Here is a 51,832-nt window from a genome sequence, read left to right as displayed (position 1 = left end):
ATCAGGCAGGCGCTCGGGCAGCCGTTACAAGATCGCCGTGATTGCCGCGACTGTTTCGTCGGCCCAGGTGTGGTCGAGTGGACCGACGTCAAAGATCAGCCGGTACCACAGAGAGCCGTAGACGAAGTCGAGTAGCGGCGTCGTGTGCTCATCGGGGAGCTCGCCCCGGGCTACGGCCCGGTCCAGGAGAGTTCCCAGGGCGGCCCGTCTGGTGACGAGGAACCGGTCCCGGACGTCATGGGCCACGGCCTGGTCCGTGGCTGCCGCCGCCGCGACGGCACGCAGGAGACGCACGGTGGTGTGGTCGGCGGACTCGACGGTGGACCGCAGGAAGGCCCGCAAGTCGCTTGGCAGGGTGCCGTTGTCGGGGAGCGGGATGGTCTCCTGCCCGCGTTCGGCCATCGCGTCGAGGATCACCTCGGTCTTGGATCGCCACCAGCGGTACAGCGTCTCCTTGCTGACGCCGGCCCGCTTCGCGATGGCCTCCATGGAGAGCCCGGCCGGTCCCACCTCGCCCGCCAGCGCCAGGGTCGCCTCCAGGACCGCCATCCGCGCTCGCTCGCTTCGCGGCCGCCCTGGCTGGCGGACGGGTTGTTCGCTCACCTCCGCATCGTAACCGAACGGTCCGTTCGGTATCTGGTGTAGCGTTTGCGAACGGGTCGTTCGGAAACGGAGGTTCGCGATGTCCGCGAGCAGCACCATGCAAGATCGTCACGTCGCCRTCCTCGGCGGCAGCGCCGGGATCGGTTTCGCCACGGCGCGGCTGCTCGCTGGCCGGGGCGTGCAGGTCACCCTCGGCGGGCGCAACCGCGACCGACTCGAGGCCGCGGTCAAGGAACTGGGCGGTACGGMCAGGGGACTTGAGGTGGATGCCGAGGACGTCGGCGCGTTGCGGCGGTTCTTCAGCGAGGCGGGACCGATCAGCGACCTGGTCGTCACAGTCACCCGGCGTGGCGGGGCCGGTCCGGCGGCGGAGCTCGCCGACACCGACCTCGCCGGGGCGTTTCTGGGGAAGCCGGTCGCCCATCTGCGGGCCGTGGCGCTGGCGCTACCGACACTCGCCGAGGACGGCTCGATCACGTTGGTGACCGCGGGTTCGGCGCAGGCCGCGTTGCCGGGGACCGCGGGCTTGGCCGCGGTCAACGGCGCTCTGGAGGCCGCGGTGCGACCACTCGCTGTCGAGCTGGCCCCACGGCGAGTCAACGCCGTGTCCCCCGGCGTCATCGAGACCGGCTGGTGGGACGAAATGCCAGAAGACGCCCGACGGGCCGCGTTCGACCAGTTCGCACGTCGGACTCCGGTCCGGCGCAATGGCCGACCCGATGACGTCGCCGCGGCGATTGTCGCGGTCCTGGAGAACAGCTTCATCACCGGCGTGGTCCTGCCCTGCGACGGCGGGCTGCGGCTTACCTGACCGGCTCGGACGCCCGCCCGGGACGATCAGCGGGCCGACGTCTGGAGTCCCGTGCCGGATCGGCCTAGCCGATCCGGCAGGTCCGGGAGGCATAGTCCACAGGCGTACCGGCCCGCGGCCGACCTACGCGCTTTCGCCGCGGCCTGCGCCGGCTGCCCCTCGCCCTGCTCGCTCCGGCCGACGCGACGTTCCGCTACTTGCGCGCGCCGTCGCCCTCGGACCCGCCACGAACGACGTGCGCGGGCGGCGCGTCCGTGGTGCACGTCAGCGGTACTCCCGTGGGCACCAGGCGCTCGACGGATCCCGGATTCCCGTTCGTGGCGGCCAGTTGGGCCTCGTTCAGGTAGCCGATGAACAGCTGAGTCCCGGCCGGCATCGCCGAGGGGGTGAAGACGAAGGTGACCCTCCCATCGTCTCCCCGCTCGCCCTTCATGACGTCCCTGACCCCGGGCCCTGAGCCGCTCGGGTCGAGCGTTCCGTCGTCCTGCGGGCCCTTGCAGAACTCGCCCTCCTTGATGAGCACCGGGAATCCGGCCTGGCGCAGCGCGGCCTCCAGGCCCGCGTGGTCCTTGATGTACATCTCCTTGTCCCACGTCACATGAACCGTGCCGTCGCTCACGGTGTCCACGGTGTATGCCACCGTACGGATGTGCACGGCGCCCGCCCCGGTGCTGTCGCCCGCCGTCGGCGGCGCGGTCGACGGGCTGCCGTACATCGGGACGCCGAGCGCAAGCCCCGCGGCTGCCGCGACGCCCGCCGTCATGCCCACGATGCGGCGCCGGCGCCGGCGCACCCGGCCCGCGGCCTCGATCTGCTCGACCGGTGTGTCCATGGTGATGTCGTCCAGCGAATCCTTCAGCACGTCCAGTACGTCCATGTCGTGGTCGCTCATTGCCCAACCTCCGGGTTGTCTGCGGTAACGAGGTGGCCGCGCAGTGTCGCAACGGCCCGCGACAGATGGGCGGCGACGGTTCCCGGGGCGATCCCGAGCACCTTGGCCGTGGTGCCGGTGTCGAGGTCGAGGAAGACCCGGTACGCGATCACTTCCCGCTGCCGCCGCGGCAGTTGACGCAGCACGGCCAGCAGCTGGGGGTCCAGACCGGGGTCACTGACCGTGCTAGCCGCGACGTCGGGAACACCGTCCAGCGCTACTTCCCGTCGCCGCCGACGCCACCACGAGACCCGGGTGTTGAGCGCCGTACGCACGATCCATGCGCGCGGCGCCGGATGGCGGCTGACTTTCGGCCACGCCATCCAGGCCCGAGTGAACGCCTCGGCGACCAGGTCCTCGGCCAGCTGCCGATCAGCCACGCTCGCCAAGACTGCCCGCAGGCATGCGTCCTGGCTGGCTTGGTAGAACTCCCTGAACTCCAGCTGCTTCACACCCCCTATACGCCGCAGCGCCTCGATCCGCTTACCTGAGACTCGGACTGGGACTCCGTGACGCGGGCTTCCTTCGCGGGACAACGACCGCCTCGCCGCACTGCGCCAGCAGACCGATGCCTGGCACCACGGCATGCGCGGCCGACCCACCTGGTGGCGCAGCGGCGACGGACGTGGTGTACGGGATGTGATCGACCAGTGACTTGCTGGAGTGGCGGTCCGTGAACTGGGACGGCCACCGCGTGATCCTCTTCGAGAACCGACCAAAGAACTCGAAGACGGAGGAACACTGCGATGGCCGTGCGACCGACTGTGCCCGACGCGGAACTCGTCGGCAAGGAACTGATGATGGCGAGTCCGGATCTGCTGGGCGCGCTGGTGAAAAGGTTCGCGGATTCCCTGATGTCCGCGGAGGCGGACGCGCTGTGCGGAGCGGAATACGGTGAGATCTCGCCCGATCGGGTGAATCGTCGCAACGGTTACCGGAGCCGGGAGTGGGACACCCGGGCTCCCCGACCTGCGTCGGGTCGAGTTCGAGCTACCTGTGGGCCTGCCCCGTCGGCATCGACTGGTTCGTCATGCTCGCCGACACCGTTGACACCGACACCGTGGGGAAGGTCTTCCGTGCCGTCTACGCCCAGCCCCTCACCCCGCACCAGCTCACCCGGCTCTGGCCGGCTGGCCCCCGTATCGGCGGACCCGGCGCCCCCGCGACTCCTGAACGGCCGGCCATACGGATGAGGAGCTAATTCTCCACGAGGGCCTCGTTGGAGTACGTCCTGTCGAACAGGACATCGTTGGTGTGAATCGTGTCGTAGTATTCGCGCACGGACTGAATCGTGCTGCCGCGCACTTCGACGACAAAGCAGATCCGGTTGTCGTACGTCTTTCCGGCCGGCGACACCCCGCGCACCTCGGCTTCGACGACGACCCGATCTCCTTCCGCTGTTCCACTGGTGATGGTCATTTCTATCCCAGCCGGCATGACCGTTCCTACCAAGCCGAGCAGATCGACGAGCTTCTGCTTGGTGTATGTGCCCGCCAGCGGGATGTGCTCCGGCTTTCCGGACACCAACCACGTAGCCTTCTCGTCCATCAGGTCCATGGCGGCTTTGATGCGCCCCACCGACAGGTTCTCGAAGAAACTGAACACCATGTTCTTGTTTGCCGTCGTACTCAACCGCACTCCTTGTTGATCTTCGGCACGATTTGCCGCTAGCTCGATGACAAGCGGCCATGCTAACCCGCGGTCGGCGACGGCCCAGAGCTTCGCCGACCGGCAGCCGAGCTGACAGGCCCCGCCCGGAGTTCCGTGGCAGCCAGCGTGGCAGCCAAGCCGGTGGACGACGGCGGACGATCGGGGGACGCCGGCCAAACCGGGATCATCGGGCTCTGGTGTGGGCCTCGTCCAGACCGGCCAACGAGCCCGGCGGCGGGCACCAGGCCCTGATAGCGTGCACGGCGGCATCGTTTGCGGGGTGCCCCGGGTGACCGGGGAGAATCGGGAAGCCGGTGGAAGTCCGGCACGGGCCCGCCGCGGTAACCGGGGAGTCCCCGTCCACGCGCTCAGCGCGGCCACTGGACCTAACAGTCCGGGAAGGCGGACGGTCGGCGTCGATCCGGGAGTCCGAAGACCGGCCCCGCGCGGGTGCCGCCCTGGGGCGGCCGGACAGCGGGAGCCTGCCATGCCTACGCATCTGTACGACGTGATCCACCAGCGCCGCGACGTGCGCGGCCAGTTCACTGGCGCGCCGATCCCCAGCGAGATCCTCGAGCGGGTGCTCGAGGCCGCACACGCCGCGCCGAGTGTCGGACTCAGCCAGCCCTGGGACTTCATCCTCGTCACCGACCGGCGCACACGGCGGGCCTTTCACGCCCACGTTCGGTGCGAGCGGGAGGTCTTCGCCGCGTCGCTTGCCGAACAACGGGCCGCCCGCTTCAGCCGGATAAAGATCGACGGGGTGATGGAGTCGTCCCTGTCGCTGGTCGTGACCTACGACCAGCGACGCGGGGCGCCGGCGGTCCTGGGCCGACACGCCATCGCCGACGCAGGTCTTTACTCCGTCTGCCTGGCGATCCAGAACCTGTGGCTCGCGGCCACGGCCGAGGGTCTCGGCGTGGGATGGGTCTCCTTCTACCGGGAAGCGTTCGTCCGCGACCTGCTCGCCATCCCCGCGGACATCCGACCCGTCGCGTGGCTGTGCCTCGGACCGGTAACCCACCACGAATCCATCCCCGACCTCGAGCGCCACGGCTGGGCGAACCGGCGCCCGCTTCGCCAGGCGGTCCACCAGGAACGCTGGCATCCGACCGCCGACGACAACGACTGCGACTCGTCGAGAGCGCCGTCGACGTAGAAGTGGAAGAAGGCGTTGACGTACTTCAGCGGCACGCTCGCCTCCATCTCGGCGCGCGTCTCCTCGTCGGTCAACTCACTGTTGAGCCGAACAGCTTTCCGATGCTGTAGGTGGCTGCCGCTGCGGCCAGGATGATAGCCAGCTGGCGCAGCGCCCCACGCCTCATCGAGTGATCGCTGGAGCGGGCGATGCCGGCCCCGACGAGGATGCTGGCGATGGCGGTCAGGGCGATGGACACGGATACGGCGGGGACGCCGCGCAGGAACCACCAGGGCGCGAGCGGTATGAGGGCTCCCCCGGCGAAGTAGGCGAGCGATGTGGTCGCGGCGGTCAGTGGCGAGCCGAGCCCGGCGGGACTGATGCCAAACACGATCTGAGCGGTGAAGGCAAGAAACCGCTCCTCGTCCAGCGCGAGCTCTGCTGGCGCGGATTGCGCGGTTGCCCGGGCGAATCCCGCGGCCTCTAGGCGTGATGAGAGCTCGTCGAGCATCAATCGTGGGTTACGCGTGACCAGTCGCCGGATCTTGACAAGCAGGCCACCGTAGAGTTCGGCCTGACTGCGTACGGAGACCCATTCACCCGCAGCCATCGACAGCGCGCCGGCGAGCAGGCTGGCGAACCCGGCCAGACGGACGGTGCCGGGCGACGCGTGCGCGCCGGCCATGCCCAGAATGAGGCAGATGTTGGTGACGAGGCCGTCGTTAATGCCCAGCACCGCGGCTCGCGCGCCGCCACGCGCGACCCGGGCTACCTGGTCAGCAAGATCGGCTGCATCGAATGCCGGATCGGTGGGCCGACTCGCGGCGGTCGTGCGCAGCGGCCACGCCGGTCGGTGTGCTCGATACGCTCGGTGGCCGGCGGGCAGGAACGGAACGACCCCCGCGGGCACGTCCTCACTCATGCCCGGCCCAGCTCGGCGAGAGTGGACAGTACAGAGACGGCATGCTCCTGGACACCGGCGACGACATATGTCTTGCGGACGACGCCATCGGGATCGACCAGGTATGACACTCGAAGCGGAAAGGCGGCGTACTGGTCGTCTGGGTCCCGCTCGACCGCGAACAGGCGCCCCACGCTGTGGTCCACATCCGAAAGCAGCGGGAACTCGAAGCCCTGTTCCTCGGCCCAAGCCTTGTTCTCTTCAGGTGTGTCGAACGACAGGCCCACAATGAGACAGCCGGCTGCCTGAAACTGCTCGGCCTGGTCTCGTAGTTCCTGACCTTCGATGGTGCAGCCGGGCGACCCGGCCTTGGGATACCACCACAACAACGCCCAGTGCCCCGCAAGCGCAGTCGAGGCGACCAACCTCCCGTCCTGGTCCGGGAGGGCGAAGACAGGAACGCGGGCGCCTGGGTCGAGCATGTGGGCGATGCTATGTCGCCGACGGCCAGCTATCCGCGGCCGGGCGACCCCGCGACGCACTATCGCCACCTGGTGGCGCGGGACGGCGATCTCGACCTCTATCTCGTGGGGCCGACCACCCACACCGGCCATTGCGAGCAGCCTGCGCACCAGGAACACGACCGTGACACCACGGCCCGTCATGATCCCCGACCTCACCGCGTCGCACGCCTGGTGACCTGTGACCCTGGCCTCACACCGGCATGTGGTCCAGACGCCGCTGGCCGACCGGCTGGCGCGGCGACGACTGGCCGCGCTCACGCCCGGATATGTGCGGGCGGCGATCCGGCGCTGGCAGCAGGAGGGCCTGTCGGTGCCGACGGTGTCCGGCCGCTGGCTTGCCCTGCGTTCGGCGGTGTCCTGGGCAGTCGACGAAGAGCTTCTGCCTAGCAACCCACTTGCCGGCGTGAAGGGCCCACGGCGGCCGGTACCGCGACGCCACCACACCCTCGCCGAGGTCTGCCAGCTTCTGCGCACCGCCGAGGCCCAGGTCGCCGCCGCCGAACACGTGGTACGCGCCCGCCTGGACCGCGCCGGGCCTGCGCGGGCGCTGTTCACCGCCGAGCAAAATTTGCTGTTGGTGCGGCTTGCGGCCGATTCCGGTGCCCGCCGGGGTGAACTGGCCTGCCTGCGCCGCTGCGACCTGGACGGTCGGGTTCTGACCATCGAGCGGGCGCTGTGCGGCGGGCCTCACCGCACTGGTCAGCACCGATGCGGCGCACGGACCAGCTATGCTGACTGCATCAGCTCGTCGAGCTCCTGCCGCGAGTTGTCCGCGCGTCGTAGCACCCGCTGCTCAGCATCGGGCCTCGGCTCCGCGCGTAACCGGTCGAGATCCTCGGATCCGGTTGTCGGCGGGACATCCACACAGATAGCGATTTTTTCTTGTCTTCGTTCACCGATCTTGGCGTGCCTGCGCGCCTGACCGACGTTCTCACCCGTCTCGCCATCGAGATCCCCACCCCCATCCAGCGGGCGACGCTGCCGGACGCGCTCGCTGGACGTGACGTCCTCGGCCGCGGCCGCACGGGGTCCGGCAAGACGCTCGCGTTCCTCCTGCCCGTGGTCGCGCGGCTGTCCGGCGGGCCCCGGGCCCGAGCAGGGGCTCCGCGCGCGCTGATTCTGGCGCCCACCCGCGAGCTCGCCGCGCAGATCGACACGGCTCTGCGGCCGCTCGCCGCCGCGGCCGGCCTCACCTCGTGCACCGTGTTCGGCGGCGTCGGTCAGAACCCGCAGGTGGCCGCGATCCGGCGGGGCGTCGACATCGTCGTGGCCTGCCCCGGCCGGCTCGAGGATCTCCTCGCGCAGGGGCACTGCTCGCTGGCCCAGGTAAAGGTCACCGTGCTGGACGAGGCCGACCACATGGCCGACCTGGGGTTCCTTCCCGCCGTACGCCGGCTGATCGGCCAGACCCCGGCCGGCGGGCAGCGAATGCTGTTCTCGGCCACCCTGGACAAGGCCATCGACACCCTGGTGCGCCAGTACCTCAGCAAACCCGCGGTACACGAGGCCGACTCCGCCCAGTCCCCGGTGGGCACCATGGCGCACCATCTGCTGCACGTCGAGCGGGACAGCCGGCTCCCCGTGCTCGTCGACCTGTCCAGCGCACCAGGCCGCACGGTCGTGTTCACCCGCACGAAGCACGGCGCCAAGGCTCTGGCCCGCCACCTCAACCGCGCCGGCGTGCCCACGGTCGAGCTGCACGGCAACCTGAGCCAGAACGCCCGTACCCGCAACCTCGACGACTTCCAGACAGGCCGGGCCTCGGCGCTGGTCGCCACGGACATCGCCGCCCGCGGCATCCATGTCGACAACGTGGCCCTCGTGATCCACGCCGACCCGCCGGCCGACCACAAGGCATACCTGCACCGTTCCGGGCGCACCGCGCGCGCCGGCAACAGCGGCACCGTCATCACCCTGGCGACCACGGAGCAGATCCGTGAGGTCACGCAGCTGGCCCGCGCCGCCGGCATCAGGCCGACGACCACACGGGTCGCATCCGCCGATCACCCGATACTCTCCACGCTCGCCCCCGGCGCTCGGTCGCTCACCAGCCCCGCGATCGCGATCCAGGCGGAGACCAGAACCAGTCCAGCCCAACGCATGCCGGTTGGCGGAGACCGCGGCACCGAGCCGACACCTCGAACAGGCAGACGGCGTGGACGCCGCCCCGCCGGCAACCACGGCCACCGCGCCGGGCGGGCCACGGCGTCTCGACCGCCGATGGCCACGGCTCGTACCAACTCACCCGATCACGAGGCCGCCCCGTCGACCGCCGAGCGACCCAGGTCGCGACCGACCCACAGCGCCGCGACGTTCAGCGCACGCCGCGCCCGCTGACCAGACTCGGTCACACCCATACGACACGTGCGTGTGACCGAGTCGCACGGCATTCCCGCGCGCAGCCGATCATGGTGCGGCTGCGCGCCCCCGGGTCGCTCGACCCGACCGGCGGAGCCAGCGTTCGGCGAAGGCGTTTGCGCGCGGCGCCTGGACCGGTGTCCTGAGGCGGCAGTCGCCCCCTGGTGCTCCGGAGCCGCCTTGGTCTCCCGCCGTCCCGTGGCAACGCGCGCCGCGCTCGGTTCAGCGCCCCACCCGGCCGAGCGTCGTCAGTGCGGAAGTCGATCGTTGGGATGCCGGCTATCGGCTGGGGATCGATCGCCGTAGCCCGAACGACGGGAGCACGCTGTTGTCGAAGCGGGTCAGGGCGCAGATCCGATCGCCGGTGAGGGTGAGGAGGTAGAGGCCGGTCCCGTGGCTGATGCCGTTGGGAGAGCGCAGGTAGGCTCCGAACGCCGGCTGACCGTTGGCTCGCGTCGGGACGAGGTCGAACCGGCGACCCGCGCTGAAAATACTGGCGCAGAAGCGGGCCACGACGTCTCGGCCCTCGTACTCGAAGGGCATCGGCGGCATCGACATGAACACGTCGTCGGTCAGAAGGTCCACCAGCGCGTCGAGATCGGCGGATTCCCACGCCTGCGCGAATTTCGCCACGATCGCGTTCTCGGCGGGGGAGTCGGAGGCGGGCGGTGGTTCGCGGTCGTCGTTAGCCATCCGTCGCTGCTCCAGGCCGGCGCGAGCGCGCTTGAGCGCGCTCTTGACCGATTCGACGCTCGAGTCGAGCATCTCGGCCACCTCGTTCGCGTGGAATCCGAGGACGTCGCGCAGGATGAGCACGGCGAGCTGACGGGGCGGCAGGACCTGAAGGGCGGTCACGAAGGCGAAAGAGATGGCTTCGTTCTGCTCGTAGCAGGCCTCCGGGCCCAGCGGCGCGTCGACCGCGCTCTCGAACAGGGCGTCGGGCATTGGCTCGAGCCATACGACTTCGCCGAGCCGGGTCGGCTCGGGCGGTCCGACATTGGGCACGTCCCACTCCTTGGCCAGGCGTCGGCTGGCCGACCTGCGCGCGTTGAGGCACCGGTTCGTCGCGATCCGGTAGAGCCAGGTTCGCGGCGAGGCGCGTCCTTCGAACCCGGCGAAGCCTTGCCAGGCGGCCAGCAGCGCGTCCTGCAGGACGTCCTCGGCGTCCTGGAACGACCCGAGCATCCGGTAGCAGTGCACCAGCAGCTCCCGGCGGTACGGCTCGGTCAGCTGCCGGAACGCGTCGCCGTCCCCGGCCCGCGCTCTGGAGATCAAGTCGGCGGCCACATCCAACACCCTCGGATCACTTCCCTTCGCGTCTCGTCGCTCGTCTGTATGGACACCGGCCCGGGGGCAAAGGGGGCGGCCCGCCGACGCCCCCTTTTCGACGTCGCGGTGTCTACATCGGTGGCAGGTGACAACACAACCCGACACCGGAGAGACGCGATGGGAAAGATCATTATCAGCACGAACGCCTCACTGGACGGAGTCGTCCAGGACCCGGACGGCCAGGAGGGCTTCCGGCTGGGCGGCTGGTTCAACCAGTTCGGGGGCAAGGACCTCGATGCGTGGTTCACGATCTCGTTCGAGGAGGCGCTGGGCGCCGAGGCCCTTCTGCTCGGTCGGCGCAGTGACGAGTGGTTCGCCGCGCGGTGGCTGTCGCGCAGCGGCGACTTCGCCGACCGGCTGAACGGCCTGCCCAAGTACGTCGTGTCCTCGACCGTCGACGAGCCCAGGTGGAGCAACGCGACCGTCCTCGGGGGCGACGTGGTGGACCAGGTCTCGAAGCTGAAGGATGCGCTGGACGGGGAGATCCTCGTCTACGCCAGCTATCAGCTCGGGCGCACGCTGATCGAGCACGACCTGGTCGACGAGCTGCGGCTGTCCGTCTTCCCGGTGGTGCTCGGGGCCGGCGAGCGTCTCTTCGGTGAGACCGGCGACCAGAAAGGCCTGCGCCTCGTCCAGGCCCGGACCATCGGTGACAATCTCGTCCACCTCACCTACCGGGTTGGTCGCGACGTCTAGCTGACCTCGGCCGGAAAGCGCCTCCGTGGGTCCGGGGGCACCCCACCCACGGAGGCGCCTCGGCACGCCTGCGCCGGCGCCCGCGGCGACAGCGCCGGCCGCAATGGGAGGGCGCCGGCGCCGAGCGCGACCGGCAGCACCGGCAGCACCGGCAGCACCAGCAGCACCAGCAGCACCAGCAGCACCGTGTCGACGCAGCCAACGGCGAGCAGCCGGGTCGCTCCCCAGCGCCGGAACGCCGGCCCGGCCACCAGAGACTCCAGGAGCCCGCCCGCGGGCGATGGCCCTCCCTCGGGGACGGGAGAGCCGTGGCCTGGTTTTCTGCCCGTGGGCAGAGCCGCGGTTCTGCCCGTGGGTCGATGTGCCGGTGGCCGCGGCGGCGAACCATTGGCGGCATGACAGATCTTCCAGTGGTGATGGTGCGCGGCCTGCGCAAGGCTTACGGCGAGCGGGTCGTCGTCGACGACGTGGATCTCGACGTGGCGGCCGGCGAGGTGGTCGGTCTGATCGGCGCCAACGGTGCCGGCAAGACCACGACGGTGGAGTGCGTCCAGGGGCTGCGGCGCCCGGATGCCGGGACGGTACGGGTTCTCGGCCTGGACCCGGTGCGCCACGCGGACCGGGTCCGCCGCTGGGTCGGCAGCCAGCTGCAGGACTCGGCGCTGCCCGACCGGCTCCGGGTGCACGAGGCGGTCGAACTGTTCGCCACCGGCCGCGCCCGGCCGGCCGGCGAGCTGCTTGACCAGTTCGGGCTGGCGGAGCGCCGCCGATCGGCGTTCGCCTCGCTCAGCGGCGGCGAACGACAGCGGCTGTTCCTGGTCCTGGCACTGCTGAACCGGCCGCGGCTGGTGATCCTGGACGAGCTCACCCAGGGTCTGGACCCGGCCGCCCGGCGCGGCGTGTGGTCGGCGGTCCGGCAGCTACGCGACGAGGGCACCACCGTGCTGCTGGTGACCCACGAGCTCGACGAGGCCGAGGCGCTGTGCGACCGGGTGGTGGCCATGCGCCGCGGGCGGGTGCTGGACGCCGGGCCGCCCGCGCGGCTGGTGGACCGACACGCGGGCTGGGCGCGGGTCCAGTTCGGCTGGCCGCCGGGCGACCGCGGCGACGCGAGCGGGATCGGCGACGCGGGCGAGGCCGGCGAGCTGGTTCGGGCCATGCGCGCGCTGCCGGGCGTTCGGGACGTCTCGGTGCATGGCGACCAGGTCCGGGTGCACGGCGACCGGCCGGTGATCGCCCACGTCGGCGCCGAGCTCGTGCGCCGCGGCCGGATCCCCGCCGATCTGCGGGTGGAACTGCCCGATCTCGAGGCCGCGCTGCTCCGACTGCTGCGCGACGACGACACCTCCACCACCGCACCGACCGCCACGTCAGCCACTCCCGCCTACCATGCCGGCCCCTTCACCGCGGAACTGATCGGAGCCCAGCAATGACCGCCACCATGGAGCCCTCGCTCGCCACCGCCACCGACGCGGTGACGACGCCAGCCACCGCACCGACCACCACCACGACGGCGACGGCGGGTACAGCCACGGCGACGGACGCCGGCGAGGCGGCCGGGCGCGGGGCCGTGCGCCGGCTGATCCGCGCCGAGCTGCGGCTGACCGTCCGTGACCCGATGACGATGTTCTTCGTGTTCGCCTTCCCGGTCGTAACAATGCTGATCATCGGCGGCTCGTTCGGACGCTCGCCGGACGAGGATTTCGGCGGGACGGATCCGGCGCACTGGTATGTCGCGTCCTATCTGACGGTCGTGATCGCCGCCGCCGGGCTGGTCATGCTGCCGGTGCACATCGCGTCCTACCGGGAGCGCGGGGTGCTGCGCCGGTTCGCCGCCGCCGGCTTCAGCCGCTGGTCGTTCGCCGCCGCGCAGCTGGTTGCCGGGCTCGTGGCCATCGCGCTGGCCGGTGCCGTGCTGCTGGCCGTCGCCGCCCCTGTCTATGGCGTGCCGACCCCGCACAGCTGGTGGCGGGTGGCCGTCGGGCTGGCCGCCGGCGCGGTCGCCTTCGTCAGCATCGGCGTCCTGCTGGGCACGCTGCTGCCCTCGGCCCGCTCGGCGCAGGCGGTGGGGCTGCTGCTCTTCTTCCCGTCGTTCCTGCTCGGCGCCGGCGGGCCACCGCCGGCCGTGATGGGCTCGGCGCTGCGCGTGATCGCCGGCCCGCTGCCGCTGACCCTGGTTACGAAAGCGGTGCGCGAGCCGTGGCTCGGCATCGGCGACGCCACCGGCCCGCTCGTGGCCGTCGTCGCGCTGGCGCTGGTCGCCCTGGCTGTCTCCGCCCGCCGCAGCTCGCTGACCTCGCGGTAGTTTGCCGTGAGCCTGATTCCGGCTGGCGATCGCCGTACCATGCGCCCCATGAACGCGCTGGGCCCGTGGGCCGCCCGGTGGGGACCGCCGGTCGCCTTCGCGCTGTTCACGCTCGTCGGGGTGGCCTGGCAGGGGGTTGGCTGGCGCGGGGCCGACGCCGCGCGGCTCGTGGCGGCCGGGATCGCCGTCGTCGCCGTGCTGCTCGTGCGGCCCGGCCACCGGCTGCGCGCGCCGGCGGCGGCGGTCGCCGCCGCCGCCGGCGCGGCCGTGGTCTGCGCCGGCTCCTCGTCGAATGTTGGCTGGTTCGCGCTGGTGGTCCTCGCGGGCTGGCTGGTGGCCATCGCGGCACCGGCGGTCTGGCTGCCGTTCTGGGCCGGCGCCCTCGCGCTGTTCGGGGTGCAGGCACTGACCTCCCCCGACCCTGGGTGGGGCGCGTGGGCCGCCGGCACCACCTTCGCGACCTTCTGCTGCTGGCTCGCTCGCCGCGAGCACACCCTCGCCGAGCAACTGCGGCAGGCTCAGGCCGGGCTGGCCGAACGGGCGGTCGCCGAGGAACGCAACCGGATCGCCCGCGAGGTGCACGACGTCGTGGCGCACTCGCTGACCGTCTCCCTGCTGCACATCTCCAGCGCCCGTCTCGCCGTCGAGGAGGACCCGGCGGAGGCGGCCCGCGCGCTGGCGGAGGCCGAGCGGCTCGGCCGGGCCGCCCTCACCGAGGTGCGCCAGGTGGTCGGGCTGATGCGTGACCGTGCCACCGGCCCATCGCACGTCCCGCTGCCCGACGCCACCGGGATTCCTGACCTGGTCGAGGGGTACCGCGCCGCCGGGGCGCCGGTGGCCCTGGAAGTCACCGGCGACCTTGCGGGCCTGCCGAGCACCACCGGGCTGGCCGTCTACCGCATCCTGCAGGAGGCGCTGACGAACAGCGTCCGGCACGCGCCCGGCGCCGCGTCAACGGCCCGGCTGGCCGTCACCCACGGCCGGTTGTCACTCACCATCGACACTCACCCGCCTGTCCGCGACACCACGCTGGTCAGCGATACCGCCGCCGCGGCAGCCGCCACGGGCACCACCACGGCCGCGGCGGCGATGACGCAGGCCATGACGACCCGCGTCGCGGGCGCCCGCGGCGGGCTGGGCCTGGTCGGGATGCGGCAGCGGGCAGAGGCGCTCGGCGGCACCTGCGCCGCCGGGCCGGGCGGCTCCGGCTGGCGAGTACATGCCGAGATCCCACTGCCGGCTGGCACCGGCGGTCAGGTCGCCGTGCCAGCGCCGACGCGGTCAACGACGTCCTCGCGGGCGCCATCGCGGCCACGCTCGAAGCCGGCGGAGCCAGCGTCGCCGACGCCACTGGAGCCCGGGCCGGGGCCGGAGCCGGCAGAGCCGACGGCCGAACCGGCATCGTCCAAGCCTGCGGCGCCCGAACTGGCATCGTCCAAGCCTGCGGCGCCCGAACTGGCGTCGTCCAGGCCAGCGGCGGCTCGGCCGACGGCGTCGCCGGCCACGGCAGACGCGCTGGCCACGCCATGATCCGAGTGCTGCTCGTCGACGACCAGGAACTCGTCCGGGTGGGTCTGAAGGGCATCCTGCGGGCCAGGTTCGGCTTCGAGATCGTTGGTGAGTGCTCGGACGGCGCGGGCGTGGCCGCGGCCGTCGCTCATTGCAGACCGGACGTAGTGCTGATGGACGTCCGGATGCCGGTCGTGGACGGTGTCGCCGCCACGGCGGCGCTGCGCCGGCTCGCCGACCCGCCGCCCGTCCTGGTGCTGACCACGTTCGAGGACGAGGAGATCCTGGCGGCGGCGCTGCGCGCCGGCGCGTCCGGTTTCCTGCTCAAGGGCGTGCCCGCCGAGGACCTGCAGCGCGCGGTGCGCACCGTCGCGGCCGGCGGCGCGTGGCTCGACCCGGCCGTGACCGGGCACGTGCTCACCACCTACCGGGCTGCCCCCGGCCTCGTCCCGGTCCAGGGTGCCGCGCTGAACGTCCTGACCGCCCGTGAGCGGCAGGTCCTGGCGCTGATCGGCCGCGGCGCGACCAACCAGGAGATCGCCCGCGAGCTCGTCCTCGGCGAGGGAACCGTCAAGACCCACATCGGCCACCTCTTCGCCAAGCTCAGCCTGCGCGACCGGGCCGCCGCCGTCGTCTTCGCCTTCGACCACGGCCTCGTCCAACCGGCCCCGCCGCCTGATCGTTGAGCGCGCTCGCGGTCGTAAGAACGTCGCAAGAACACAGCCTGCTCGACGTGCGGCGGACAACCCTTCTATCGAGGAGGCCAGCCGGGCTGGGCGGCACCCAATGCCCCGGCGGGCCTGTCCTGAGTAGCAACATTGCCACCAGGTTGTCGGCCGTGACCGTCGCTAGCGTGACGTTCCATGGATGATCACAAAGAATCGGTTCTTGTCATCGGCGCGACCGGCCAGCAGGGCGGCGCGGTGGCCCGGGCGCTGCTGGGGCGCGGGCGGACTGTGCACGCGCTGGTACGTGACCCCGACCGGCCCGCCGCGCGGGAACTACGCGCGGCGGGGGCGCGGCTCGTCGCCGGCGATCTGGACGACCTGGCATCGATGCGCGCGGCCATGGGCGGCGTGGGCGGCGTCTTCCTGATGCTGACCAGCGTGACCTCGGGCACCGTGAGCCTGGAGGATGTCGAGGCCGAGGTACGGCGCGGAAAGGCCGTCGCCGACCTCGCGGCGGAAGCCGGCGTCGCGCACTTCGTGTACAGCTCGGTCGCCGGCGCCGACCAGAACACCGGAATTCCCCACCTGGAGAGCAAGGGGCGCATCGAAGCGCATATCCGGGGTCTTGGCCTGCCGGCCACCGTGCTTCGGCCGGTGTTCTTCATGGAGAACTTCACGACCGTCACCCGGCCCGTCCTGGCCGACGGCGGGCTGATCGTCGCCCTGGCCCTGCGCCCGACCAGCCAGCTGCCGCTGATCTCGATCCCCGATATCGGCGAGTTTGCGGCATTGGCGTTCGACCAGCCCGAGACGTTTATCGGTCAGACCCTCGTGATCGCGGGCGACGACCTCTCCGCCGCGGGAATGGCCGAACGGTTCGGCGAAGCGGCCGGGATTCCGGCACGTTTCCACCAGACCCCGCTCGAGCAGCTGCGTGCCTTCGACGAGGAGGTCGCGAAGATGTTCGACTGGTTCGATTCCGGCGCGATGGAACGCCCCGACCTGCCGGCCCTGCGCGCCCTGCACCCGAAGGCCATGACGCTGGCGGCGTGGCTGCACTCGACCGCCTGGCGCCCGTAGCCGCGTGCCGCCAGTCGGGTGTGCGGGTCAGGACGTTGCCGCTGGCCTCCGCCTCCTGGCTGGGCGGGCCGGCCGTGTCGGGACGCCAGAGGCGCGTCGCTCGGGCCGGCCTCGACGATGTCGAGGCCGTCGGAGAATCGGACGGACGCGTCGCGGCGGCACGCCACGCAGGTGAGGCCCTGCCGGTGGTAGACGCCGGCCGCGGTGTTCACCGAGGCGGGGTTGTAGTCGGCGGTAAGCGCGCTGAGTATCACCTCGATGCGAAATCGAGTTGCCGGTTCTGCAGCAGGTCATGAGGATGACGGGAGTGTTGGATAAAGCCGAGCTCCTCCGGGCCTACGACGAGCAGTTACGTACCGATGCCGAGACGCCGGGCGCGGTCTCGGTCACCCGGCTTGGGCCGCTCCGCCTGGTGACGTTCGCCGGCGGGCGGGGCTTCGTCACCTACCGCGACCTCGGTGACGCGAACGCGCACGAGATCAGCGGGCTGGTGTCGGCGGCACTGGCGCACTATCGGGCCGACACCTCGATCAAGAGGGTGGAGTGGAAGACGCGCGGTCACGACCGGGCACCCGGCCTGCCCGAATCCCTGGTCGCCCACGGGTTCAGCCCTGACGAGCCCGAGTCGATCATGATCGGCGAGGTCGCGACCCTGGTGGCTGACGTGCCGTTGCCCGACGGCGTCACGCTGCGGCGGATCAGCGAGGAGCGGGACGTTCGCGCCATGAGCGCGATGCAGGACAAGACCTTCGGTGAGCCCGTCTCCGACGAGATGGCCGACGTGCTGCTGCGCAGGCTGGCGCGCGGCGACGGGATGGAGCTGTGGGTTGCAGAATCCGAGGGACGGATCGTCAGCGCCGGCCGGCTCGAACCAGTCGCGGACAGCGACTTCGCGGGGATCTGGGGCGGCGCCACGCTCGAGGAATGGCGCGGCCGCGGCATCTATCGTGCGCTGACGGCCGCCCGCGCCCGATCCGCGCTGGCCCTTGGCAAGACACTCATCCACAGCGACTCGACCGAGTACTCCCGGCCGATCCTCGAGCGCTCAGGCCTGGTCAAGGTGAGTACGACGACCCCCTACTTGTGGAGGCCCTGAGACCGGGGAGGCTGCCCGCGGCCAGTCCGCCTGACCGCTCTTCTCGACCGTCAGCGGGTGTGCGGTTGGAGTTCGCCGTTGGCGTTGATCAGGGCAGCCGGTTCCAGGGCAAAAGGTCAGAGCAGGACTCTACTCGGAGCTTTGCCCGCTCGCGGCTCGGTGCTGTTCCGCGGAAATGCGCTGCCACTCGCGCGGGGTGAGGCCGTACGTGCCGCGGAACCGGCGGGTGAAGTGGGTGGGGTCGCTGAAGCCCCAGCGTCGGGCGACCATCGCGATCGTGCGGTGGCGGCTCTCCGGCCGCATCAGTTCCTCTCGGGCGCCCCGCAGCCGCTCGCCGATGATCCACTGTTCGAGGCTGAAGTCGGCCTGGGCGCAGATCTTGTACAGGTAGCGCAGGGAGATGTTGTGGGTGGCCGCGATGACGGCCGGCCGCAGGTCGGAGTCGGCAAGGTGCTGGCGGCAGTAGGCGCGGATCTGGGTGAGCAGCGTTTCGGCGAGCACGGCGCGGGCGTGCGGCTCGGCGTGCGCGGCGGATGCCAGGAGGGCGCGGGCCAGCTCGATGCTGCCGCGGCCGAGCGTGGAGGCGGCCGGGTCGGCGCTGAGGCTGGGGGCGTCCCGGACCAGGTGGGCGACGTGGTCGGTTACCAGGCCGTACAGCGGGCTGCAGCGCAGGTTGGCCGCCGCGCGGCGGATGACGTCTACTGGGAGGCCGACCTGGTCGAACGGAATCTGGATGCAGCCGGCGCCGCCCACGCCGGTCCAGGAGAAGTCGTACGACGACGAAAGGTCGACCATCATCAGCGCACCGGGCCGCACGATCTGCCGGTGGCCGAGCTGCTCGTGGTGGCCGTCTGCGAGTAGTTGGACGGAGAGCGCGACCACGGGCGCGGCGTCCTGCTTGGCCTGCTTCGCCGTGCGGAGCAGCCGGAGGCCGGAGGATCGGGCGGTGAAGATGTTGGCGGCGCCGAGGTCCCAGAGCTCAAGGCGAGTGCGGATATCGCCGTCCGGGTTCTCGTGGGTCACGTACGACGGGACGGACGCCGCCATCATCGCCGCGTAGACCGCGTCGATCCGCTCGCCCGGCGGCAGGTCCGCTGTGTCGAGAACAAATCCCATGTGCGCCGCCTGGTGTGCACGGTGAGCCGACAACGGTGCACGCACAGCCCCGTCACCGGCGCGCTCCGCTCCTAGGGTTCCCATCGAAGTGTTACCGAGGGGGAGCCGTGCTCAGGGGGCGGATGAAGGAGCGCGAACGCCTCGATGAACTCGTCGTGGCCGTACGCGTCGGGGCTCAGCGGCGTTCTCTGCTCCAAGGTGACGCCGGCATCGGCAAGACCGCGCTGCTCGAGCACGCCGCCGGCGCCGCCACCGACCTCCGGGTCATCCGGGTCATCCGGGTCGCCGGGGTGGAGTCCGAGACCGGCTTCCCGTTCGAGGTCGGCGGAAAGGCGTCCGCCGACCGGATCAAGGACGCGACGCTCACCGTGTACCCCGGCGCGCCGCACGGCATCGCCGACACCCACAAGCAGCACCTCTCTGAAGACCTGCTCGCCTTCCTTGGCACACCCTAGGGGAACCCATGACCACGCCCGACACGATCGTTCTCGTCCACGGCTTCTGGGTGACACCGCGCAGCTGGGAGCACTGGATCACGCACTACGAGGCGAAGGGGTACCGGGTGATCGCCCCGGGATACCCGGGCTTCGAGGTGGAGGTGGAGGCCCTGCGGGCCGACCCGGAGATCATCGTTGACGTCACCGTTCCCGCGATCATCGAGAAGATCGAAGGGATCATCGACGGCCTTGACCGAGCGCCGATCATCATGGGTCACTCGGCCGGTGGCGCGTTCACCCAGGTCCTGCTCGACCACGGCCGCGGCGCCGCGGGCGTCGCGCTCAACTCGGCGCCCACCGAGGGTGTCCGAGTTACGCCGCTGTCCCAGGTGAAGTCCACGTTCCCGGTGCTCAAGAGCCCGGCCAACCGGCACAAGTCCGTCGGGCTCTCGCTCGAGCAGTGGACGTACGCGTTCACCAACACGTTCACCGAGGAGGAGTCCCGCGCCCTCTACGAGCGCTACCACATCCCCGCCAACGGCGGGATCCTCTGGGGCAGCGTCCTGGCCAACTTCCAGCCCGGCCACCAGGACACCTGGGTCAACTACCACAACGACGACCGCGCACCGCTGCTGTTCATCTCCGGCAGCGAGGACCACATCATGCCGCCGGCCATCCAGCAGTCGAACGCCAAGCACTACAAGTCCAACACCATCACCGAGATCAAGGAGTACGACGGGTACGCGCACCTGCTGCCCGCCCAGAAGGGCTGGGAGGAGATCGCCGACTACGTCCTCGACTGGGCCCTGCGGCACGCACGGTCATGAGCCCTGTCCGTGTCACCCACATCGGCGGACCGACCGTGCTCATCGAGTTCGCGGGCTGGCGGCTGCTGACCGATCCGACGTTCGACCCGGCCGGACGCACGTACGCGTTCGGCTGGGGGACCTCGTCCCGCAAGCTGGCCGACCCGGCCATCCCGGCCGACGCGCTCGGGCCCATCGACGCGGTGCTGCTCACCCACGACCACCACGGCGACAACCTCGACGATGCCGGTCGGAAGCTCCTGCCTTCGGCGGGCACGGTCGTCACCACGGTGTCCGGGGCGGCGCGGCTCGGCGGCGGTGCGCGAGGGCTGAGCCCATGGGCATCGACCACATTGGAGGGTCAAGGCCGACCGTCCATCGAGGTCACCGCCACCCCCTGCCGGCACGGACCGCCGCTAAGCCACCCCATCGTCGGCGACGTCGTCGGCTTCGCCCTGCGCTGGGACGGACAGCGGCACGGTGTGTTGTGGATCTCCGGCGACACCGTCCTCTACGGAGGCGTCCGGCAGGTCGCCGACCGGCTGCCGGTCGGGCTAGCGCTGGTGCACCTCGGCGGTGTGCGCTTCCCGGTCACCGGGCCGCTGCGCTACACCATGACCGCCCGCGACGCCGTCGACCTGCTCGGCGCCGTGCGACCGCACACCGCCGTACCCGTGCACTACGAGGGATGGAAGCACTTCCAGCAACCCCGGACCGTCATCGAACGCGAGTTCGCGGACGCGCCGCCGGACGTCCGCGACCGCATCCGCTGGCTGCCCATCGGTATCCCCACTGACCTGGAGACCTGACCAGATCGCCAGACAACCCAGCGCAACGCAAAGACGACGATCCTTCCATGTGATCAAAGGACTGCTGAACCGTACGTGACACGGCGACGTTGGCCTGGAACCTACCCAGGCGAATGCTGGCGGGACGCCGCGGCAGTCAGGAAGCTCCGGTCGGCTGGCCCAGCGCGATCGCACGCCGCACGAACCGCGCGAAATCTTCCGGATTCTCGCGATGGGCCATATGGGTGGCGTCGGGCAGCTCGAACAACTCGACCCCCATGAGTTCGGCGAAGGCTCGCACGCCGGGTCCGAAAAGGGGATAGGGGCCCGTCCCATAGCCCGCGATGCACCCGACCTTCAGGCGGGCCAAGTCGTACGGCGGGGACATCATCTCCGTCGCCTCCGCCACGAACAGCGTTCTCTCGCGGTCTTGTTGGGGCGTTCCCGGCGGCTTCCTTTTCACCCGCTCGACCGCGTCGATGATGAGTTGCCGATGCTCCACCGGCCACCAGGGCGCCCACTGGATGGCCGTCTCCCAGAGGCCGACGGACATGATGAGGTCGGGCCGGCGAATGGCCGCCGCCACCGCGACGTGGCCGCCCCAACTGTGCCCGACGACCGTCGCGGGCCGATCCCCGACAATGGCAAGGAGATCGTCGGTGTGACCGGCGATTCCGGCGTGCGCGCCATCCCAGGCCGGACTCTCGCCCCAGCCGCGGCGGTCGTACGAGATGACGTCTATTCCGCCCAAGGCCTCGGCGACGCGGTCGAAGCTCGACGCCTGGTCGCGCGCTCCATGCACGAGAACCACAAGCGGTGACCGCCCGACGGCACCGCCTCCGACAGCACTGCCCCCGACGACGGTGGGTCCGTCCGCTTCGGGGACGACGATGCCGGTGATGAGGTGCTCCTTGCGGGCGTCGGGAGGCGCTGACCATCAGCGGTCCCCCAATTGTGCCGGGAGCGATCGCGCACACGCCACTCGCCTGGACCAGGAGTGCGTTCCTGAGGTCTGCCCCGTCCAGCTCATTCCAGGTAGCGGCGTTGACTGGCCTCAGGGAGCTGGGACAGGCTGGCGTTGACACTGGCCTGGACGCCGAGCTTGCGGCTGTGCTCATCGGTCAGATCGAGGGACTGCTCGTGTGTCGAGCTCGAACCCCCGAGGGCGTCGATCACACCCGGGACCGGTCCAGCCAGCACGACCCAGTCCTGTCCGCTTCGGGCGGGGAGCGGGGCTGCGTTCCGCCGGACGGGGTCTCGTCGCGGTGTCATGCGCAGCTACGACGTGCCATCCCTTTCCCTTGTCCGTTCTGGGCGAATTGGAATGTTCTGGAACATCAGTTGTGGTGTGGTCGTGCGCTGCGCCCGGCGGGAAAGGCGCGCCTGCTTTTTTCTAGCTGATCGGGTTAATCGAGTCCCCAGCTGATGATCCGGTCCGCGTCGATGCGGATGATGGCGTGCCCGGTTGTTCCTGGGCGGCCGGTGGCGTCGCCTCTCCCTCGGGCGGCTCCACCTTGATGACGTTGGCGCCGAGGTCGAGGACACCCAGGATCAGGTCGAGTCCGATCTCGAACTCGTGCTCGAAGGAGTAGCCGGGCCTGAGGGCGTGGTCCACTGATCATCTCAGTGAGATGGGGATAGTCCGCGGTCAGTTGGCTCAGCATCGGCGCAGCGACGTTCTCGACCTCGGCGGGGGTCTCGAACGGCAGGCTGAGTGCCTGGAGCGCGAAACCGTAGATGTAGCTGTCCAGAACGGCGATCGCGGAGGCGGCGCTCGCAAGGGAGAAGCCTGCGCCGCGTAGGTTCCCGATCAACGCGTCGTGGTGGCGGAGGGTGGCGGGGCCGGGTTGGTCCGCGAGTCCATGAGGCCGATCGCCCAGGGGCGGCGGGCAAGGGCCGCGCGGGTCGAGGTCGCGCGCCGACGCGACGCCGTCTTCCAGTTGGCACTCGTCGTCTTCGGTGTCCATCTGATCGCGCTCGGGTCTGCTGCTGTACCGGTCGCGGTATGTCCCGCGCGCGCTCGCCGTCGTGCTTGTCGCCGCAGGCGTCGGCTACGCCGTCGACAGCCTCGCCGGCCTGCTTGTCACGGACTACGGCGGTCCGGCGAGCGCGGTCCTTCTTGCCCCGCTGTCGTTGGTGAGCTCGGCCTGACGATGTGGCTGCTGACGAAGGGTGTCGCGGCGCGGCGCCCGGCGCAGACGTGACGATGAGGCGGGTCTGCATCGTCGGTGCTTCCGGCAGGCTCGTGCGCTACATGGTGCGGCGACCACCAGTACGGCTGCGATTGGTTGACGGTGGTCGCACGTTGTCGATCTTGCGATGGGTGGCGCGGACGTGGATGCGTTCGCCTTGCGGGCCGAACAGGCTGAGGATTTCGACGGGCGCATCGCCTGCGGGTCCGAACCAGTGCGGCAGCCGGGTGTCGAACTCGGCGACTTCGCCGGGGCCCATGGTGATGTCGTGGTCGGCCAGGATCAGTCGCATGTGTCCGGACAGCACGTAGAGCCATTCGTGGCCCTCGTGGGTGCGAAGTTCGGGTTCGATCGGTTCGGGCGGGATGATCACTTTCCAGGCATGCGGGCCGCCTGGTTGCCGGGTGAGCGGGACGACGATGCGGCCGTGGCGGTGCCGTGGAGTGAACCGGACTCGGGGGTCGCCGACCTCGGGCGCGCCGACCAACTCGTCCAGGGGTACCTGATGGGCTTGCGCGATCGGTAGGAGCAGTTCCAGGCTGGGCCGGCGTTGGCCGGCTTCCAGCCGGGACAGAGTGCTCTTGGAGATCCCGGTCGCCGCGGCCAGTTCGGTCAAGGTGATGCCCCGTTGGGCTCGCGCCCGCTTGAGGCGGGGACCGACTTCGGCCAGCGCGGCCGTGATTGCTGGCGAGTTCTCCATACCAGCCAGTCCAGTACGCGTTCCCGGAAATGGCAACAGAAATTGTCAAATCCGAGCCGTAGGCGAACCCTCGGGGTGGAGGTGATCGCTATGGAGACAACGGTCTATGACGTGGTGGTGGTCGGCGGCGGAGCGGCCGGCTTGAGTGCGGCGCTGGTGCTGGGCCGGGCGCGGCGCCGGGTCGCCGTGATCGATGCCGGAGCGCCACGCAACGCTCCCGCGGCCCGCATGCAGGGGTTCCTGTCCCGCGACGGAGTGCCGCCGGCCGACCTGTTGGCCGCGGGACGGGCCGAGGTGACCTACTACGGCGTGGAGTTGGTCAAGGATCGGGTGGTGGGGATCGACGCCGGGTTCTTCGTTCGCCTGGCCGGCGGCCGGGTGTTCAAGGCGCGGCGGATCCTGGTCGCGACCGGTGTCCGCGACGAACTGCCGCCGATCCCCGGAGTCCGCGAGCGGTGGGGCCGGGATCTCTTGCACTGCCCGTACTGCCACGGGTGGGAGGTCCGGGACCAGCCCATCGGGGTGCTGGGCACCCAGCCCGGGTCTGTACAGCACGCGCAACTGGTGCGGCAGTGGTCCGACGACGTGGTCTTCTTCGTCCACACCTGCAACCTGACCTCAGCCGAACGCGTCCAGTTGGAGGCACGCGGGATTCGGGTCGTGAGCGGTGAGGCCGCGCGGCTGGTGGTCGAGGCCGACCGGTTGGTCGGTGTCGAGCTGGTCGATGGTCGGGTGATTGCGCGGACGGCGGTGTTCGTCCGGCCCGGCAACCTGCCGCACGCCGATGGTCTGCTGGCCGGTCTGGGCTGCGAGGTCAATGCGGCCGGCTTCGCCGCCGTCGATGCCACCGGCCGGACCAACACCTTCGGTGTGTGGGCCGCCGGCAACGTGGTCGATCCGCGTGCCCAGGTGATTACCTCGGCCGGCGCCGGGTCTGCGGCGGCGATCGCCATCAACGCCGACCTGGTACAGGAGGACGTCGAACGCGCGGTGGAGGACCACTACGCCGCTGGTGGCGTGTTCTCCGCCGCGATGGAGGCCCGCGTCTCCCAGACCGTGCTCGGCGATCGCCGGCACGGACTTTAGAACCCTCCCTGTCTCCGTCCGTCCCACGGAGCGGCGGCCTGCCCTCTTGGCAGGCCGCCTGATTCCCACGCCCACCGCTGCGTGGCCCTGGCCTGACCAAGGAGTCCTTTGTGATGTCTGTCGACACTCCCGACGCCGCGCGCTCGGCGCCGTCGCGGGCGATGCCCGCGCTGATGTCGTCGTGTGTGGTGGTGGTGGTCGCGATGGTCGCCGCGATCAACCTGGCCCTGCCGAAGTTGTCGGGCAGCGACCTGCACCCGAACTCCACGGAACTGTTGTGGATCGTCGACGCCTACATTCTGGTGTTCGGCTGCCTCCTCATCCCTGCCGGAGCGCTCGGTGACCGGATCGGTCGCAAGGGCGTGCTCCTCGCCGGACTGGGAGTCTTCGCGGTCGGCTGCCTGTTCTCGGCTGCCGCGCCGAATGTCACGATGCTGCTGGCCGGGCGGGTGGTGACTGGGCTCGGCGCTGCCCTGGTCATGCCGGCCACCTTGTCGCTGCTCATGCAGGTCACGCCGCCCGAACGCAAACCCCACGCCATCGCGACCTGGACCGCTGCCACCGGCGCCGCCGGCGCCCTCGGCACCCTCGGCGGCGGCCTCGTCCTGCAATGGCTGCCCTGGCAGGGACTGTTCCTGGTCATCGGACCACTCGCATTGCTGCTCGCTGTCGCGGTGGTGCGCGTCGCGCCGCGCGGTGAACGGCACCGCGCCAGCCTCGACCTGGTCGGTACGGCCCTTCTCACCGCGACCGTCTTCGCGCTCCTCTTCGGCATCATCGAAGGCCCGGACCACGGCTGGACCTCTGCGCTCGTACTCGGCTCATTCGCCGCCGCGACGCTGCTGTTCGCGCTGTTCCTCACTCACGCCCTGCGAGGCACGCACCCGCTCCTCGATCCGCGGGTCTTCGCCATCGCCAAGCTACGGACCGGGACGATCGGCGTCGCAGCCGTCTTCTTCGGCCTGTTCGCGCTGTTCTTCGTCAACGCCCAATACCTCCAGTACGCCAAGGGATACTCCCCATTGGTCACCGGCCTGGCCATCCTGCCGCTCCCCATCGGCATGATCGCCATCAGTCGCCGCAGCGTCGCCATCGCCAGACGAATCGGCACCCGCACTGTCGTCACCGGCGGCATGATCCTCCTCGCCGCCGGTCTCGCGGCGCTGTCCTACGTCACCTCCGCAACTCCCTACCCGCCCTACGGCCTGGCGCTCCTGGCCATCTCAACCGGCATGGGACTCAGCGTGCCAACCCTCTCCACAGGCATCATGACCTCGCTCCCACCAGCCCGCGCCGGCATGGGATCCGGACTCAACAGCGCTACCCGCGAAATCGGCGCCGCCCTCGGAGTCGCCGTCGTCGGCACCATCCTCACCAGCCACTTCGCCAACAACCTGCCGACCTCCCTGCAAGAACACGCCGACTCCACCTCCCAGACACTCGGCGCCGCACAACAGCTCGGACCAACGATCTACACCCAAGCCGTCAATGCCTTCACAGACGCCATGGCAGCCGGCTACCGCGCTACCTCCGTGATCGTCCTGATCGCCGCCGTCGCCGTCGCACTTGGGCTCCGCCGCCGTCGGCCCCAAATCTGACCCACGATCGCCGACCGCGCGGCGCCGACATCGTTGGGCACCTCGATCGTGTGGGAGTGTCGCCGAGGAACCGGACGAGCGCGTCGACCGCGTCCCAGCCGGCCTCGTCTACGACACTTGGACCATAGTGTCCGCGCCACCTGGCCGGCCGGCGGCGAAGTTCTCCTGAACGATGGCCCGCCGGGCGGTCACGCCGAGGATGTGGACGCGGCGCGTCTGGACTCGGGCCGGTCGACAACACAGGGGTGTCAGCGCCGGCGGGAGCTCGGCGTTTCGGAGGATCCAGCCTGGGGTTGGGGTTGGATGGCCCCGAGGTAGCGGTTGCCGAGCGCGCGGAGGTGCTCGATGAGGTCGGGTGGTTCGGTGACCGTGAAGTCGCAGCCGAGCATGCCGATGTAGACCGCGATGATCTCCATGCTGTCTCCTCCTGTCACGAGGACACAGGTGGAGTCGTCGGTCGCCTCCACCACGCCGACGGTCGGGTTGATCCGCGAGAGCACCTCGCTCGCCGGTGCGTGGACGGTGATCCGCACGTGTACCTTCCACCCGGCGTGGGCGACGTCGCGCAGCACGAAGCTCGGGTAGTCGCCGCCGGGCAGTTCGGACGGCGTGAACCGGCGTCCGGTCGTCATCCGGAGCGCGATCCAGTCGACGCGGTAGGTGTGCCACGCGCCCGTCTCCGGGCCGCGGGCAACGAGGTACCAGTGCCGTTCCCAGCTCACCAGCCGGTATGGCTCGACGAGGACTGGCCAGTCTCCGAAGGGCGCCGACGCGTCGTTGCGCCGCGGCGACTCGTCCGCGCGGGCGGGGGCGGTGTAGTCGAAGCGAAGCAGCTCGTGGTCCCGGATGCACGCGGCGATCGTCGCGAGCACCGCCGAGTCCACGACCGGGTCCGGAACGTTGCTGCCGGTGTTCGTCGGGCCCTCCGACGTCGCCTCGTGCAGAGCGCTCACCTGACGCCGCAGCCGATGCGGAAGTACCTGCTCGAGCTTCCTCAACGCCCGCGCGCTGCTGTCCTCGATCCCGCTGACACCGCGGCCCGCGCGCAGGCCGATCGCGACGGCCACCGCCTCCTCGTCGCTCAGCAGCAACGGCGGCAGCTTCGCCCCGACGCCGAGCTGGTAGTAGCCGGCGGGCCCGCGGACCGCGTCCACGGGATAGCCGAGGTCGCGCAACCGGTCGATGTCGTTGCGGACGGTGCGGGTGGTGACCGTGAGTCGGTCCGCCAGCTCCGATCCCGTCCAGGTCGGTCGAGACTGCAGGAGTGCCAGCAGCGCGAGCAGCCGGGACGATGTTTCGAGCACGCCGGAGATCGTCTCATATATAGGAACCAGGTGTTCCTATACGGCTTCTAGGTTGGGGCCATGACGAAGACCACGAACGACATCCGCCCGTTCCGCGTCGAGGTTCCGCAGGCCGACCTTGACGACCTCGGCGAGCGCCTGGCCCGCACCCGGCTGCCGCAGCCCGCTCCCACCGACGACTGGGAGTACGGCGTCCCGAACAGCTATCTCGCCGAGATGGTCGAGTACTGGGTGACGAAGTTCGACTGGCGCGCCCAGGAAGCCCGGATGAACGCGTTCCCGCACTACCTGACCGAGATCGACGGCCAGACCGTGCACTTCGTCCACGTACCGTCGAAGGAGGAGAACGCGACCCCGCTGCTGCTTCTGCACACCTACCCGGGCTCGTTCGTCGACTACCTGGACATGATCGACCAGCTCACCGACCCGGTCGCTCACGGTGGCAGCGCCGACGACGCGTTCTCGGTCGTGGTGCCGTCGATCCCCGGTTTCGGCTACAGCACGCCGCTCGTCGGCCGCGACTGGACCATGCGGCGGGTGGCCCAGACGGTCGACAGGCTGATGCGGCGGCTCGGGTACGAGTCGTACGGCGTGCACGGCAGCGACGCCGGCGCGATGATCTCTCGCGAGCTGGGTCTCCTGCAGCCGGAGGGCTTCCTCGGCCTGCATGTGCTGCAGCTGTTCTCGTTCCCTTCCGGCGACCCGGCGGAGTTCGCGAAGCTCGAGCCGAAGGACTACGCCGCGCTCGAGCACCTCAAGTGGTTCCAGTCCGTCGGCGGCTACAACCAGATCAACGCGACCCGCCCGCAGACCGTGGCGGTGGCCATGGCCGACTCGCCGGTCGGGCAGCTGGCCTGGAGCGAGCTGTTCAACAACTTCGGCAACGGCACCAGCCTTGTGAGCCGCGAGCAGATCCTCACCCAGGTCTCGCTGTACTGGTTCACGAACACCCAGGCGACCGCGGGTCGCTACCACTTCGAGGAGGCCAGGGCGGCACGCGAGCCCGAGGTGAACCCCTCGCGGACCGGCGTGGCGGTCTTCGCCGACGATTTCACGACGATCCGGACGTTCGCCGAACGCGACAACTCCGCCATCGTGCACTGGTCGGAGTTCCCGGACGGCGGACACTTCGCCGCGATGGAACGCCCCGACGTCCTCGTCGGTGACCTGCGAACGTACTTCCGCGGCTGACCGCGCGCTCGCCGCCCCTCGTCTCGGGCATGCCGCAGCGAAGCGCGCCCGTTCACGGCCGGGGGCTGTGGGCCCGGAGGAAGTCGTCGACGAGATCCCGGACGTAGTCGGCGGTGAACGTCCGTCCGGCCAGCAGTCGCCGATAGATCAGTGGTCCGGCCAGCTGGTCGACGGCTCGGTCCGGGTCAAGCTGCCGGGCAAGCTCGCCCCGCGCGATACCGGTCCGCACCACCTCGGCGAGGACACGCGTGCCTTCCCGATAGAGGAACTCCTTGAGCTCGCTGTAGGCGGGATGGGTGGGCGCACGCTCGATCATCGTCCGCATCGTCCGCTCGAGCGGGGGCTGATGCAGCTGGTCGCGCACGACCTCCAGTTCGCGGACCAGGTCGTCGCGCAGGTCGCCCATGGGAACGCTGTGATCGATCTCCATCTGCTCCCGGAGCACGTCCCGCAGCAGCGCGATGGTGTCCGGCCAGTGCCGGTACAGCGTTGTGCGTCCGACCCCGCTGCGGGCGGCGACGGCGACGTGGGTGACAGCCTCCGACCCGCCCTCGAGGAGGATCGCGCGGGCCGCCGAGAGCGCGGCGGCGCGGCTGCGCAGCACCCGCGGATCCGATGTTCCCGCACCCGACGGACGTCCGGCCTTACTGGTCACCCTCCGCGACCTCCCCTTCTTCACCCGTCGGCCTGCCGGGAGCCGAGCCGAAGGCTGCCCCAGGCTGACCTGAGGCCGACGCGGCCATCAGCCACTTGCATACCTGCCAACTGTGGGGCAGTCTGTTCCATATCTTCGGAACAGACTGTTCCAGAACTACCTCATAGCTGGAGGTCGCTGATCATGTCTGACGGTCGCTTCATCATGCTCGACGAGGGCCAGATCCGCCCTGGGCGGTTCCCGCTGCCGCCCGCCTTCGCGGTCAAAGCGAGGACGGAGGACACCGGCGGACGGTTCTCCCTGCTGGAGGTCTCGGTCGCCGTCGACATCCCCCGGCACGTCCATCTTGGGGCGGACGAGTGCATCTACGTGCTCGACGGTGAGCTCGGCGTCGACTTCGACGACCGGTCCTACACCGCGACGCGTGGCATGTTCACCCTGCTTCCCCAGGGCGTCCCGCATGCCCTGCGCCGCGTGTCGACGCCACCGCCGCGGGTCCTGCAGATCTCCTCGCCCGGAGGCTGGGAGAAGTACCTTGAGGACCTGTTCGAGGCCGGCCCGACCGTTCTCACGAACGGCGCACTCGATCCGGCGAAGATCAACCCGATCGCGGCGAAGTACCACATCCGTTACGAGGAGAACCCCTGGTGCGTCGCCCCCGGCGGGGACGCTTAGTCCGACCCGACCCGACCCGGCTTGGATGGCGGGACCTCGTAGAGGAAATATCATGGGCGGATGGCGGGCGCGCAGATCATTCTTATCGTTCTCTACTGTGCTGACGTGTCCGCCTGTCGCGACTTCTACCGAAGCCTGGGGCTCGCGTTCGAGCGGGAGCGTCATGGTTCCGGTCCGGAACACTATGCCGCCGCCTTGAGCGGGGGTGCTGTTCTCGAACTGTATCCCGCGGGCAGTCGAGGTGAGACCGGCATGATCCGCCTGGGCCTCACCGTAAGCCAGGGCGAGGTGGGTCTCTTTCTCGAGCCAGGAGACCACATTCTGCACGACCCCGAAGGACGCGTCGTTGATATCCACGTCGCGTCCTGACGGGCTTGTCGAACACCGTCCGGACCTCGACCCGCATCGACCGCCGGAAGATCATCTTGATAGGGTCATCCATGCGTGACATCGGCCCACTGCGCTCGGCTCGATACTCCCGTCCTGCCATGTGATCAGTCCGGCATCTCAGAGCTAGGACTCCAGGGCCTCAACGCCCGGGCCGCTACAGCGGCCTGAACGCAGCGGCCGTTAAGCCGCGGCCTTCCGGGCGCCGACCTGGCATGCGGCCGCCATGACCTCGTCGAGCAGGCGCAGCGACGCCTGGCGCTCCTCGATCTCCTCTGCCAGGCGGGCGCGCACTCCTTGCAGTTCCCCGTTGACCTCGGCGGACACGACGACCATGCCTCTGGTTTCGCGGCATGCGGCGGGAAGCACTTTGGCGACCTTGGCGCTGGACAGACCCGCCGCGTACAACAACTGGATGCAACTGACCAGATCGACGGCCGCCTCGGGGTATTCACGGTAGCCGTTGGCGGCCCGGGCGGGCACCAGGAGACCTTGTTCCTCGTAGTAGCGCAGGGCCCGGACGCTCACCCGGGTGCGATGCGCCAACTCACCGATTCGCATGATCGCTATTCTAATCACTTGACCCTCACGCTGACGTGAGGCTTTACCTTCCTTCAGGTCGGCACGCCGAAGACTCGACCCAAGGGAGAGGACATGTCGCCACCAGCAGTTCTGGTCATCGGAGCCAGCGGAGCGATCGGCTCGACGCTCATCGACGAACTCGTTCCCGATCACCAGACGGGGCTGCTTCGTCTGGTCGCCGCAACCCGCCGACAGGAGGCGGCACGCCCGCTGCGGGAACGCGGGATCGAGGTGCGTCATCTCGATCTGGACGACGCGGAGACGGGCGGGCTCGACGCTATCCAGTCGATTTTTGAGGGGATTGACAAGGTATTTATTCTCACCGGTTATGACGTCCGGATGCTCGCCCAATCCAAGGCGGCCGTCGATGCGGCGAATGGGGCGGGAGTATCTCATGTGGTTCATCTCGGCGTCTCCGCCGCCGAGGACACCACCGTCGCCCACTTCATCTGGCATCAGCTCGTCGAGGCGTACATCGAGCGCTCCGGGCTCGGTTTCACGCACGTACGACCATCCGGGTTCATGCAGAATCTGCGGCTCAGCCTGGGGGCGCCCGGCGTTCTCACCCACTTCGTCGGCGACGGGCGGCCGAACTGGGTGGACATCGGCGACATCGCCGCCGTGGCGGCCACGGTGCTGCGCGATCCCAAGCCACACCACGGACGCGCCTACGACCTCGCCGCCGAGGCCGCGTCGATCACCGAGATCGCCGACCTGCTCGGTGAGGTAACGGGACGGCCTTGGCGGTACGAGCCAGCGGAACCGCGGATCTTCTACGAGCAAATGGTCGCGGCAGGCTACGATCCCATTTACATGAGCTGTGTCCGCAACACTTTCGAGCGGACAATCAACGGCTCGCTGGTCGACCCGGCCGATGTCTACGACACTATCGAGACGGTGATCGGACGGCAGGCCACGTCACTCCGTCAATTCTTGGAAAGGCACCGTGACACGTTCGTGAGGTGAACGGCGGTGAAGTGCCGACTTGTTATTGGGTTCGGCGGACCCGGGGGTTGGCGCCCAATGCTCGATCAGCTCGTCCTCATCCAGCGAGCACGCCCATTTCCGTGCGTTGTCGCGGAGACCGAGTGGGGCAAGGCGTACTCGACGTCGAGTCGAATTGTCACGCGGACTTCGCCTCGCGGATGATCGTGACCGCGGCGTGGGGGTCCGGTACGGTGATCGTCACGCGTCGGCCGGTGTGCATGGCTAGCCGCAGGGCGGGTCCGGTCCGGACCGTGAAGTAGATGTGGCGAGGGGTCCACCAGAAGCCGAGGGACACGCGCCACAGCGACGGCAACAGGTCGATCACCTCGGCGCGCTCGATCTCTTCCAGGCGGTAGGTGCGGCGTGGCCATCCGAGCACCCCGCAGTGGACCGAGATCCCGTTGGGTCCCGCCGCCGTCCTGACGCTCAATCCGGTCAGCACGTTGATGAGCACGGCGGCAGCGGCTACCAGCAGCGGGATCGCGGGGCCGGCCGGGTCGAGCCAGCTGCCGTGCGACAGGCTTCCAAGGAGCAGCAGCGGCACCATCAGGGCGGCGCCGAGAGCCACCACCAGCGGCCAGTTCGTCACTCGGCCGGTGTAGATCGAGTACCGGCCCTGGCCGGGTAGCTCGGATGCCGTCATTGGGCACCATCCTCTCGATGTGTCACGTCAGCTTCTCGATGAGGCGAAGCAGGTCGTGGCGCCCCAGGCCGTGCTGGCGGGCAACAGCCACGAGCGTCTGGGCCGCCTCGGTAACCGGGGCCGGCTCCGTGACGGCGGACGCGACCCGTGCCCCGCGGCCCCGACGGAACTCCAGCACGCCGTCGTCGCGCAGCTGCCGGTAGGCGGCCAACACCGTGTTGCGGTCGACCGACAGTGCCCCCGCCAGCTCGGCCGCCGGCGGCAGCTGCTCGCCGACGGCAAGCTCCCCCGAAGCCACGCCCCGGCGTACACACGCCACGATCTGGAGTGGCAATGCCTCCCGCGAAGAATGATCAACCGCCCATCTCATAGTGCTAGTATTATTAGTACCATCTACTCGCGCGGTCAACCGCACCAGACCGCGGCCAGGACCCGGAGGCGTGCTCATCATTCCGCGGAACTGGCACGCACTCCTCTCGGCACGAGCGACGGACTGGTCACCAAGTGGGAGCCGCCCGGCGCTGGCGACCACCGCGATGAGGCCCCTGCGGCGGGCGAGGTCGACCTGGGGCGCGGAGATGTCGACACCGATCAGCCGCCAGTCCAGGCCGAACCAGGTGCTCAGCCTGCCCGCGCTGGCCGGGTACTGGTCCGCCGACCTCTTCCTGAGTGTGCTGGAGAAGACCGGGAGAGACCTGACCGTCGACTCCTTCCTCGAGAGCGCCAACAGCGGCTTCACGCACAGCGTGGAGGGAGCCCTGCCGGCGACGCAGTGGCCGATCAACCACGTCGTGAACGTTCCGTGCGCGGCGCTGGTGGGCCTCAAGGACAAGAAGTATGTCGAGACGGTGAAGGCATCGTGTTCCAGCCTGATCAAACCGTGAGACGGGCCAGCGCCTGAGCTCCACCATGAACCATAGTGTAGATTGTATATTTTAGCCGCGGTTTGCCTCGGCGCGAGGCGGAGCCCGGGAATTGGAAGGGGAGATGCAGATGGGCGTCCTCGACGGCAGGGTGGCGATCGTGACCGGAGCCGGCCAGGGCATCGGCCGCGGGATCGCGCTGGCGCTCGGGTCCGAAGGCGCCCGCGTCACGGTGGCGGACCTGGACGCCGACAACGCCGAACGGGTGGCCAAAGAAATCACCGAACGCGGCGCCCAGGCCCTCGCCTACCCCTGCGACATCCGCGACTCCCAGCAGGTGGATGCCTGCGTGACGGCGGCCGTCGAACGGTTCGGCGGGCTGCACATCCTCGTCAACAACGCGATGGCGGCACGGTCAGGGGTGCCCCTGGAAGAGGCCACCGACCAGGATCTTGCCCTGGCCCTGGCGACCGGGCCGGGCGCGACACTGTCGTTCATGCGCGCCGCCTTCCCGCACCTGAAGGGCGACGGGCGGATCATCAACCTGCGCTCCGGATCGGAACTACAGGGCCTGCCCGGCTTCGGCACCTACATCGCCGGGAAAGCGGCCGTCGGCGGGCTGACCAAGGCCGCCGCACGGGAATGGGGACAGCACGGCATCACCGTCAACGCCATCGCCCCGTTCGCCTCATCCGAGAGCATGCGCCGATTCTTCGACCAGCATCCACGCGAGCTCGAGCAGGCGGTCGCCGGCCTGTCGGTCAAACGGGTCGGCGACCCCGAACACGACATCGGCCGCGCGGCGGTCTACCTCGCCGGCCCGGACGCCGGCTACGTCACCGGGCTCACCCTGCACGTGGACGGCGGCGGCTCGTTCGAGTAGGCCTCGCCAGGCTCGATACAGGCCACCGCCCCGCACCGGAAAACCATCGGAAGAGTCGCCGGCCGGGCCCCCGACGCCCCCGGGTCGCCCGCCGGCCACCACCGCCCAGGGAGGCCGGGAATGAGCAAGCCGTTGGCCGGACAGCACGCCATCGTGATCGGCGGTGGCAGCGGCATCGGCCTGGGCTCCGCCCGTCTGCTCGTGCGGGACGGAGCCCAGGTCACGATCGTCGGTCGAACCGAGTCCAAGCTCGTCGGCGCCGCGAAGACGCTGGCCGAGGAGGGGCTCACAGTCGCCCACCACGTCGCCGATGCCCTCGACGGCACCCAGGTTCGGGAAGCGGTCGATGCGGCCTCCGACGACGGCAGGCTGCACATCGCCGTCGTCGTCCCCGGCGGCGGCGGCATCTGGCCGGTGCTGCTGTACGGCGACGACCAGTTCAGCCAGGAGATCGACCGCAACGTCCGCCCGGTCTACCTGCTGCTCAAGTACGCCGGGCAGGCGATGGTGCGCGCCGGCGGCGGCTCGTTCGTCGCGATCTCCTCGACCGCGGCAACCCTCTCCACCCGGTACATCGCGTCCTACGCCGCCGGCAAGGCGGCGGTGGACCAGCTGGTCAGGGTCGCCGCCGACGAACTCGGCCGGCTCAACATCCGGGTCAACGCGGTCCGCCCGGGAATGACCCGAACCCCGACCACCGCCAAGGCCCTCACGAACCAGGCGATGATGGCCCAGTTCCTGGCCAACCAGGCCCTCAACCGGCACGGCGAGGTCGAGGACCAGGCCCAGGCCGTCCGCTACCTCGCCGGACCCGAGTCCTCCTGGGTGACCGGACAACTGCTTACCGTGGACGGTGGCAACACCCTACGCGCGTTCGTCGACTACGCCGCCCTGCTCGACCTCCCCGACCAGGGCGACGCGGCGAACTTCCGCTGACGGCGTCATTGCTCGAGCCGCTGAGGGTGGCGACCGTGTGGGTCCGGCTTTCCAGAAGGAGGCCGGACCGCCGTCACGCCAGCCTGCCCCAGTGGAGGTCGACGAAGCGGCGCACCTCACGGTCGAGGTCCCGGTCCTCGGGCGCGGCTCCGTGGAAGGCGGCGTGCGGCGCGGCCTCGAGCACGTGCAGCTCGGCCGGCACGCCCGCCGCTCGCAGGGCCCGGTGCATGCGCACCGTGTTCGACAGAAACAGGTCGCGTGTCCCGCTGGCGAGCAGCGTGGGTGGAAAGCCCTTGGCGAAGTCGCCGAACAAGGGCGACAGGTAGGGGTCGGCGAGATCGTGCCCGCCGGCATAGAGAAGGTTGGCGGGCATCAGACTGCGAGGCAGGACGGTGTCGACGCCGAGGTTGGTCTGGAAGGTGTCTCCCGACTCGGTGAGGTCGACTTCCGGCGTGTTCAGCACCGCGGCCGCCGGTAACGGCAGTCCCTCGTCGCGCGCTCTCAGGATGAGCGCGGCGGCCAGGTTGCCGCCGGCCGACGCCCCACCCACGATGATCTCATCCGGCCGATGCTCTTCCAGGAGCGCGCGGTAGGCGGCGACGCAGTCGTCCAGCGGCGCCGGGTACGGGTGGTCGGGTGGCATCCGGTAGTCGACCGCCCAGACGGGTGCGCCGACGCGCGCGGCGGTACCGGCACCCATGACCCGGCAGCACTCACCACCGCCCATAATCAGGGCACCGCCGTGAACGTCGAGGAATACGCGCCGGTCGTCGACGGGCACGTCCTGGGGCCTGATCGTGTAGACCCGAACCCCGGCGACCTCGATCTCCTCCACGTCGGACGGGAGTCCCGACGCCCGCCCGAGCAGCATGGACAGGACCGCCTCGTCCGCGGCTTTGATCATCGCCCGCCATGCGTCGGCGTCATCCAGGGCGGGGTACTCGCGTGTCTCCGTCCGCCCCATAGCCAGCATGGCCCGCGCCTGGGGGCTCACCGACCGCGGAACCGGGATCTCACGCGCCGGCACCGCGAGCGCCGGCAGGTCGTCGGATATGGCCATGGTCGGTTCTCCTCGCAGTCGGGCCGCCACGTCGAGGTCGGGGCGGAACAGCTGGTAGATCGTGTCGCTGAAGATCAGGTTGGTGGCGACGGAGCGGGGAGGGGCCGGGACCAACATCGCCGCGCGGGTCCAGCCATCACGTCAGACACCAGCCGGCCGTTCGCTGATCAGCATTCTCTCGCGCAATCTGTCGATCTCGTCGGCCATGAAACCCAGCAGGTCGCCATAGACCTCGTCGTTGTGCTGGCCGAAGGTGGGCGCCACGCAGCGCGGCGAGGCCGACGACGGCGGCATAGGCGCCGGACGCCCACTCACCGAGCCGGCCGCCGGCCTGCATCGGCGGACCGGCGGGCTCACCGCGCCACGCGATCGACCCGCACAGCGCCTGTAAGAGGAACTCGCTCGCCGGGCGGTGCTCGTCCGGCCACGGTCCAACGAGCCCCCAGGGGCTGATCGCGAGCACGACGGCGCGCGGGCTGTCCGCCGCCAGCTGGCGTACGAAGGCGGGGCCGGGGCCGGCGGGCTGCGCGGCCAGGTCGCCGCCGACGACGATGACGTCGGCGGCGGCGGCGAGCGCCCGGCCGCGCGGGCTGTCGATGCCGGCGGCGACGGAGCGTTTCGACGTGTTCAGGAATCTGAAGAGCGCCCCGTCGCCGTCAGCATGCACGCCGGACGCCGACCAGGACCGGGTCGGGTCGCCGCCTGGGCCTTCGAGCTTGACAACGTCGGCGCCGGCGTCGGCGAACAGCTTGCCGCAGTAAGGCCCGGCGATCCCTGTCGCCAGTTCCAGGACGCGGACGTCATCGAGGGGGTATGAGGCCATCGGTCAGGCCCGCCCGGCGTGAGAGGTCATCCGTTTCCAGGCGGCAAGGTCGCGCTCGTCCGCGGCCCGGCCGACGCGGGTGACAACGTCGACGTCGGTCGCCCCGGCACGCAGCGCCCCCGAGGTGCACTGCTCTCGGGGCCGGGTCGCGAACGGGTCGAACTGGTAATGGCGTAACGCGTTCTCATAGGTGATCTTGTTGATGGTGTCGTCGGGGAGGTGGCCGAGGTTGGCGATGACGTCCTCGGGGGCGTTCGGCCAGCTGGAGTCGGAGTGCGGGAAGTCGGACTCCCAGCAGACGTTGTCGAGCTCGAACCAGTCGAGGAGCCGCCTTCCCCAGGCTTGCAGAACCCGAACGCCTCGAGCTGGCGGATGACCTCGAAGGAGAACGGGTCGTAGAGCTCGGCGACGTCGACATCCGCGCGAGCGAGCCCGGCGGTGGCGAACGCCCGGTCAGCGGCGCGGGCGCCGACGGGCTTGGCGGGTGTTGTGCAGGCCGACGATCGTCGCGCGCCCGGCCGGGCCCATGGGTGTCCTCATCTCCCGGCCGCGAGGCCGCGATCAGTGCCTCGGCGTGGTAGCGGGCTCCGGCAGCGTGGGCACCGTCTTCGCGCGGACGGCGTGCTCGACGCGGTCGGCGAACGCGGCGAAGGCTGCGGCAACGAGCCGCAGGTCGACCGTGTCACCCTCCGGGGTGCCGCCCGGGGCGTCCAGGCAGTCGGCGAACGTCGCGGAGATCTCGGCGAGCTGGCGGTGGACCAATGCGGCGCCGGCGTCGGTGAGTTCCACGATCGTGGCCCGCCGGTCGGCGGGGTGGCCGTGGCGGCGGATCGCGGCGCGCAGCTCGAGGCGCTGCAGCGCGCGGGCGGTGCCGCTCTGGGACAGGCCGACGTCGTGGGCGAGCGCCCCGGGCGATGCGCGGAACGGCTCGCCGCGAAACCACAGTGCCGCGAGGATCGCGAAATCCGAGGTGTCGATCCCGACGGCGGCCAGCCCCGGCTCCGAGAGGGCGCGCAGCGCGCGGCCAGCGCGGGCGACGAACATCCACAGCGCGACCAGCTCCGGCGGCCCGTCGAGTGCGGCGCCGGCCCGGCGCAGGACCGCGTCGAGCCCGGCCCAGCCGCCGGGCTGCTCACCGTCGCCGCCCGCCGGGGGCGAAAGTTGCATGCGCACGGTTCAGTATCTCCGCCTCCACCCGCAGTCCCCGTCGGCCGCGCCTCCGCGCGCTCGCCGGTCCAGGTGTCCCAGTGTACGAGAAGCGTGCGCATGCATCTATCTCGGCAGGTCGCTATCGGAAGGCGGGACGAGACCGCATTCGTAGCAGAGGATGACGGAGCATCCTGGTTGCCGGCGCAGACCACTGCGACGGCCGGCCGCAACAGTCCTGGTGTGGTCGCCAAGGGGCCGGCGGCTCACGTTTTCGTTGTCTGGGCAAATGCCTGTAGCTCGTCGGGGATGTTGGGACCGACCGGCATGTAGACCACCTCGGTCACGCCCGCATCACCGGCCTCGTCGAGGCGGGCCGCGATCGTGGCGGCGTCGCCGGTCCACCCCGAGCCCAGGATCGCCGGACCAGCCGCGTCGACCAGCGGGCGGTCCCGCTCGGTCACCGTGCACAGATGACCCTGGTGGGCAGCGAGGTGACGCTCCCGCGCCGGGCGCTCGGCCTCGAGGCGAGCCAGCCATTCGGCACCGCCCGGCTTGCCGGGCAGGGCCTGTGGGGCGTAGTGCCAGGCGTAGTGGAAGCTGGTGGCGTAGCAGGGGCCGGCCGCCTCGATCAGCCGGTGGCTGGTGTGGTCCTCGCCCGGTCGGATCACGGTGCCGAACATGAGCAGGGCACAGTTGTTCCAGCCTCGGTCCTGCTCACTGGGGACTTCCGAGACGATGACGCCGTCGGCCAGGTCCCGCGCCACCGCGAATCCCTTGGGGCCGCCCGGCGCCACCCAGATCGGCACCTCGACCGGCCGCGGCGCCCCATATCCCGGGGCATGCATCATCTGACAGGCGCCGCCGTCGACGTCGACGACCTCGCCGGCCAGCAGGCCGCGCACCTGCCGGGTGTAGGCGGCCAGGTCGGCCCATCTCATCGGCTTCTGCCCCATGGTCATGCGGCCCGTCCAGCCGGTACCGAATGCCACCACCAGCCGGCCGGGCGAGATTTCCTCGACCGTGCTGATCGCCGCGGCCGTGACCATCGGATGACGCAGACTCGGGACCGCGACCCCGGTGCCAAGGCCGATCCGGGTGGTCTGCGCGGCGAGCCGGCCGAGCGCCATCCAGATGTCGCCGTACAGGGCCGGGGAATCGTACAGCCAGATCCGCCGGTACCCGAGTTCCTCGGCGGCCGTCGCGTACTCGACGACCCGGGAGCTCGGCGGGAACGCGCAGGATAATGCAGGTCGAACAGTCATCGCTCTTGTGTCCCCCTCAATCTCAGGAACCCTGGGCCTGCCGGGCGACCGGTTCCCAGTCCGCCCAGGTCTTCAGCCGCTGCTCATAGATGTACTTGACGACCTGGGCGGGCTGGCTACCGAACAGGACCCGCAGCGGAGGGTTCTCCGCGTCGACGACCTTCAGCAGCGCCGCCGCGGCGGCAGCGGGGTCGCCGACCTCGGCCTGACCATTCATCGCCACCATGGCCTGGCGCATCTGGTCGTACACGGGATCCGGGGTGGCATGAGCGGCGGACGAGCCGGCCCAGTCGGTCCCGAAAAGGCCGGGCTCGACGAGGGTCACCGCGATCCCAAAGCTCGCGACCTCCTGAGCCAGCGCCTCGCTGAGCCCCTCCAGCGCCCACTTGGACGCGTTGTAGCCGCCTAGAGTCGGAAACGCCGCGAGGCCACTGACCGAGGAGATCTGCACGATGTGACCGGAACCCTGCTCCCGCAGATAAGGAAGCACGGCCTGGGTCACCCACAGCGCGCCGAAGAAGTTCGTTTCCAATTGGCCGCGAATAGCCTGCTCGTCGAGTTCCTCCACGGCGCCGACCAGGCCGTACCCAGCGTTGTTGACGACGATGTCGAGACGTCCGAAATGGGCGTACGCGGCCTTCACGGCCGCACCCACCGCTTCCTTGTCGGTCACGTCGAGCCGCAGCGGCAGGATCGCCTCGCTGTTGGCCTCGACCAGGTCCGCCAGGCTGCCCAGGCCGCGGGCGGTCGCCGCGACGCGGTCGCCGCGAGCGAGCGCGGCCGCGACGAACGAACGACCGAAGCCGCGGGACGACCCCGTCACGAACCACACCCTGCTGTCTGCCGCCATCAGGCCGCTCCTGCCGTCGCCGGTCGCATGATGTATCCACGAGCACCATACGCCTAACCTGGCACCCGGTGACAGTTTTGACGTTGGGTTACACTGTAGATCATGGAGGAGCTCTCGCCTGGCCTGCGGGAACGCACCCGCCGGGCGGTGCAGGCCGATCTGATGTCCATCGCGATGCGGCTCTTCGTGGAACGCGGCTACGACGGCACGAGTGTTGAGGAGATCGCAACGGAGGCAGGGATCTCCAAGCGCAGCTTCTTCCGCTACTTCGGGTCGAAGGAAGACGTAGTCCTGGGCAACCTCGAGTACGGCGGTCAGCAACTCGCCTCCGCCCTCGCCGAGCGCCCCGACGACGAGCCAGCCTGGACAGCCCTGCGTCGTGCCTTCGAGGTCATCGCGAAACACAACGACCACGACCCCACCGGCACGCTGGCTGTCCTGCGGATGCTGCGGGACACGCCGAGCCTGAAGGCCCGTCATCTGGAAAAGCAGTCCCGCTGGCGGGAGCTGCTCGCTCCTCATCTGGCGCCCCGGCTGCCACCACGTCCACCCACCGCGGCCTCCGACAGTGCCGATCCACGCGCGGTCGCGATCGCCGGCGCCGCGCTCGCCTGCCTGGACGCCGCCCAGACGGTATGGGTCGCTGCCGAGGGCCGGGTCCGGCTCGCGAACCTCCTTGACGAGTCGATGGGGGCAGTTGGCGTGCTCCCCTCCGTCCCGGCGCCCGGCCAGCTCGCCGTCTAGAGGGCCAAAGGGTGTGCGAAAATGATCTTCCTTCGCACGCCCGGCGGCCGTTGTCCCCAGGATCACTAGAGGGCCAAAGGGCGTGCGAAAATGATCTTCCTTCGCACGCCCGGCGGCCGTTGTCCCCAGGATCACTAGAGGGCCAAAGGGTGTGCGAAAATGATCTTCCTTCGCACGCGCGGCGGCCGTTGTCCCCAGGATCACTGGCGGAGTCCCGATTTTCGGTGAACCCCCGAGTAAGCCTGGCGGCGGGAGGGATGGCCGCAGGCAAAGAACGGCCGCGGCCCGCGGCGCCTCAATGATGGCGTTTCAGGCGAGGTCACCGGGGAAGGAGGACTCTGGCGTTTTCAGGGGACTGACGTCAACCCAGTCCGCCCAGCGGCCTTCGACTCGGCGTCCTCATCTACGTTTGGTGTGGGCGCCTGTGGCCCGAGAGACCAAGGGAGTTGATCATGCCTGTCTCCGTGGAATACCGCCAGGAAGTACTGAAGAAGGTGCGCGAAACGCACGGGTCCACAGCGAAGCCCCGAGAAGAGGCGGTCGATCTCGATCGGGAGCTGGCAAGCCTCTACTCGACACTTGGTCTGGCGTGGCTGGCTCAGAGTCAGTACGACAGCGGAAGTCCGTTCCGTGGCTACCTCTACAACGTCGGTTTCGACACCTACGTCACCAATGATGGAGTATGGCTGTACTCGAGCTCCGCCACCACGGACGGTGCCCTGCTGTGGACTTTGCAGAAAAACGGCCAGAATCTATATCTCAGCACTTTCGTGGACGGCACGCAGATGTACTTCAACTGGCGGAACTCCACGGGAGCATGCAAGCTCTACCCCACCTACGATCCAATCACTGTCAACAGGTGGATAAGCGACAATATATTTATGATGCTCAATCCGAGCGTCAATGAGCAGATAGGGACATGGTCGCCCTCCGACAACGAGCTGTACAACAGAGCCAACGTCGTGAACACGGACTTCAGGTTCTCCTACATCCCCCAGGAGTCACTCTCGGCCGACGACCGGCTGATCTATGACACCTACCTCAAGGAGAATTCGAGCGGATGACGCCGCCTGCATTGCGCTCCGAAGGCCCGCCATAAGCTGTACCGTGCCAGAAATCAGTTTCGTGCCCGAGGTGGCCCCGAGCGCGCGGCGAGGTGGGGCTTCGCCGCGCGCTCGGGGCCACCCGCGGCGACATCCGCAACCAGTTCCTGACCGAGGCGCTGCTGCTGTCCACGCTCGGGGGGATCGCGGGACTCGTCCTCGGCGTCGGCGTCACCACCTGCTACGCGACCCTCCAGAGTTGGCCCACCGTCGTCCCGCCCTGGACGATGCTCCTCGCCCTCGGGGCCACCCTCGCCATCGGCGGTGTCGCCGGCCTGTACCCCGCCACGCGCGCCTCCCACCTCCAGCCCACCGAAGCCCTCACCGCGCCCTGACCCAGCCGCTCGTCTGGAGATCCCCTGAAACACGAGGTCGAGGGCACGAGAGGAAGGTGACGATGCCAGAACGTACTGGGAAGTCACATGACGTCTCACCATCGGTTGAGGTCGCGCGGGTCGATCGTCCGCCCGCCGCGGAAGCTTGCGGGCCTTGACCATGGTCACTCCGGCATGATCGTCAATCCGTTTCTCGCCGACGACAGCCCGGGCTGGAGGCCCTCGTCAACCGGGGATCACCGACAAGCGACAAGGCACCGTGACCTGCGATCCGTACCGTCACGTGGTTTGTCGGAACAGTCGCGCGTAGGCGAGGTTGTTTCGGAGGTCAGGCGGTGGCGGGGGACCGGCTTCCGAGGAGGCTGGTGAGCGCCCTGCCGGTTTCGCGGGAGAGCGGGCCGGTGTGGGTCAGGCCGAGACCGTGCGCGAGGGCGACCGTGTGGAGCCGGACAGTCGCCTCCAGGAGGAGCGCGTAGGTGTCGGTTGCCGCGCGTCCGCGGTGGTGCGCGGTGGCGACGACGGCGATCACGATGAGCAGACCGGGCCACCACACCGCCGCGACCACGACGTAGAGCAGGCCCCAGCCTGCCAGGGTGGTGGCGCGGTCGATCGTCTCACGTGCGTTGGTGATCTCGAGGCGGGCGGCGTCGGGCACGGTGAGCCACAGGTATGGCCAGATGGTGGCGAGGTCAAGGTCGAGCTCGTGATCCAGCCTGGTGGCGACGGCGTTCTCTTCGAACGGACCGGGTCCGGGGAACATCTCGACGCCGCCGTGGAAGCTCTCCGTCAGGCGGTTACGGCGACGCCCGCGTGCCATGGCGCCAGCGACCCCGTCGACCCGGCACACAGCCGCCTTCTCCTTAGCGACCACCAGACCGCGCCGTTGACCGTGGCTGGACTCGCCTCGGCCCGGGTGACCCGGGCCGACCTCGCCTACCTGTCCGCGTGCGCCACCGCCAGCATGAGCGTGGTCACCCTCGGCACGGTGGAGCTCGACGAACCGACGCGGAATGCCCTGCCCGACCTGGCCTCGACGATCGCCGCCCTCAACCGCAATGCCGCGCTCCTCGATGAGGCCATCCACCTCACGACGGCTTTCCAAGCGATCGGTTACCGGCATGTCGTCGGCACGCTGTGGGAGATCAACGACGTCATAGCTGTGAAGATCGCCGAGGAGTTCTACACCGCCCTGCGCACCGAAGCCGGCGCCTTGGACACAGACCGGTCCGCCGCGGCGTTGCACGGCGCTGCCCGGGCCTTGCGCGACCGATTGCCCCGCACGCCCTCGTTGTGGGCCGCCTATATCCACAGCGGAGCGTGAGCCAGTGGCAATACCTTGTCGCGCCCACGCCTGACGAGACCGTCGCGCGCCCGGAGGTGGCGCCTGCTCGCCTTACCTGTGGGCGGCCCGGTCGGAGTTGGAGTCGAGGCCGGCGACGAACTCCTCGACGACGGTCGTCTTTGTGCGCAGGGTCGCAAGCTTGTCCTCCGCCGGCGCGATCCAGGTCTGGAGCGCCTTGTGGAGCTCGTTGCGCCGGTCCTGGGGGAGTCCTTGATCGGACAGGTCGTCGCGGAGCGTGAGCAGTGATCGCAGCTCGTCCAGTGTGGCGCACCCGCGGGCCCACCCACTCCGCCATCTTTTGTCAGTGCCATCGGACACATGATGTGCTATCTTTTCACCTGTCACAGATCCCTTACAGGTGAAGGAGGGGTATGACGGAGGCCCGGCCGACCGGCGACGAGCTGGTCGAGATGCTGGCAGCCCTGGCCAACCCGCTGCGGCTGCGCATCGTCGCCACGCTGGCCACCGGCCGTGACTACGTGAGCCACCTGGCTCGGGTGATCGGCGTGAGCAGGCCGCTCATGCACATGCACCTGCAGCGCCTGGAGGCTGCCGGCCTGATCGTCGGCAGCCTGGAGCTCTCGGAAGACGGCAAAGCCATGAAGTACTACGAGGTCACCGATTTCGACCTGCGCCTGACCGCGCCCGCGCTGGCCCTTGCGGCACGCAGCCTGACCAGCCATGACCCGGACAAGGGTCACGCACCCAAGGAGATTTCCTGATGTACGTCGCCGATGACTTCAGCGCGGGTGAGGGGATTGCCGCCCTCGCGTTTTTTCTCGCCATCGCAGCCGTGACCATCGCGGTCCTCTGGTTCACCTTCGACTACCGCAAGACGAAGCTCCGGACCGCGCAGACGGAGGACCTGCGGCAGCTCGTCCAGCGGTTCGAGCAGCTCGCCGAGAACACGATGGACGCCCAGCAGCGGGTGGCCACCGACGTCGCCGAGCTCCGGGGCCGTACTGCCTCCATCGAGAAGATCCTGAGGTCCGTCGAATGAGCGGGGACGCCACCACAGGCACGAGTGCCGCGGCGGGCACCACATGAAAGCGTTCGTCTTCCGCGGGTACGGCTCGCCCGACGACCTGGAGCTGGCCGAGGTCGACAAGCCCGAGCCGGGCGACGGCGAGGTGCTGCTCCGGGTGCGGGCGGTCGCCGTCAACCCCTACGACTGGCACTCCCTGCGGGGCCAGCCGTACCTCGCCCGCCTGCTACCCGCGGTCCGACCGCCATTGAACTCGGCGGGCCCGCGTCCGGTCGAGCAGCGCGTGTCCATTGAGCCGACCGAGCACCCTTGTGGCCCGAGCTGGCGGAGCCGGGTCAGCGCCCGCGGGCGCGGGCAGAGCCGCGCTGGGCGCTCTGGGGGTCGAGGCGGCGCAGCAGCCGGGCGGCGACCACCGCGCAGAGGAGGCCGATGACGGCGACGACGCCGAGGTCGATGAGATAGGTCGCCGCCGTGTGTTTCCACAGCGGGTCGACCGGGATTCCGGGTGCGAACCGCTCGTCGCCAATCCGCTGGACCGTGATGAGGTCGATCACCGAGGCGGAGGCGCTGTACCCCCAGCGGGCGGGGAAGAGCCAGGAGATCTGTTCCAGGCCGGCCTTTCCCGCCAGCGGCATCATCGCGCCCATGAACACCAGTTGCGCCATCGAGACCACGACGAGCGGCGGCAGCGTCTTGTCCGCGTTGTCGACCAGCGCGGACACGACGAGGCCCATCATCGCGGAGGCGATCGCGGTGGCCGCCACCGCGATCGTGAGCTCCAGCAGCGGCATACCGGTGAGGACGCCGTCACCCGAGATCTTCATGCCCGTCAGGCCGACCATGGTGAGCACGACGCTCTGCACCGTCGTGATCATCCCGAGCACCGCGACCTTGGACCCAAGGTAGGCCGCCGTGGACAAGCCGATGCCGCGTTCTCGGCGGTAGATCTCGCGTTCCTTGACGAGCTCCCGGATCGAGTTGGACATCCCCATGAAACAGGCCATAAGGATGAGGATCAGCAGGATCGACGACGCAGCGGTGTTCGCCTCCTCCGGGTTGGTCGACGCGGCCAGGCCGTAGTTCGACGGCAGCGTCCGCGGTATCAGGCCAAGCACGATCGGATACGCGACCAGCAGCCGCAGATAGGCCGGATCCGAGGCGATGACCCGCAGATATCGACGGCTCAGCGTCAGCGCCTGGGAAAGCACCGACTGCTGGCGGATGTTCTCCAACGGTGCCGGCCGCGGCTTGGGCACGCTCGCCGAGCCCCGGATGAAGTGCTTCGAGTTCCGGTACCGGTGGGCGAGCCTGACCGCGCTCTTCGGGTTCTTGAGCAGTTGGAAGGCGTCCGACCAGCTGCCGCGGCGGAAGAACTCGAGCGCGTGCGCCGGGGGACCGAAGTAGGCGACGTGACCGCCCCTGGCGAGCACCAGCAGATAGTCGCAAAGGTCGAGGTTCGCGACGCTGTGGGTGACGACGACCACCGTCCGGCCACCGTCGGCGAGACGGCGCAGCGACTCCATGACCTCCTTGTCGAGGCCGGGGTCAAGGCCCGACGTGGGCTCGTCGAGGTAAAGCAAGGTCGGCTGGGTGAGCAGCTCCAGCGCGACGCTGGTCCGCTTGCGCTGGCCACCGGAGAGCTTCGAGACCTTCAGCCCAGGTAGGTCGACGCCCCCGGGCACCTCGTCGTCGAGGTCGTCGAGGTCGTCGAGGCCGTCCGCCGGATCGTCGAGGTCGTCGAGGTCCTCGTCGCCGGGGCCGCCAGCGCCGGCTGGACGGCGGCGGCGACGGGCGGCGTCATCGGGATCCCGGCTGGATCGCTCCGCCCGCGCCTCGCCCGTCCGGTTGGTGAGGCCGAGTTCGAGGAGGACCTCGTCAACGCGCCTGGCGCGTTCCTCCTTGGTGGTCTCGGCCGGGAAGCGCAGCTGGGCGCCGTACTCGAGGGCCTGTCGGACGGTGAGGGCGGTGTGCAGGATGTCGTCCTGCGGGACGTAGCCGATCCTGCGGCGCAGCTCGTCGTACTCGGCGTAGAGGTCGCGGCCGGAGTAGCGGACGGTTCCGACGTCGGCCGGGCGGAAGCCGGTCAGGGCGCCCAGCAGCGTCGACTTGCCGGCGCCGCTCGGACCGATCACACCCAGCAGGGCACGCCCGGGCAGGCGGAAGGTGACGTCGTGCAGCAGCCGGGTCTCGCCGACGTCGACGCACAGCCCGTCCACCTGGAAGGTCACGTCACCGTGATCGAGGTACTCGACCAGCCGTGTGGGCACCGCGTTCTTCTCCGCCGAGGCGGCGCCAGTGTGGAAGACGTGGTGCCCGATCGAGAAGAAGTCCCCGGTCCGCAGGCGTGCCCGGTCGATCCGGCGGCCGTTGACGAACGTGCCGTTCGCCGAGCCCAGGTCGATGATCTCGACACCCTCGGCGTCGACGAACAGCGCCGCGTGCTCCCGCGAAGTCAGCAGGTCCCCGACGACGACGTCGCTCGACAGCGCCCGTCCGATCACCGTCCGGCCCGGCCGCAGCGTGTGGATGCGGCCGAGCCCCGCGGCGGTATCCGGCGCGCCGCCCTCGGCCGGGGGCATCCGGGGCCCCGATCCAGAACGTGCCTTCTTGGGCAACAGCGTTGGGCGCTCGTGATGGCGCTTGACCTCGGAAGGGACGACCGCGCCCGGCGCGGATGACGCTCCAGCCGGCCTGTCCGCGCGATGCGCGGAGTCGCCCATGGCCGGGCTGTCCCCGTGCCGCCGCGCCGGCGCCGCGGCCCGGTCGTCCGGGCGTCGGGTAGATGGCGTCGGGTTCCGGCCGGCGACGGCGGACGCCCCGGCAGCCGGGTCGGCGGCGTGCGGCGCCCTGCCTGTCAGGTCCGGCCGATCTATGACGAGGGTCCCCAGTGGGTCCAAGGAGTCCGGAGCGGACGGCCAGGGCAGGTACTGATCGTGTCGATCGTGCTGATCCCGCGGCCCGGTGGGGGGCGCCGCGGGTGGTGGCGGTTCCCAGGATCCAGCTGGGACCGAGATCGCCGGTGGGTCCCAGGAACTGACCGGGACGGACGGCGCCGGGTCCGGCGAGACCTGTTCGGCCGGGAAACCAGTGGGGGGAGGGAGTGCCTCGGTGTCCCAGGAAGCGGTGTCCCGGGAAGCGGCGTGGGTGGACGTCGCCCGCGGGTTCCCAGATGACCCGGGGTTAGGCGCGGGCTGGGCGGCGTCCCACGGGCTGGAGGGCGGCACGGCCGTCCGGGCGTCCCAGGGGTCGACAGGGAGCGGCGCGGCCGGCGGCTCCCAGGAACTGGTGGGGGGCGAGTACGCCTGCGGGTCCCAGCGCCCGATCGGGATCGACGAGACCGGTGGCTCCCAGGTTCCAACAGGCGTCGACGCGGCGGGCTGGTTCCAAGGCCCGGCGGAGTCCCAGTGCTCCGCCTGCCGCCCCCAGGGGCCGGCCTGCGGCTGCTCCAACAAGTCGTCGGGCTGGGACCGCTGTTCGGCGGGCTCGTCGACCGCGGTGACGGACACCGCCAGTGCCGACGAATGCGGGCCGGCCGGACCGGCCGTCGGATGCGGCACCAGGGTGAGCATCGGGCCGTCCGGCGCGCCGAGCCGCAGGTGCGACTCCTCGTGGATCAGGACCCGTCCGACCCGCCAGCCGTTCTGCCAGGTGCCGAAGGTGCTGACGTCGACCGCGGTCCAGCCCTCGGGGGTCGGCTCGATGAGCAGATGGCGCCGGGAGACCCGGTCGTCCGCCAGCAGGGGGTCACCGCCAGTTGTCCGCCCGATGACGCACGACTGGCCCGCCGGAACGACAGCCACAACCTCGTGCCCACTGCGGACGGTCAGCCCGGCTGACATCGTTACCCCCGCTTCCATGACCCCCCTGTGTGATGGCTTTCACAGACGTGAGAGCACGCGTATTGCGCGGAGGCTGTCCGCGGAGAAACTGTCTATCTGCCGACAATCGGCCGTCATTGTGAACCGCCGAGTAATCGTGACGCGTACGCCCGTGACCGGCGTGCTCATACGTGCCCGCTGGCCTCAGCCGCTGTGAGCCTGACGGACCGCGTGGAGCGGCACCTGTTCCAAGAACAGCCTTTTCAGCAGGATGACGCCCGAGTTGGGCTGGTCCTCGGTGGTGAGCACCGGCAGAGCATAACCCGGCATATAAGCGACCTGAAGCGACGGTTGGACGGTGCCGACGGAGGTCAGCAGGGTCGGGCAGATCATGTGGCTTCCCGTGGCACCACGGATGCCCGCTGCGGGAGGCCGACCTTGTAGCCATCGGCCCGGTCGCCGTCGAGGGATTCCTCAGGGTTATGGAGACGCTGCTGCCCGTCAACGGGGCCGACCCGGTGACTCGGGTTCGCGATTTCGGTGAGGTCCATGGTGCTCGCCTTTGGCTGGTGGGCCGCGGGTGGCCGGGTCCCAGGTCAGGCCTTGGCCAGGCTGAGCAGGCGCTTCAACTGAAGCCGGTGCCGGGATCGGCGGCCTTCGCGAGGATCCCGAGGTCGCGTAGCCGGGTGAGGGCGTCGGCGATCAGTGCTTTCCAGGCCGTGAACGTTCCGAAGAGCGCCGCGCGGGACGGCTCGTCGGCGTCGGACAGCTCGATGGACATCGACCCCAGGGCGCAGCCGTATGAACCATCCTGCAGAGAGTTGGCCTGGTCGGCCTGCGTCGCTCGCGCGACGCAGGCCGACCAGGCTGCGCACGTCGCGCAGGCGTCGAGGTCGGTCGAGGCGTGGGACGGCGGAGAGACCGTCCCTTTCCCGCGGGGTCAGGCGAGCGGCATGACCCGCACGATCCGGATGGAGGTGGTGGAGGTGCCGGCGGCGGGGAAGGCGACGCTGCCGTCGGTGTAGTCCTTGGCCTCGACGTAGGTGTGGTCCGGCGCGGCGATCGTGAACTGGCCGCCCACGGCTTTGCCGGTGGTGGAGTCGTACACCTGGGCGGCGATCGAGGTTCCGGACTTCCAGGTCAGGAGCATCTTGGCCGGGCCGTAGGCGGCCAGGTGTGAGTGTTGGGTCTTGTCGGCGGTCAGGACCGTCTGGTCGGACGCGCCGGTGGAGAAGTGCTCCAGCTTCGTCTGGTTGCCGTTGCTCCAGGCCGTCCAGTAGCCCTGGGTACCGGCCAGCACGATGTTGCCGCCGAACAGGGTCCCGTCACAGACTCCGGCCGCGACGGTCTGGCCGGTGGCAGGGCGGGCGATGCGGCACTTGTTGTCCGTGGCGCAGACCATCGCGAAGTGGCCGGTCCGGGCGTCCCAGACGATGTGGGAGTCCCAGGCGTGGCTGCAGCCCCAGGCGAAACTGTCGTGCCCGGAGACCGGGGAGCCGGTGGTGGCGTTGACCACCTGCATCCGGTCACCTTCGTGGATGTCGACGCAGCTGCCGTTGGCCACGGTGATCGCGGCCTCGAAGTAGGCGGCGTAGTTGGTGCCGTCGTATGCCAGGGTGCCGTGGTGGTTGTACCACCACACGAAAAGAGCCCCGGGATCGTAGCCGCCGAGGCTGCCGCTCAGGTTGGTGACCTGCTGCTCCCACACCTGCCGGCCGGAGTTGTCGAAGCGGACCATCCACATGGTCTTGGTCGGGCTGGAGGTTCCGCCGCACAGCTTCCCGCTGCCCTGCGGGCCGGGACGGGTCAGCAGGACCACCACACCCTGCGCATCGGCCTTGATGTCCTGCAGGTCGACCCCGTCCACGGACGTGGGAGTACCGACCAACTGGTCACCGCAGTCGAGCCTGCCCAGGTGGACCTTGGAGTCGGTGCCCAGCCAGGCCAGCCACGACCCCCCGCCCGGTGCCGCGGCGATCGCGGTCGGCAACGGGTCGGTGTCGCCCTGCGGCGCGAAGCTGACCACCTGGGACCCCAGGCTGACCTCGGTGATCCTCGCCGTCGGCGAGGCGCCCGCCGTCCGACCGCAGTCACTGGACGCCGGTCCGGACGGGGTCGCGGTGGGCGGGGGTGTCGTGGTCGCCGCCGGGGTGGCGGACGGCGACGACGGTGTGGTGGTCGGTGGGACCGACGGAGAGGTGGTCGGCCGGACCGATGGCGAGGCGGTCGGGGTGCCCGCTGTGCCGCCTCCGCCGCCCGGGAATCCGGCGGGTACACAGCCGGCGATCGCGGCGACGGCGACCACCGCCAGAGCCGCGGTCCGCGCTGTTCGTCTCAGGGTCATGTATGGCTCCGTCGAATTGGGTCCCCTCCCCATAGGGAAGTCGTTCCGCGACCGCGAATGGTTGCCGATCCGCGGAGATTGTCCAGTTTGGTGGCGTCCATGAACTGGGTGATCGACTTTGCCGAGGCGCTGGCGCGGCTCCATGCCGCCACCGGAGCCGAGGACGCAGGCGTCCTGTCCGCCGGGTCCGGCCCGACCCACGACGTTGACTTCGTTCCTCGGCGACATACCCAGCCTGCTGGGAGCCCGGAGGTGAGATCCCCTCGGGCGACGCGACCGTTCAGGGTTCGTAGCCGATTGTCCAGAGACGCGTGGTCTTGTCGGCGGAGCTGGTGGCGAGGAGGGTTCCGTCAGGGGAGAACACGACTGGCCCGACGGCGCCGGTGTGGCCGGTGAGGGTTGTTCGGAGGGTGCCGCTCGTGGTGTCCCAGACTCGCGCGGTCTTGTCCCAGGAGCTGGTGGCGAGGAGGGTTCCGCCAGGGGAGAACACGACCGCGTGTACCCAGTCGGTGTGGCCGGTGAGGGTCGTTCGGAGGGTGCCGCTGGTGGTGTCCCAGACTCGCGCGGTCCGGTCGCGGGAGCTGGTGGC

Annotated in this window: 62 protein-coding genes, 4 pseudogenes and 1 riboswitch; of the genes and pseudogenes, 31 read left to right on the top strand and 35 right to left on the bottom strand. The window is 69.8% G+C overall.

Features of this window, described 5'->3' with window-relative positions; genetic code table 11:
- Positions 1–24: 24 nt before the first annotated feature.
- Complete coding sequence (locus tag BCD48_RS19640; RefSeq protein ID WP_071046789.1) at positions 25–549, bottom strand: TetR/AcrR family transcriptional regulator; 525 nt, start codon at positions 547–549, stop codon at positions 25–27.
- A gap of 133 nt (positions 550–682) precedes the next feature.
- Between BCD48_RS19640 and BCD48_RS19635 the strand changes: the two genes are divergently transcribed.
- Entirely contained in the window at positions 683–1,414 is a 732-nt protein-coding gene (locus BCD48_RS19635; protein ID WP_083418117.1) for an SDR family oxidoreductase, read from the top strand.
- A gap of 193 nt (positions 1,415–1,607) precedes the next feature.
- Here the strand turns inward: BCD48_RS19635 and BCD48_RS19630 are convergent, their stop codons facing one another.
- Together BCD48_RS19630 and BCD48_RS19625 are read right to left on the bottom strand one after the other, a co-directional pair.
- The gene (locus BCD48_RS19630) at positions 1,608–2,306 is read right to left on the bottom strand and encodes a hypothetical protein (protein ID WP_071049890.1); all 699 of its coding nucleotides are present in this window, start codon (positions 2,304–2,306) and stop codon (positions 1,608–1,610) included.
- Positions 2,303–2,797, bottom strand: coding sequence for a sigma-70 family RNA polymerase sigma factor (locus tag BCD48_RS19625; RefSeq protein WP_198543314.1), 495 nt, complete (start codon positions 2,795–2,797; stop codon positions 2,303–2,305). Before BCD48_RS19625 ends, BCD48_RS19630 begins: the two co-directional genes overlap by 4 nt.
- A 294-nt stretch (positions 2,798–3,091) precedes the next feature.
- Here BCD48_RS19625 and BCD48_RS46770 point away from each other — a divergent pair.
- Together BCD48_RS46770 and BCD48_RS19620 are read left to right on the top strand one after the other, a co-directional pair.
- Positions 3,092–3,307, top strand: a pseudogene (locus tag BCD48_RS46770) (transposase); the annotation flags it as partial.
- Positions 3,292–3,546, top strand: a complete 255-nt coding sequence (locus tag BCD48_RS19620) for a hypothetical protein (protein WP_071049889.1) — start codon at positions 3,292–3,294, stop codon at positions 3,544–3,546. The pseudogene BCD48_RS46770 and the gene BCD48_RS19620, both read left to right, overlap by 16 nt.
- Here the strand turns inward: BCD48_RS19620 and BCD48_RS51430 are convergent.
- Positions 3,543–3,977, bottom strand: coding sequence for a nuclear transport factor 2 family protein (locus tag BCD48_RS51430; RefSeq protein WP_157910538.1), 435 nt, complete (start codon positions 3,975–3,977; stop codon positions 3,543–3,545). The two genes, BCD48_RS19620 and BCD48_RS51430, sit on opposite strands and share 4 nt — an antisense overlap.
- Positions 3,978–4,256: 279 nt before the next feature.
- Positions 4,257–4,454: riboswitch (cobalamin riboswitch) on the top strand.
- Positions 4,455–4,482: 28 nt separating this feature from the next.
- On the opposite strand from BCD48_RS51430, the gene bluB reads away from it, so the two are divergent.
- A complete protein-coding gene (gene bluB / locus BCD48_RS19610; RefSeq protein WP_071049887.1) occupies positions 4,483–5,154 on the top strand; it encodes a 5,6-dimethylbenzimidazole synthase in 672 nt (223 codons plus the stop codon).
- Positions 5,155–5,224: 70 nt separating this feature from the next.
- Here bluB and BCD48_RS19605 read toward each other — a convergent pair whose 3' ends face one another.
- The 3 genes from BCD48_RS19605 to BCD48_RS52355 form a co-directional block, all read right to left on the bottom strand.
- A complete protein-coding gene (locus BCD48_RS19605) occupies positions 5,225–6,055 on the bottom strand; it encodes a VIT1/CCC1 transporter family protein (RefSeq protein ID WP_083418903.1) in 831 nt (276 codons plus the stop codon).
- A complete protein-coding gene (locus BCD48_RS51425) occupies positions 6,052–6,516 on the bottom strand; it encodes a peroxiredoxin (RefSeq protein ID WP_206745021.1) in 465 nt (154 codons plus the stop codon). Before BCD48_RS51425 ends, BCD48_RS19605 begins: the two co-directional genes overlap by 4 nt.
- Before the next feature lie 232 nt (positions 6,517–6,748).
- Positions 6,749–7,264, bottom strand: a complete 516-nt coding sequence (locus BCD48_RS52355) for a hypothetical protein (protein WP_071049885.1) — start codon at positions 7,262–7,264, stop codon at positions 6,749–6,751.
- Positions 7,265–7,464: 200 nt separating this feature from the next.
- Here BCD48_RS52355 and BCD48_RS19590 point away from each other — a divergent pair, with 200 nt between their 5' ends.
- Positions 7,465–8,895, top strand: a complete 1,431-nt coding sequence (locus tag BCD48_RS19590) for a DEAD/DEAH box helicase (RefSeq protein WP_083418901.1) — start codon at positions 7,465–7,467, stop codon at positions 8,893–8,895.
- A gap of 300 nt (positions 8,896–9,195) precedes the next feature.
- On the opposite strand, the gene BCD48_RS19585 is transcribed toward BCD48_RS19590, so the two are convergent.
- Positions 9,196–10,203 carry a sigma-70 family RNA polymerase sigma factor gene (locus tag BCD48_RS19585; RefSeq protein ID WP_071049883.1) on the bottom strand — a complete coding sequence of 336 codons (1,008 nt, stop codon included), beginning with the start codon at positions 10,201–10,203 and terminating at the stop codon, positions 9,196–9,198.
- Between the two features lie 159 nt (positions 10,204–10,362).
- Between BCD48_RS19585 and BCD48_RS19580 the strand changes: the two genes are divergently transcribed.
- Positions 10,363–10,941: a dihydrofolate reductase family protein gene (locus tag BCD48_RS19580; protein ID WP_071049882.1), complete on the top strand. Its 579-nt coding sequence runs from the start codon at positions 10,363–10,365 to the stop codon at positions 10,939–10,941.
- Here BCD48_RS19580 and BCD48_RS19575 read toward each other — a convergent pair.
- Entirely contained in the window at positions 10,938–11,192 is a 255-nt protein-coding gene (locus tag BCD48_RS19575; RefSeq protein WP_071049881.1) for a hypothetical protein, read from the bottom strand. The two genes, BCD48_RS19580 and BCD48_RS19575, sit on opposite strands and share 4 nt — an antisense overlap.
- Positions 11,193–11,336: 144 nt before the next feature.
- Here BCD48_RS19575 and BCD48_RS19570 point away from each other — a divergent pair, with 144 nt between their 5' ends.
- The 6 genes from BCD48_RS19570 to BCD48_RS19545 all read left to right on the top strand — a co-directional run bounded on the left by BCD48_RS19570 (position 11,337) and on the right by BCD48_RS19545 (position 17,599).
- Positions 11,337–12,374 (top strand): ABC transporter ATP-binding protein, encoded by a 1,038-nt coding sequence (locus BCD48_RS19570; RefSeq protein WP_071049880.1) that lies wholly within the window; start codon positions 11,337–11,339, stop codon positions 12,372–12,374.
- Positions 12,371–13,246, top strand: a complete 876-nt coding sequence (locus tag BCD48_RS19565; RefSeq protein ID WP_083418900.1) for an ABC transporter permease — start codon at positions 12,371–12,373, stop codon at positions 13,244–13,246. The genes BCD48_RS19570 and BCD48_RS19565 overlap by 4 nt, the downstream gene beginning before the upstream one ends.
- A 48-nt stretch (positions 13,247–13,294) precedes the next feature.
- Positions 13,295–14,776 carry a sensor histidine kinase gene (locus BCD48_RS54950; RefSeq protein WP_071049879.1) on the top strand — a complete coding sequence of 494 codons (1,482 nt, stop codon included), beginning with the start codon at positions 13,295–13,297 and terminating at the stop codon, positions 14,774–14,776.
- Complete coding sequence (locus BCD48_RS19555) at positions 14,773–15,441, top strand: response regulator (protein ID WP_198543313.1); 669 nt, start codon at positions 14,773–14,775, stop codon at positions 15,439–15,441. The genes BCD48_RS54950 and BCD48_RS19555 overlap by 4 nt, the downstream gene beginning before the upstream one ends.
- A gap of 177 nt (positions 15,442–15,618) precedes the next feature.
- On the top strand, positions 15,619–16,503 hold the full coding sequence (locus BCD48_RS19550; protein ID WP_071049878.1) for an NmrA/HSCARG family protein: 885 nt from the start codon (positions 15,619–15,621) through the stop codon (positions 16,501–16,503).
- A 298-nt stretch (positions 16,504–16,801) separates the two neighbouring features.
- Positions 16,802–17,599, top strand: coding sequence for a GNAT family N-acetyltransferase (locus BCD48_RS19545; protein ID WP_116271585.1), 798 nt, complete (start codon positions 16,802–16,804; stop codon positions 17,597–17,599).
- A 129-nt stretch (positions 17,600–17,728) separates the two neighbouring features.
- Here BCD48_RS19545 and BCD48_RS19540 read toward each other — a convergent pair whose 3' ends face one another.
- Positions 17,729–18,715, bottom strand: coding sequence for a helix-turn-helix domain-containing protein (locus tag BCD48_RS19540; protein WP_071049876.1), 987 nt, complete (start codon positions 18,713–18,715; stop codon positions 17,729–17,731).
- A gap of 107 nt (positions 18,716–18,822) precedes the next feature.
- Between BCD48_RS19540 and BCD48_RS56740 the strand changes: the two genes are divergently transcribed.
- The 3 genes from BCD48_RS56740 to BCD48_RS19525 are packed head-to-tail and all read left to right on the top strand — an operon-like array spanning position 18,823 to position 20,767.
- Entirely contained in the window at positions 18,823–19,170 is a 348-nt protein-coding gene (locus tag BCD48_RS56740) for an AAA family ATPase (protein WP_198543312.1), read from the top strand.
- A gap of 8 nt (positions 19,171–19,178) precedes the next feature.
- On the top strand, positions 19,179–19,979 hold the full coding sequence (locus BCD48_RS19530) for an alpha/beta hydrolase (protein ID WP_071049874.1): 801 nt from the start codon (positions 19,179–19,181) through the stop codon (positions 19,977–19,979).
- Complete coding sequence (locus BCD48_RS19525; protein ID WP_071049873.1) at positions 19,976–20,767, top strand: MBL fold metallo-hydrolase; 792 nt, start codon at positions 19,976–19,978, stop codon at positions 20,765–20,767. Before BCD48_RS19530 ends, BCD48_RS19525 begins: the two co-directional genes overlap by 4 nt.
- 136 nt (positions 20,768–20,903) lie before the next feature.
- Here BCD48_RS19525 and BCD48_RS19520 read toward each other — a convergent pair whose 3' ends face one another.
- From BCD48_RS19520 to BCD48_RS55745, 4 genes and pseudogenes are all read right to left on the bottom strand, one after another.
- Entirely contained in the window at positions 20,904–21,557 is a 654-nt protein-coding gene (locus tag BCD48_RS19520) for an alpha/beta fold hydrolase (protein WP_071049872.1), read from the bottom strand.
- Between the two features lie 215 nt (positions 21,558–21,772).
- A complete protein-coding gene (locus BCD48_RS51415; RefSeq protein ID WP_157910535.1) occupies positions 21,773–21,946 on the bottom strand; it encodes a hypothetical protein in 174 nt (57 codons plus the stop codon).
- Between the two features lie 193 nt (positions 21,947–22,139).
- Positions 22,140–22,361, bottom strand: a complete 222-nt coding sequence (locus BCD48_RS56735; protein ID WP_071049871.1) for a hypothetical protein — start codon at positions 22,359–22,361, stop codon at positions 22,140–22,142.
- Between the two features lie 58 nt (positions 22,362–22,419).
- Positions 22,420–22,713: pseudogene (locus BCD48_RS55745) on the bottom strand (TetR/AcrR family transcriptional regulator C-terminal domain-containing protein); the annotation flags it as partial.
- Positions 22,714–22,729: 16 nt separating this feature from the next.
- Between BCD48_RS55745 and BCD48_RS46750 the strand changes: the two are divergent.
- Positions 22,730–22,897: a DUF4386 family protein gene (locus BCD48_RS46750; protein ID WP_083418897.1), complete on the top strand. Its 168-nt coding sequence runs from the start codon at positions 22,730–22,732 to the stop codon at positions 22,895–22,897.
- A 99-nt stretch (positions 22,898–22,996) separates the two neighbouring features.
- On the opposite strand, the gene BCD48_RS19510 is transcribed toward BCD48_RS46750, so the two are convergent.
- Positions 22,997–23,638 (bottom strand): helix-turn-helix domain-containing protein, encoded by a 642-nt coding sequence (locus tag BCD48_RS19510; protein WP_083418896.1) that lies wholly within the window; start codon positions 23,636–23,638, stop codon positions 22,997–22,999.
- Between the two features lie 90 nt (positions 23,639–23,728).
- Here BCD48_RS19510 and BCD48_RS19505 point away from each other — a divergent pair, with 90 nt between their 5' ends.
- Complete coding sequence (locus BCD48_RS19505; RefSeq protein WP_071049870.1) at positions 23,729–24,724, top strand: NAD(P)/FAD-dependent oxidoreductase; 996 nt, start codon at positions 23,729–23,731, stop codon at positions 24,722–24,724.
- 113 nt (positions 24,725–24,837) lie between these two features.
- Entirely contained in the window at positions 24,838–26,322 is a 1,485-nt protein-coding gene (locus tag BCD48_RS19500; protein ID WP_071049869.1) for an MFS transporter, read from the top strand.
- A gap of 248 nt (positions 26,323–26,570) precedes the next feature.
- On the opposite strand, the gene BCD48_RS19495 is transcribed toward BCD48_RS19500, so the two are convergent.
- Positions 26,571–27,626, bottom strand: a complete 1,056-nt coding sequence (locus tag BCD48_RS19495; RefSeq protein WP_071049868.1) for a helix-turn-helix transcriptional regulator — start codon at positions 27,624–27,626, stop codon at positions 26,571–26,573.
- Positions 27,627–27,686: 60 nt separating this feature from the next.
- On the opposite strand from BCD48_RS19495, the gene BCD48_RS19490 reads away from it, so the two are divergent.
- Positions 27,687–28,817 carry an epoxide hydrolase family protein gene (locus tag BCD48_RS19490; RefSeq protein ID WP_071049867.1) on the top strand — a complete coding sequence of 377 codons (1,131 nt, stop codon included), beginning with the start codon at positions 27,687–27,689 and terminating at the stop codon, positions 28,815–28,817.
- A 52-nt stretch (positions 28,818–28,869) separates the two neighbouring features.
- Here the strand turns inward: BCD48_RS19490 and BCD48_RS19485 are convergent, their stop codons facing one another.
- Positions 28,870–29,472: a TetR/AcrR family transcriptional regulator gene (locus BCD48_RS19485; protein WP_071049866.1), complete on the bottom strand. Its 603-nt coding sequence runs from the start codon at positions 29,470–29,472 to the stop codon at positions 28,870–28,872.
- 183 nt (positions 29,473–29,655) lie between these two features.
- Between BCD48_RS19485 and BCD48_RS19480 the strand changes: the two genes are divergently transcribed.
- On the top strand, positions 29,656–30,147 hold the full coding sequence (locus tag BCD48_RS19480) for a cupin domain-containing protein (RefSeq protein ID WP_071049865.1): 492 nt from the start codon (positions 29,656–29,658) through the stop codon (positions 30,145–30,147).
- 60 nt (positions 30,148–30,207) lie between these two features.
- Complete coding sequence (locus BCD48_RS19475) at positions 30,208–30,516, top strand: VOC family protein (RefSeq protein ID WP_071049864.1); 309 nt, start codon at positions 30,208–30,210, stop codon at positions 30,514–30,516.
- A 201-nt stretch (positions 30,517–30,717) separates the two neighbouring features.
- Here the strand turns inward: BCD48_RS19475 and BCD48_RS19470 are convergent, their stop codons facing one another.
- Positions 30,718–31,095 carry a MerR family transcriptional regulator gene (locus tag BCD48_RS19470; protein WP_071049863.1) on the bottom strand — a complete coding sequence of 126 codons (378 nt, stop codon included), beginning with the start codon at positions 31,093–31,095 and terminating at the stop codon, positions 30,718–30,720.
- Positions 31,096–31,188: 93 nt separating this feature from the next.
- Here BCD48_RS19470 and BCD48_RS19465 point away from each other — a divergent pair, with 93 nt between their 5' ends.
- On the top strand, positions 31,189–32,082 hold the full coding sequence (locus tag BCD48_RS19465; RefSeq protein WP_071049862.1) for an NmrA family NAD(P)-binding protein: 894 nt from the start codon (positions 31,189–31,191) through the stop codon (positions 32,080–32,082).
- A 157-nt stretch (positions 32,083–32,239) separates the two neighbouring features.
- On the opposite strand, the gene BCD48_RS19460 is transcribed toward BCD48_RS19465, so the two are convergent.
- Positions 32,240–32,746: a hypothetical protein gene (locus BCD48_RS19460; protein ID WP_071049861.1), complete on the bottom strand. Its 507-nt coding sequence runs from the start codon at positions 32,744–32,746 to the stop codon at positions 32,240–32,242.
- 22 nt (positions 32,747–32,768) lie between these two features.
- Entirely contained in the window at positions 32,769–33,116 is a 348-nt protein-coding gene (locus BCD48_RS19455; protein ID WP_198543309.1) for a GntR family transcriptional regulator, read from the bottom strand.
- Between the two features lie 208 nt (positions 33,117–33,324).
- Between BCD48_RS19455 and BCD48_RS19450 the strand changes: the two genes are divergently transcribed.
- The 3 genes from BCD48_RS19450 to BCD48_RS19440 all read left to right on the top strand — a co-directional run bounded on the left by BCD48_RS19450 (position 33,325) and on the right by BCD48_RS19440 (position 35,428).
- Entirely contained in the window at positions 33,325–33,630 is a 306-nt protein-coding gene (locus tag BCD48_RS19450) for a hypothetical protein (protein ID WP_071049859.1), read from the top strand.
- 109 nt (positions 33,631–33,739) lie between these two features.
- Positions 33,740–34,492, top strand: coding sequence for an SDR family NAD(P)-dependent oxidoreductase (locus tag BCD48_RS19445; protein WP_071049893.1), 753 nt, complete (start codon positions 33,740–33,742; stop codon positions 34,490–34,492).
- Positions 34,493–34,612: 120 nt separating this feature from the next.
- Positions 34,613–35,428, top strand: a complete 816-nt coding sequence (locus BCD48_RS19440; RefSeq protein ID WP_083418895.1) for an SDR family NAD(P)-dependent oxidoreductase — start codon at positions 34,613–34,615, stop codon at positions 35,426–35,428.
- Positions 35,429–35,501: 73 nt separating this feature from the next.
- Here BCD48_RS19440 and BCD48_RS19435 read toward each other — a convergent pair whose 3' ends face one another.
- The 7 genes and pseudogenes from BCD48_RS19435 to BCD48_RS19415 all read right to left on the bottom strand — a co-directional run bounded on the left by BCD48_RS19435 (position 35,502) and on the right by BCD48_RS19415 (position 40,545).
- Entirely contained in the window at positions 35,502–36,488 is a 987-nt protein-coding gene (locus BCD48_RS19435) for an alpha/beta hydrolase (protein ID WP_071049891.1), read from the bottom strand.
- A 136-nt stretch (positions 36,489–36,624) separates the two neighbouring features.
- Positions 36,625–37,311, bottom strand: a complete 687-nt coding sequence (locus BCD48_RS19430; protein ID WP_071049858.1) for a CoA transferase — start codon at positions 37,309–37,311, stop codon at positions 36,625–36,627.
- A gap of 3 nt (positions 37,312–37,314) precedes the next feature.
- Positions 37,315–37,659 carry an amidohydrolase family protein gene (locus tag BCD48_RS46745; protein WP_491677149.1) on the bottom strand — a complete coding sequence of 115 codons (345 nt, stop codon included), beginning with the start codon at positions 37,657–37,659 and terminating at the stop codon, positions 37,315–37,317.
- A 2-nt stretch (positions 37,660–37,661) separates the two neighbouring features.
- Positions 37,662–37,724 (bottom strand): annotated as a pseudogene (locus tag BCD48_RS56730) (hypothetical protein); the annotation flags it as partial.
- A gap of 148 nt (positions 37,725–37,872) precedes the next feature.
- The gene (locus tag BCD48_RS19425) at positions 37,873–38,484 is read right to left on the bottom strand and encodes a winged helix DNA-binding protein (RefSeq protein ID WP_131804055.1); all 612 of its coding nucleotides are present in this window, start codon (positions 38,482–38,484) and stop codon (positions 37,873–37,875) included.
- 239 nt (positions 38,485–38,723) lie between these two features.
- Entirely contained in the window at positions 38,724–39,722 is a 999-nt protein-coding gene (locus BCD48_RS19420) for an LLM class flavin-dependent oxidoreductase (protein WP_071049856.1), read from the bottom strand.
- Between the two features lie 22 nt (positions 39,723–39,744).
- Positions 39,745–40,545 (bottom strand): SDR family NAD(P)-dependent oxidoreductase, encoded by an 801-nt coding sequence (locus tag BCD48_RS19415; protein WP_241841859.1) that lies wholly within the window; start codon positions 40,543–40,545, stop codon positions 39,745–39,747.
- A gap of 129 nt (positions 40,546–40,674) precedes the next feature.
- On the opposite strand from BCD48_RS19415, the gene BCD48_RS19410 reads away from it, so the two are divergent.
- The 3 genes from BCD48_RS19410 to BCD48_RS19400 all read left to right on the top strand — a co-directional run bounded on the left by BCD48_RS19410 (position 40,675) and on the right by BCD48_RS19400 (position 42,754).
- Entirely contained in the window at positions 40,675–41,316 is a 642-nt protein-coding gene (locus BCD48_RS19410; RefSeq protein WP_071049854.1) for a TetR/AcrR family transcriptional regulator, read from the top strand.
- 452 nt (positions 41,317–41,768) lie between these two features.
- Complete coding sequence (locus BCD48_RS19405) at positions 41,769–42,380, top strand: hypothetical protein (protein ID WP_131804054.1); 612 nt, start codon at positions 41,769–41,771, stop codon at positions 42,378–42,380.
- Between the two features lie 92 nt (positions 42,381–42,472).
- Entirely contained in the window at positions 42,473–42,754 is a 282-nt protein-coding gene (locus BCD48_RS19400) for an ABC transporter permease (protein ID WP_071049852.1), read from the top strand.
- A gap of 328 nt (positions 42,755–43,082) precedes the next feature.
- Here the strand turns inward: BCD48_RS19400 and BCD48_RS51410 are convergent, their stop codons facing one another.
- Complete coding sequence (locus tag BCD48_RS51410; protein ID WP_071049851.1) at positions 43,083–43,601, bottom strand: hypothetical protein; 519 nt, start codon at positions 43,599–43,601, stop codon at positions 43,083–43,085.
- On the opposite strand from BCD48_RS51410, the gene BCD48_RS51405 reads away from it, so the two are divergent.
- Positions 43,527–44,075 carry a CHAT domain-containing protein gene (locus BCD48_RS51405; protein ID WP_157910533.1) on the top strand — a complete coding sequence of 183 codons (549 nt, stop codon included), beginning with the start codon at positions 43,527–43,529 and terminating at the stop codon, positions 44,073–44,075. The genes BCD48_RS51410 and BCD48_RS51405 overlap by 75 nt on opposite strands.
- A 72-nt stretch (positions 44,076–44,147) precedes the next feature.
- Here BCD48_RS51405 and BCD48_RS19385 read toward each other — a convergent pair whose 3' ends face one another.
- Positions 44,148–44,414 (bottom strand): hypothetical protein, encoded by a 267-nt coding sequence (locus BCD48_RS19385; protein ID WP_071049849.1) that lies wholly within the window; start codon positions 44,412–44,414, stop codon positions 44,148–44,150.
- 53 nt (positions 44,415–44,467) lie between these two features.
- On the opposite strand from BCD48_RS19385, the gene BCD48_RS19380 reads away from it, so the two are divergent.
- Positions 44,468–44,818, top strand: coding sequence for an ArsR/SmtB family transcription factor (locus BCD48_RS19380; protein ID WP_071049848.1), 351 nt, complete (start codon positions 44,468–44,470; stop codon positions 44,816–44,818).
- Positions 44,818–45,096, top strand: a complete 279-nt coding sequence (locus tag BCD48_RS19375) for a hypothetical protein (protein WP_071049847.1) — start codon at positions 44,818–44,820, stop codon at positions 45,094–45,096. Before BCD48_RS19380 ends, BCD48_RS19375 begins: the two co-directional genes overlap by 1 nt.
- 320 nt (positions 45,097–45,416) lie before the next feature.
- On the opposite strand, the gene BCD48_RS19370 is transcribed toward BCD48_RS19375, so the two are convergent.
- From BCD48_RS19370 to BCD48_RS19355, 6 genes and pseudogenes are all read right to left on the bottom strand, one after another.
- On the bottom strand, positions 45,417–48,920 hold the full coding sequence (locus tag BCD48_RS19370; RefSeq protein ID WP_071049846.1) for an FHA domain-containing protein: 3,504 nt from the start codon (positions 48,918–48,920) through the stop codon (positions 45,417–45,419).
- Positions 48,921–49,103: 183 nt separating this feature from the next.
- The gene (locus tag BCD48_RS19365; protein ID WP_071049845.1) at positions 49,104–49,292 is read right to left on the bottom strand and encodes a hypothetical protein; all 189 of its coding nucleotides are present in this window, start codon (positions 49,290–49,292) and stop codon (positions 49,104–49,106) included.
- A complete protein-coding gene (locus tag BCD48_RS51400; protein ID WP_157910532.1) occupies positions 49,289–49,450 on the bottom strand; it encodes a hypothetical protein in 162 nt (53 codons plus the stop codon). Before BCD48_RS51400 ends, BCD48_RS19365 begins: the two co-directional genes overlap by 4 nt.
- A gap of 74 nt (positions 49,451–49,524) precedes the next feature.
- Positions 49,525–49,680: a hypothetical protein gene (locus tag BCD48_RS51395; RefSeq protein WP_157910531.1), complete on the bottom strand. Its 156-nt coding sequence runs from the start codon at positions 49,678–49,680 to the stop codon at positions 49,525–49,527.
- 159 nt (positions 49,681–49,839) lie between these two features.
- A complete protein-coding gene (locus BCD48_RS19360; protein WP_071049844.1) occupies positions 49,840–51,243 on the bottom strand; it encodes a hypothetical protein in 1,404 nt (467 codons plus the stop codon).
- 280 nt (positions 51,244–51,523) lie between these two features.
- Positions 51,524–51,832, bottom strand: a pseudogene (locus tag BCD48_RS19355) (toll/interleukin-1 receptor domain-containing protein); the annotation flags it as partial.

It is taken from the genome of Pseudofrankia coriaricola, assembly GCF_001854805.1.
Classification (GTDB): Bacteria; Actinomycetota; Actinomycetes; order Frankiales; family Frankiaceae; genus Pseudofrankia.
The sequence above is the reverse complement of the archived record's forward strand: the minus strand, read 5'-3'. Positions and strand labels throughout refer to the sequence as shown.

Coding starts and splice junctions, on each gene's coding strand:
- BCD48_RS19565 (WP_083418900.1), top strand. CDS start 12,371: ATGACCGCCACCATGGAGCCCTCGCTCGCCACCGCCACCGACGCGGTG.
- BCD48_RS19630 (WP_071049890.1), bottom strand. CDS start 2,306: ATGAGCGACCACGACATGGACGTACTGGACGTGCTGAAGGATTCGCTG.
- BCD48_RS19375 (WP_071049847.1), top strand. CDS start 44,818: ATGTACGTCGCCGATGACTTCAGCGCGGGTGAGGGGATTGCCGCCCTC.
- BCD48_RS19505 (WP_071049870.1), top strand. CDS start 23,729: ATGGAGACAACGGTCTATGACGTGGTGGTGGTCGGCGGCGGAGCGGCC.
- bluB (WP_071049887.1), top strand. CDS start 4,483: ATGCCTACGCATCTGTACGACGTGATCCACCAGCGCCGCGACGTGCGC.
- BCD48_RS19370 (WP_071049846.1), bottom strand. CDS start 48,920: ATGTCAGCCGGGCTGACCGTCCGCAGTGGGCACGAGGTTGTGGCTGTC.
- BCD48_RS19365 (WP_071049845.1), bottom strand. CDS start 49,292: ATGATCTGCCCGACCCTGCTGACCTCCGTCGGCACCGTCCAACCGTCG.
- BCD48_RS19580 (WP_071049882.1), top strand. CDS start 10,363: ATGGGAAAGATCATTATCAGCACGAACGCCTCACTGGACGGAGTCGTC.
- BCD48_RS19405 (WP_131804054.1), top strand. CDS start 41,769: ATGCCTGTCTCCGTGGAATACCGCCAGGAAGTACTGAAGAAGGTGCGC.
- BCD48_RS19450 (WP_071049859.1), top strand. CDS start 33,325: ATGTCGACACCGATCAGCCGCCAGTCCAGGCCGAACCAGGTGCTCAGC.
- BCD48_RS19475 (WP_071049864.1), top strand. CDS start 30,208: ATGGCGGGCGCGCAGATCATTCTTATCGTTCTCTACTGTGCTGACGTG.
- BCD48_RS19410 (WP_071049854.1), top strand. CDS start 40,675: ATGGAGGAGCTCTCGCCTGGCCTGCGGGAACGCACCCGCCGGGCGGTG.
- BCD48_RS19490 (WP_071049867.1), top strand. CDS start 27,687: ATGACGAAGACCACGAACGACATCCGCCCGTTCCGCGTCGAGGTTCCG.
- BCD48_RS19500 (WP_071049869.1), top strand. CDS start 24,838: ATGTCTGTCGACACTCCCGACGCCGCGCGCTCGGCGCCGTCGCGGGCG.
- BCD48_RS19570 (WP_071049880.1), top strand. CDS start 11,337: ATGACAGATCTTCCAGTGGTGATGGTGCGCGGCCTGCGCAAGGCTTAC.
- BCD48_RS19420 (WP_071049856.1), bottom strand. CDS start 39,722: ATGACTGTTCGACCTGCATTATCCTGCGCGTTCCCGCCGAGCTCCCGG.
- BCD48_RS19550 (WP_071049878.1), top strand. CDS start 15,619: ATGGATGATCACAAAGAATCGGTTCTTGTCATCGGCGCGACCGGCCAG.
- BCD48_RS54950 (WP_071049879.1), top strand. CDS start 13,295: ATGAACGCGCTGGGCCCGTGGGCCGCCCGGTGGGGACCGCCGGTCGCC.
- BCD48_RS19545 (WP_116271585.1), top strand. CDS start 16,802: ATGACGGGAGTGTTGGATAAAGCCGAGCTCCTCCGGGCCTACGACGAG.
- BCD48_RS19435 (WP_071049891.1), bottom strand. CDS start 36,488: ATGGCCATATCCGACGACCTGCCGGCGCTCGCGGTGCCGGCGCGTGAG.
- BCD48_RS19445 (WP_071049893.1), top strand. CDS start 33,740: ATGGGCGTCCTCGACGGCAGGGTGGCGATCGTGACCGGAGCCGGCCAG.
- BCD48_RS19605 (WP_083418903.1), bottom strand. CDS start 6,055: ATGAGTGAGGACGTGCCCGCGGGGGTCGTTCCGTTCCTGCCCGCCGGC.
- BCD48_RS51395 (WP_157910531.1), bottom strand. CDS start 49,680: ATGTCCATCGAGCTGTCCGACGCCGACGAGCCGTCCCGCGCGGCGCTC.
- BCD48_RS19540 (WP_071049876.1), bottom strand. CDS start 18,715: ATGGGATTTGTTCTCGACACAGCGGACCTGCCGCCGGGCGAGCGGATC.
- BCD48_RS19440 (WP_083418895.1), top strand. CDS start 34,613: ATGAGCAAGCCGTTGGCCGGACAGCACGCCATCGTGATCGGCGGTGGC.
- BCD48_RS19470 (WP_071049863.1), bottom strand. CDS start 31,095: ATGCGAATCGGTGAGTTGGCGCATCGCACCCGGGTGAGCGTCCGGGCC.
- BCD48_RS19430 (WP_071049858.1), bottom strand. CDS start 37,311: ATGGCCTCATACCCCCTCGATGACGTCCGCGTCCTGGAACTGGCGACA.
- BCD48_RS19465 (WP_071049862.1), top strand. CDS start 31,189: ATGTCGCCACCAGCAGTTCTGGTCATCGGAGCCAGCGGAGCGATCGGC.
- BCD48_RS19380 (WP_071049848.1), top strand. CDS start 44,468: ATGACGGAGGCCCGGCCGACCGGCGACGAGCTGGTCGAGATGCTGGCA.
- BCD48_RS51425 (WP_206745021.1), bottom strand. CDS start 6,516: ATGCTCGACCCAGGCGCCCGCGTTCCTGTCTTCGCCCTCCCGGACCAG.
- BCD48_RS19525 (WP_071049873.1), top strand. CDS start 19,976: ATGAGCCCTGTCCGTGTCACCCACATCGGCGGACCGACCGTGCTCATC.
- BCD48_RS19360 (WP_071049844.1), bottom strand. CDS start 51,243: ATGACCCTGAGACGAACAGCGCGGACCGCGGCTCTGGCGGTGGTCGCC.
- BCD48_RS19555 (WP_198543313.1), top strand. CDS start 14,773: ATGATCCGAGTGCTGCTCGTCGACGACCAGGAACTCGTCCGGGTGGGT.
- BCD48_RS19480 (WP_071049865.1), top strand. CDS start 29,656: ATGTCTGACGGTCGCTTCATCATGCTCGACGAGGGCCAGATCCGCCCT.
- BCD48_RS19510 (WP_083418896.1), bottom strand. CDS start 23,638: ATGGAGAACTCGCCAGCAATCACGGCCGCGCTGGCCGAAGTCGGTCCC.
- BCD48_RS19455 (WP_198543309.1), bottom strand. CDS start 33,116: ATGAGATGGGCGGTTGATCATTCTTCGCGGGAGGCATTGCCACTCCAG.
- BCD48_RS19640 (WP_071046789.1), bottom strand. CDS start 549: ATGGCGGTCCTGGAGGCGACCCTGGCGCTGGCGGGCGAGGTGGGACCG.
- BCD48_RS19460 (WP_071049861.1), bottom strand. CDS start 32,746: ATGACGGCATCCGAGCTACCCGGCCAGGGCCGGTACTCGATCTACACC.
- BCD48_RS51400 (WP_157910532.1), bottom strand. CDS start 49,450: ATGGACCTCACCGAAATCGCGAACCCGAGTCACCGGGTCGGCCCCGTT.
- BCD48_RS19530 (WP_071049874.1), top strand. CDS start 19,179: ATGACCACGCCCGACACGATCGTTCTCGTCCACGGCTTCTGGGTGACA.